Source organism: Enterobacter sp. 940_PEND, assembly GCF_001059415.1.
In the GTDB taxonomy this organism is placed as follows: Bacteria; Pseudomonadota; Gammaproteobacteria; order Enterobacterales; family Enterobacteriaceae; genus Enterobacter; species Enterobacter cloacae_M.
The window spans coordinates 1-48234 of the sequence record NZ_JUMS01000147.1; the positions used below are offsets into that span (position 1 = coordinate 1).

Consider the following 48234-nt stretch of genomic DNA (forward strand, 5'->3'; position numbering starts at 1 on the left):
GTTCCGTGTCAGTGGAGGCGCATTATAGGGAGTTATTCCGACGTGACAAGCACAAAATACAAAAAACTTTTCGTTCGCTCACTTTTCAAACTTAACGCTTATTTATGTCGCGAATCGCCCGTTAAATGTGCGATTTCTCGCGCAAAACTGGCCACCTGCGACCAGTCGGTATAAACCACTTCTTTACGCGTATCGGTTTCCCCCCCCGTCATCTTCATAATCAGGCGGATCATAAAGCGGTCATACCAGCGGTAGCGAGGGTAGCGCAGCGCGCCGGCAAAGACGGCGCACAGGTCAGGCTGCCACGGCGAGCTGAGTAAAAACTTGCGCGTGTAGCTGTTGGTCTGCGGCGTACGCTTCTCGGCTTTACGTGCGACAAGATTGACCGAGTAAAAGGCACCGGGCAATTTGTTGAGCACCGCCGTGTGCTTCTTCACAAAGCGATCCAGCGCCGGATGGAAATGCCCGTAACGAATTGACGCGCCAATTACCACGCGATCGTAATCCTGCCAGGCTATCTGCTCCGCACGGTTCAGGTTCACCACATCAGAGTAAATACCCAGCTCTTTTAATTCCGAAGCCAGATAAGCGGCAATCTCACGCGTTTGTCCGTCTCGCGTAGAGAAAAGAATCAATGCTTTCATCAACGGCTCCTTACTCGCGCCAGAATGTAGGGGTGAACAGCACCAGCAGCGTAAAGACCTCAAGACGACCAAACAGCATATTGGCGATGAGGATCCATTTCGCGACCGGGTTCATGCTGGCAAAGTTATCCGCCACAACGCCCAGACCGGGCCCGAGGTTATTCAATGTTGCTACGACGGACGCAAAGGCGGAGAAATCATCCACCCCCGTCGCAATAATAGCCAGCATACTGACGATAAAGACCAGCGCATACGCCGAGAAGAACCCCCACACCGCTTCGAGGATACGTTCCGGCAGCGCGCGGTTCCCCAGCTTAATGCTGTAAACCGCGTTCGGGTGGACCAGGCGCTTCAGCTCACGGTTGCCCTGCTTAAACAGCAGCAGAATACGAATTACCTTCAGGCCGCCGCCCGTAGAACCCGCACAGCCCCCGATAAATGCCGAGCATAACAGCAGCACCGGCAGGAACAGCGGCCAGCGCGCGATACTGTCCGTGGTAAACCCGGCGGTCGTCGCCATCGATACCACCTGGAAGAACGCCTGATTTAGCGTGGTCAGCGCGGAGTTGTAGACATCATGGAACCACAGCACCAGGGTACAGATGATTACCAGCGTAAGCTGGACGCCAATAAACATACGGAACTCCGGGTCACGCCAGTACACCTTCAGGCTGCGCCCGCTCAGTAAAGAGAAGTGCAGACCGTAGTTACAGCCTGAAATCAGCAGGAAAATGGCAATAATGGTGTTAATCGTTGGACTGTCGAAGTAGCCGACGCTGGCATCGTGGGTGGAGAACCCGCCGATAGCGATCGTCGCAAAGCTGTGTCCGATGGCGTCGAAAGCGGGCATCCCGGCAAACCATAGCGCCAGCGCACAGGCCACCGTCAGTAATACATAGATAAGCCAGAGGGTTTTCGCCGTCTCGGCAATACGCGGGCGCATTTTGTTATCTTTCAGCGGCCCGGGCATTTCAGCGCGATAGAGCTGCATGCCGCCAACGCCCAGAATAGGGAGAATAGCCACTGCCAGGACGATGATCCCCATCCCCCCGAACCACTGCAGCATCTGACGATAAAAGAGAATGGCGTGCGGGAGTGAATCCAGCCCCACCAGCGTCGTCGCCCCGGTGGTTGTTAAACCGGAGAACGATTCAAAAAAGGCATCCGTAATGCTCAGGTTAGGCTGTTCAGAGAAGATAAAGGGCAGCGAACCGACGCTCCCCAGCACCGTCCAGAACAGGACCACAATCAGAAATCCTTCGCGAGATTTCAGTTCACCTTTCTGACGACGGTTTGGCCACCACAGCAGCGAGCCGATCGCCAGCGCGACAAAGAAGGTCTGGGTAAATGCCCGCCCCGCGCCGTCCCGGTAGATAAGCGCCACCAGTCCTGGGAGAATCATCGTCCCGGAAAAGAGTATGACCAGCAGTCCAACGATTCGGGTTATGGCACGAAAATGCATCTCTGCCGCTTCCTTTGGTATTCAAAAAAGTGAGGTGGGGATTATTCTTCAATCGGCAGCAATTGCAACGAACCACGACTAAAATCAGCCAGTTTTGCTGAAAAAGCAGCCAGCTCCGCCTGAGGAAGCGCCACGCGTAATTTCACCATTGCCTGATATTCACTGTGCGCGATGACGCCGTTAAACTGTTTGAGCAGCGTTTCAATGCCCGATAGCTGAGCGTAATCGCACAACAAAGTATATTCGGTGAGCGGCGTTTTGCGGATAGTTGTGAGCATATTCAGTGCCTGCTGAACTCCGCCGCCATAGGCTTTTACCAGCCCACCCGTGCCTAACAGGATACCGCCGTAGTAGCGCACCACCACGGCGGTAATTTCACCCACGCCGCTGCCCATCAGCTGCGAAAGCATGGGTTTACCGGCCGTGCCCGCCGGTTCACCGTCGTCGGAAAACCCCAGCTGTTGTGAATCATCCGGCGGCCCTGCCACCCACGCCACACAGTGGTGACGCGCGTCAGGATGTTCAGCCCGAACGGATTCGACAAACGCCTTTGCCGCCTCTACGCCGTCTGTATGCGCCAGCAGCGTAATAAAGCGGCTTTTCTTGATTTCCTCAACAAAGGTGACCGGTTCAGCCGGTATCAGCCAGCTTTCCATCAGGCCAGCTTCAGGTCTCGCGTCATATTCTCAATACCGTTTTCGTGAACCACCACATTATCTTCGATGCGAATACCGCCAAACGGCTTCAGCGCGTCAATTTTTTCCCAGTTGAAGTGTTTGCTGAACTGGCCTTCACGCCACGGCGCCAGCAGGGATTCGATAAAGTAGATCCCCGGTTCAATCGTCAGCACCATACGCGGCTCCAGAATACGGGTGCAGCGCAGGTAAGGATATTTAGACGGTGCCGCCAGGTGCGTGCCGGTGTCATCCTGCATAAAGCCCGCAACGTCGTGAACCTGCAGGCCCAGCGGATGGCCGATACCGTGCGGCATGAATGGCCCGGTCAGATCGTTCTCGACCATCGCTTCTTCGCTCATGTCTTTCACAATATGATGTTTACGCAGCAGTTTTGCGATGCGCTGATGGAACTGGATGTGGTAATCCACATAGCTAGTTCCCGCCTTCATGGTGGCAATCAGCGCCAGCTGTTCATCGTTTACGTCTTTAATCAGCTGCGCGAAATCGGTATCCGCATTCGCCGCCCAGGTACGGGTCAGGTCGGCCGCGTAACCGTTGTACTCGGCGCCTGCGTCAAGCAGGAAGCTGCGCATCTCCGACGGAACATGGTGATCCAGTTTGGTGTAATGAAGCACAGACGCGTGCTCGTTCAGCGCGACGATATTGCTGTACGGTACGTCGGTATCACGGTGGCCCGTCGCGGTCAGATAGGCCTGATTGATGTCGAACTCGCTCATCCCCGACTGGAACGCTTCGTGCGCGGCACGGTGGCCATTCACCGCCGTTTTTTGCGCTTCACGCATGCAGTAAAGTTCGTAGTCGGTTTTATAGGCGCGGTAATAGTGCAGGTAATCCAGCACGCCTTTCGGATTGAGTTTGTCTGCCGGAATATCCAGACCCAGCGCGCGCTCCGGAACAGGGCCAATGTAGCCGATGTTGCCTCGCGCGGCAGGCAGCTGGCTACCAATACCGTCCGCTTTCGGCAGTGCAATCACATCAATCTCTTCCGTCCAGAAAGAGGTCGGCAGCGGTTCTACGTTGTGCCAGTAATCGACCGGCAGGTAGAACCACAGTTTCGGCTTGTTCACGCCGTCTACCAGCAGCCAGCAATTTGGAACCTGAGTCACCGGCACCCAGGCTTTGAACTGCGGGTTCACCTTAAACGGATAAGCGTGGTCATCCAGAAAGGTATTCATCAGCTCGCCGGAGTGGATCAGCAGCGCATCCAGCTTGAAGCGGGCCAGTACATCGCGGGTACGTTCCTGTAGGGTAACGATATGATTTTTATAAAGCGAAGCCAGTGAGTCCATCATTCTTCCTTTCGTTTTTTTGACCTCAAGTCATCGCATCTTAGCACACCTCACTCCGGCTGCGTGATTTCCACCGACCGTGATCAATGCAGCATTTTCTTAATGAGTAATTTGCATTTTATTAACATAAATCCCACACTCCGATTCATCTGGTATGACCAGATCCAATTGCTGGATTCAGGAGACTGACATGCTCTACAAAGGCGACACCCTGTACCTCAACTGGCTGGAAGATGGCATTGCCGAACTGGTGTTCGATGCCCCCGGCTCAGTGAACAAGCTTGATACCGCGACGGTGGCCAGTCTTGGCCAGGCGCTGGATGTTCTTGAAAAACAACCTGAATTAAAAGGGCTGCTGCTGCGTTCGAACAAAGCGGCCTTTATTGTCGGTGCCGATATCACCGAGTTTCTTTCGCTGTTCCTGGTCCCGGAAGAACAGCTGAGCCAGTGGCTGCACTTTGCCAACAGCGTCTTTAATCGTCTGGAAGATCTGCCTGTCCCGACCATTTCCGCCGTTAACGGCTACGCGCTGGGCGGCGGCTGCGAATGCGTACTCGCGACCGACTACCGTCTGGCGACGCCGGACCTGCGCATCGGCCTGCCGGAAACCAAGCTGGGCATCATGCCGGGCTTTGGCGGCTCCGTGCGTATGCCGCGCATGCTGGGTGCCGACAGCGCCCTTGAGATCATTGCCGCAGGTAAAGATGTCGGCGCAGAACAGGCTCAGAAAATCGGCCTGGTCGACGGCGTCGTGAAGCCAGAGAAACTGGTTGAAGGTGCACTCGCCATTCTGCGTCAGGCCATTAACGGCGATCTCGACTGGAAAGCCAAACGCCAGCCGAAGCTGGAACCGTTAAAACTCAGCAAGATTGAAGCCACCATGAGCTTCACCATCGCCAAAGGCATGGTGATGCAGACGGCGGGTAAACACTACCCGGCACCAATCACGGCGGTGAAAACCATTGAAGCAGCTGCTCGTCTCGGACGCGATGAAGCGCTGAAGCTCGAAAATCAGAGCTTTGTCCCTCTGGCGCACACCAATGAAGCTCGCGCGCTGGTCGGTATCTTCCTCAACGATCAGTTCGTGAAGGGTAAAGCCAGGCAGCTGACCAAAAACGTTGAGACGCCGAAACATGCGGCGGTACTCGGCGCGGGCATTATGGGTGGCGGCATCGCTTACCAGTCGGCCTGGAAAGGCGTGCCGGTGGTGATGAAAGACATCAGCGAGAAATCCCTGACGCTGGGCATGACCGAAGCGGCCAAGCTCCTGAATAAACAGCTGGAGCGCGGAAAAATTGACGGGCTGAAGCTTGCAGGTGTGATCTCCACCATTCAGCCCGTGCTGGAATACAGCGGTTTCGACCGCGTGGACGTCGTCGTTGAAGCGGTTGTTGAGAACCCGAAAGTCAAAAAAGCGGTGCTGGCAGAAACGGAAGACAAAGTTCGTCCTGAGACCGTGCTGGCTTCAAACACCTCCACCATTCCAATCAGCGAACTGGCGAGCGTGCTAAAGCGTCCGGAAAACTTCTGCGGGATGCACTTCTTCAATCCGGTACACCGAATGCCGCTGGTCGAAGTGATCCGTGGGGAAAAAACCTCTGACGAAACCATCGCTAAAGTGGTGGCATGGGCAAGCAAGATGGGCAAAACGCCGATCGTTGTTAACGACTGCCCGGGCTTCTTCGTCAACCGCGTGCTGTTCCCTTACTTCGCCGGCTTCAGCCAGCTGCTGCGCGACGGTGCGGACTTCCGCAAAATCGACAAAGTGATGGAGAAACAGTTCGGCTGGCCGATGGGCCCGGCGTATCTGCTGGACGTGGTCGGCATTGATACCGCCCACCACGCTCAGGCGGTGATGGCGGCAGGCTTCCCGCAGCGCATGCAGAAAGATTATCGCGACGCCATTGACGCTCTGTTCGACGCTAACCGCTTCGGCCAGAAAAACGGCCTGGGCTTCTGGCGCTATAAAGAAGACAGCAAAGGCAAACCGAAGAAAGAAGAAGATGCCGTGGTGGATAGCCTGCTGGCCGACGTTAGTCAGCCGAAACGCGACTTCACCGACGATGAGATCGTCGCCCGCATGATGATTCCGATGATCAACGAAGTGGTGCGTTGCCTCGAAGAAGGTATTATCGCCAGCCCGGCAGAAGCCGATATGGCGCTGGTATACGGCCTGGGCTTCCCTCCGTTCCACGGCGGCGCGTTCCGCTGGCTGGACACGCTCGGCAGCGCCCGCTATCTCGATATGGCCCAGCAGTATCAGCACCTCGGCCCGCTTTATGAGGTGCCGGAAGGGCTGCGTAACAAAGCGCGCCATAACGAACCCTACTATCCAGCAGTTGAGCCAGCCCGTCCGGTTGGCGAGCTGAAAACGGCTTAAGGAGTCACAATGGAAAAGGTTGTCATTGTTGATGCGATTCGCACCCCGATGGGCCGTTCAAAAGGCGGCGCGTTCCGTAACGTGCGTGCGGAAGACCTCTCCGCGCATCTGATGCGTAGCCTGCTGGCGCGTAACCCGGCGCTGGATCCGGCTGCGCTCGACGATATCTACTGGGGCTGCGTGCAGCAGACCCTGGAGCAGGGCTTCAACATCGCCCGCAACGCGTCGCTGCTGGCGGAGATCCCGCATTCGGTTCCGGCCGTCACCGTTAACCGCCTGTGCGGTTCATCAATGCAGGCGCTGCACGACGCGGCGCGCATGATCATGACCGGTGATGCGCAGGCCTGCCTGGTGGGCGGGGTCGAGCACATGGGCCACGTGCCGATGAGCCACGGGGTCGATTTTCATCCTGGCATGAGCCGTAACGTGGCGAAAGCCGCGGGGATGATGGGCCTGACCGCCGAGATGCTCTCTCGTCTGCACGGCATCAGCCGTGAAATGCAGGATGCCTTTGCCGCGCGCTCTCACGCTCGCGCATGGGCCGCCACGCAGTCTGGCGCCTTTAAGAATGAGATCATCCCGACCGGCGGCCACGACGCTGACGGCGTACTGAAGCAGTTCAGCTACGACGAAGTCATCCGCCCGGAAACCACCGTCGAAGCGCTTTCTACCCTGCGCCCGGCGTTTGACCCCGTCACCGGTACGGTCACGGCAGGGACCTCGTCGGCGTTGTCCGACGGCGCCGCCGCGATGCTGGTGATGAGCGAAAGCCGCGCCCGCGAGCTGGGCTTAACGCCTCGCGCTCGGGTACGTTCGATGGCGGTCGTGGGCTGCGATCCTTCAATCATGGGTTACGGCCCGGTTCCGGCCTCGAAGCTGGCGCTGAAAAAAGCGGGATTAACCGCCAGCGACATCGACCTGTTTGAAATGAACGAAGCGTTCGCCGCGCAGATCCTGCCGTGCATTAAAGATCTGGGGCTGATGGAGCAGATCGACGAGAAGATAAACCTCAACGGCGGCGCGATCGCCCTCGGTCACCCGCTGGGCTGCTCCGGAGCGCGTATCAGCACAACGCTTATCAACCTGATGGAACGCAAAGATGCCCAGTTTGGCCTGGCAACGATGTGTATCGGGCTGGGTCAGGGTATCGCGACGGTGTTTGAGAGAGTGTAAATCAGGAAAAGTATCTCAAAGCCAATGACGTCAGAACAAGGCGGCAAGCGAGCGAATCCCGATGAGCTTACTCAAGTAAGTGATTCGGGTGAACGAGCGCAGCCAACGCAGTTATGGCGTCATTGGCGAAGAGAGACAGTTTAGTTGCCGTTCTTCCCGCCTGTCAGGGGCGGGTTTTTTATTTAAATGAAGGCAAACGCATCGCCAAACAGGCGGTCTTCACGCGCGTCACGTTCGTTGCAGAACAGGTCGCGGGCAATTTTCGCCATCTCGAAACGGCCAGCGATATAGATATCGTGCCCTGCCAGCGTGCCGTGATCCTGCAGCACCGCCGTCAGCACCGTCCCGCTACGACCACGCCAGCCCTCTTCCGGCTGCTCAACCACCGGCTCAATGCGCAGGTTAGGATGGGTTACGCTCAGCGCTTCTAGCTCAGACAGGTCGTACAGATGTTTCTCTTCGCGGCCACCCCAGTAAATGGTGATGTCGCGGTCAGGGTTACGCGCCAGGGCGGTCAGCAGAATGGAGCGCACGTAAGAGAAGCCCGTACCGCCAGCGATCAGGATCAGCGGACGGTCTTCGTCATCGCGCAGCCACGCATCGCCGTGTGGAATATCCACCACGATTTCACGTTCCTTCAGGATCCGATCCATCACCGCCATCGCATACAGGTTAAGCTCTGACGCACCAATATGAAGCTCAATAAATTCCTGCTCCGCTGGCGTTGAGGCCATAGAGAAAGGACGCTTATCACGCTCATCCATCACGACCATCAGGTACTGACCCGCGCGGAAAGAGAATGGCGCTTCAGGCACTAAACGGACGCGATATACGGTGTCGGTGATGGCATCTACCGAGGTCACTTTACAGCTTAAGGTTGTCATTCGCTCTCTCTGTCGGGAAGTCTATAGGGCTTAACGGTTAGCTCAGGGTTTACCGTTATTCATTATGGCCAGCTCGCCCCAGATCGCGTCAATTCGCGCGGTCACGGCAGGATCTTTTTTGATCGGGCGACCCCATTCACGGTCGGTTTCGCCAGGCCATTTATTTGTGGCATCCAGTCCCATCTTTGAGCCAAGACCGGAAACCGGCGAGGCAAAATCCAGGTAATCTATCGGCGTGTTTTCGACTAACACCGTATCGCGCGCCGGGTCCATTCGCGTGGTAATGGCCCAGATTACGTCATTCCAGTCGCGGGCGTTAACGTCATCATCGCAGACAATAACAAATTTGGTATACATAAACTGGCGCAGGAAAGACCATACGCCCATCATCACGCGTTTAGCGTGACCAGGATACTGCTTCTTCATCGTGACCACCGCCATGCGATACGAGCATCCTTCAGGCGGCAGATAAAAATCAACAATTTCCGGGAACTGCTTTTGCAGGATCGGCACAAACACTTCATTCAGCGCCACGCCCAGCACCGCCGGTTCATCCGGTGGACGTCCGGTATATGTGGAGTGATAAATCGCATCTTCACGCTGCGTAATGTGCGTCACGGTGAACACCGGGAAGTTATCCACTTCGTTGTAATAGCCGGTGTGGTCGCCGTAGGGGCCTTCTGGCGCCATTTCACCCTGCTCGAGGTAACCCTCCAGCACAATTTCCGCACTAGCCGGAACTTCGAGATCGTTAGAGATACACTTCACGACTTCGGTTTTCGTTCCGCGCAGCAGGCCTGCAAACGCATATTCAGAGAGCGTATCCGGCACGGGCGTGACGGCTCCCAGAATGGTGGCCGGATCGGCGCCTAAGGCGACAGACACCGGGAAACGCTCCCCCGGATGCGCAGCGCACCACTCCTGGAAATCCAGCGCGCCGCCGCGATGCGACAGCCAGCGCATGATGAGTTTATTCTTGCCAATCAACTGCTGGCGGTAAATACCGAGGTTTTGCCGCTCTTTGTGCGGGCCGCGCGTAACGGTCAGCCCCCAGGTTATCAGCGGAGCGGCATCTTCAGGCCAGCACTGCATAATAGGGATTTTGGTCAGATCAACCGCATCGCCTTCCAGCACTTTCTGCTGGCACGGCGCGCCTCGCAGGCGCTTGGTGGGCATGTTCAGCACCTGCTTAAACTGCGGCAGCTTGTCGAACAGATCGCGGAAGCCCTTCGGAGGCTCCGGCTCTTTCAGAAACGCCAGCAGTTTACCGACTTCACGCAGCGCAGAGACGTCTTCCTGCCCCATTCCCAGTGCAACACGACGCGGTGTACCAAACAGGTTGCACAGCACCGGCATGGAGTAACCTTTCGGATTTTCAAACAGTAATGCGGGGCCACCGGCACGCAGGGTGCGGTCAGCAATTTCTGTCATTTCCAGATAAGGATCGACAGGAAGTGTAATACGTTTGAGTTCACCCTGCTTTTCCAGCAGCGTCAGGAAGTCGCGGAGATCGTGGTATTTCATGCAGTTAATCATGGCCTCTCTGTAAGCGCTTCATTATACGGCGTAAGCCTGCTTGATGCTGTAATTTTGTTAAATAAGCGTGAACTTATGCGTTCTGCTCCATTTTCCCCCATTATAATCAACTTAGCGATCCCGCCAGGGTTTTGATATGCTTGCGCCCCGAACTAAGGGAAAGAGTGATTATGCAGGCCTGGTATTTACTGTATTGCAAACGCGGGCAACTTCAGCGCGCGCAGGAACATCTTGAACGTCAGTCTGTAAATTGCCTGACACCCGTGATCACGCTTGAAAAAATGCAGCGCGGGAAGCGCACAACCGTCAGTGAGCCGTTGTTCCCGAACTACTTGTTTGTGGAGTTCGACCCGGAAGTCATCCATACCACCACCATCAGCGCAACGCGCGGCGTCAGCCACTTCGTTCGTTTTGGGGCCCACCCGGCAACGGTTCCGTCGACGGTCATTCATCAGCTGTCGATTTATCAACAGCCTGAAGGGATCACCGACCCCGAAACCCCTTACACGGGCGATAGCGTCGTGATTACCGAAGGCGCTTTCGAAGGCCTGCAGGCGATTTTTGCCGAGCCGGACGGGGAAGCGCGCTCTATGCTATTGCTCAATCTGCTGAACAAGCAGGTGCTGCAGAGCGTTAAAAACACCGACTTCCGCAAGCTTTAAACGTTTATCCTGAACAGATTACGCACGTTGTCATCCGTCTGCGCCGAAAGCCAGTGCGGATCCTCTCCGCGCCACTTCGCGACGCTCTCAACAATGTGCCCCAGATACGCGGGCTCATTCCGCCGCGATGCAGGTTTGGGTTTCATATCGCGCGGTAGCAGATAAGGCGCATCGGTTTCGAGGAGCAGCCGGTCAGCCGGGATTACTGGCAACAGCTCACGAAGTTCAAGCCCGCGGCGCTCATCGCAAACCCAGCCGGTAATACCCAGATAAAGCCCTCGCTTCAGGCAATCCAGCGCTTCCTGCCGTGAGCCGGTAAAACAGTGCAGCACCGCGCCGGGCAGTTTCTCCAGCCACGGATCCAGAAGTGCCAGGAAACGCTCATGCGCGTCGCGGCAGTGCATAAACACGGGCATTTCAAGCTCTGCTGCGAGCGCAAGCTGGGCAGTAAACGCCTTTTCCTGCTCTTCAGGCGTGGAAAAATTACGGTTGAAATCGAGACCGCATTCGCCGATCGCCACCACTTCTGGCATTTTCGCGAGACTGTACAGGGTTTCGCTGCTATCTGCGGTCCACTGGCTGCTGTCGTGAGGATGCACACCAGCGGTAGACCAACAGCGATCGTAGCCTTGAGCCAGCTGCTGCGCCTGCTCGCTCTCATGCAGGTTGGTGCCCGTCAGCAGCAGTCCTTTCACCCCGGCGGCAAACGCGCGCGCAACCACCTCATCACGATCTTTCGCAAACTGCGAGCTGGTCAGGTTGAATCCGATATCAAACATGGAAATCCCTATATAACAACCGCCCTGACGGGCGGCTGATTTTACTCTTCAGTGGTCTTGTCGGACGTATCGTCTTCGTCATCCGCTCGACGCCCTTTACCCACGTAGAACCGTGAGAAGAAGACGCCGACCTCAAACAGGCAGTACATCGGTATGGCCAGCAGCGTCTGCGAGAAAACATCCGGCGGTGTCAGCAGCATGCCGACCACGAAGGCGCCCACCAGAATATATGGACGCTTCTTACGCAGGTCATCCGGGGTCGTTACTCCTACCCAGCAGAGCAGCACAATGGCCACCGGCACTTCGAATGCCACGCCAAACGCCATAAACAGCGCCATCACAAAGCTGAGGTAGCTGGCGATATCCGTCGACACCTGGACCCCTTCCGGCGCGGTATGCGTCAGGAAGCCGAAGGCCAGCGGGAAGACGACGAAATAGGCAAACGCCATGCCGATATAAAACAGCAGCGAGCTGGACACCAGCAGCGGGATCACCAGCTTACGTTCATGCTTATACAGCGCTGGCGCCACAAACGCCCACACCTGGTAAAGAATGACCGGTGCAGAGGCAATCAACGACACCCAAAAGGTCAGCTTGATGGGGGTAAAGAACGGAGAAGCAACGTCTGTTGCAATCATCGTTGCGCCCAGCGGCATCTGCTTGATCAGCGGCGCAGAGACCACCTGATAGATATCGTTGGCAAAATAGACCAGGCACAGGAATATGAGTAAAACCGCAATAATGCAGTTTAACAGGCGCTTACGCAGCTCAATGAGGTGCGTAATCAGCGGTTGAGTATCATCTACTGCCATGTTTACGCTTTATCACTCGACGAGGGGGATGATTCGGAAACGGACGCAGCGGGCTTCACTTCCGCCGCTTTTGCCACTGGCTCTTCTGGCTGCGCCTGTTTTTTCAATTCGGTTTCGTGCGGCGTCTGTTCTGGTGCGGCAGCCTGATGTTCAGCACTGGCAGGCGTTACGCCCTCGCGCTGCTCCTCGCTGCCCTTAACCACCGGGTTATGGATGGTGTTCGCTTCATCGCTCGCTTTTTCAGGATCGTTAACGCTATAGGAGCGCTTCATCGATTCCGCCGCTTCGCGCAGCTCATCCATTGACGCTTTCAGTTCCGGCGTCAGGTTATCCATGCTCGCCTTCTCGACCTTTTTCAGGCTTTCCTGAAATTCCTGCAGCTTAAGCTCCTGCGCCAGTTCATTCTGAACGGTCGATGCCAGCGATCTCAGCGCACGAACCCAGCCCGCAACGGTTTTCACTGCCACCGGCAGACGCTGCGGCCCCAGCACAATCAGGCCAATCACAAAGACCAGCAGGAGCTCACTAAAACCAATGTCGAACACGACTTACACCTGCTCTTTATCGTGGCGTTTAGCGTCTTCCTTTTTGGCTTCTTCTTGCTTGTCGGCGATGGATTTAGCAGTAAAGTCAGCGTCCTGGCTGGTTTTATCCTGCTTGCTCTCATCATCGCTCATCGCTTTCTTGAAGCCTTTGATAGACGCGCCCAGATCGGAACCAATAGAACCGAGCTTTTTGGTGCCAAACAGCAGCACGACGATGACGGCAATAATGACTAATTGCCAGATACTGATTCCACCCATACATGTTCCTCAGGGATAGATGATTAATGAGTCAGGTCGCATTATACGTATGCGACCCGTCGATAGCGACGCACGCTCAGCGCGTTTTTCGCCAGCCTGCTAGCCAGACTACCACCCCGCCAGCCATCAGCCAGGCGGGCATCATCTGCCAGTCCGGACGGTTGATCAGCAGCAGCGTACCGCTCAGTAGCAGCGTTGCGCCAATCCCAAAGAGATAGCGTGACTGCCCCTGCCGAACGCGGCTGGACTGAAGTTCGCGGGCGATTTTATCCATGCTGTGCTGAAGGTTCTTGCTCTGACGCAAACTGTCATAAACCAGTTCAGGAATTTCAGGCATTTTTTCTATCCAGAACGGGCCTTTCTCCTTCAGCGAGCGCACCAGCGCCGGAATGCCAACCTGATCCTTAATCCAGGATTCAAGGAAAGGTTTCGCGGTCTTCCACAAGTCTAACTGAGGATAGAGCTGTCGGCCTACACCCTCAACGTAAAGTAATGTTTTCTGAAGTAAAACTAGCTGTGGCTGAACTTCCATATTAAAGCGGCGAGCCGTGTTAAACAGGTTCAACAGCACATGCCCGAAGGAGATTTCCGCCAGCGGTTTCTCAAAAATCGGTTCGCAAACGGTCCGGATCGCGAACTCAAACTCTTCGACGTTGGTATCCGGCGGCACCCAGCCGGAATCGACGTGCAGCTCGGCCACCTTACGGTAGTCGCGGTTGAAGAACGCGATGAAGTTCTCAGCCAGATACCGTTTATCTTCTTTGTTCAGCGACCCCACAATCCCGCAGTCGATACCGATATACTTCGGATCCTCAGGGTGTTCGTAGCTCACGAAGATATTGCCCGGGTGCATGTCCGCATGGAAAAAGCTGTCGCGGAATACCTGGGTAAAGAATACCTGTACGCCACGTTCGGCCAGGAGCTTCATGTTTGTTCCCTGTTTCTCCAGGGCCACCACATCCGAAACCGGAATACCGTAGATACGCTCCATCACCATCATATTCTGGCTGCAGTAGTCAGAATAGACTTCAGGTACATAGAGCATCGGGCTGTTTTCAAAGTTGCGACGCAGCTGAATGGCGTTTGCCGATTCGCGCAGCAGGTTAAGCTCATCAATCAGCGTTTTTTCATATTCCCGCACCACTTCCAGTGGACGAAGGCGGCGCCCGTCCGGCAGCAGGCGTGGCACCCAGCGCGCCAGACGATAAATCAGCTTCATGTCCGCTTTGATGACTGGCAGGATGTCCGGACGAATGACCTTAATAACGACTTCTTTGCCGTTTTCTTTCAGACGCGCGGTATGCACCTGCGCAATAGAAGCCGATGCCAGTGGGTTAATGTCGAAATCGTCAAACCAGGTCTCGACGGGTACATTTCCCATCGCCTCTTCAATTTGCTTTTTCGCGCGCGCGCCGTCAAACGGTGCGACGCGATCCTGCAGCATCGCAAGCTCATCGGCAATCAGAGGCGGGAAGAGATCGCGGCGGGTCGACAGCATCTGCCCGAATTTAATCCAAACCGGACCGAGTTCCTGCAGCGCCAGGCGCAGACGCTCACCCAGCGGTTGACCTTTATGGCGATTGGGCATCCAGAAGAGCATCCGCCGCCAGATACGAAGCGGCAGCGTGATACGCATTTTGGGGATAAGCTCGTCGAGCCCGTAGCTCAAAAAGGTGCGAATAATAAAATAGAGGCGCCGAATTTCACCAGGCGTCATTTGCCCTCCAGTTTTTCCAGCCGTTTGGTTAACGCATCAACCGCACGTTCAACAGCAGCGGTCTCTTCCGCAAACCATGCAACTTCCAGTGGCCCGGGAGCCATTCGCCACTCCTCAGTCAGCACTTCCGCCGCATAGCGTTGCTGGCGCTGGAGGCTTTTACGCGCAAAGGAGGCGCCGCCATGAAGAACTTTCCCGATGCCTTCGGCGGCAATGTCGCCGATAAAAGGCGCGAGCAGCTCCGCCGGATCGAACTCCGCCAGATCGGTGAGCGCAACGAAGTTCTGCACGACCTGAATGTCGCCCTCCACTTCCAGCTCACCGCTGCGGATAAGCGCCGTTAATTGCTGGCGATCGCGCAGTTTTGGCAGCACGCTCATGTGCGTGATGACCGAGCAGTCGGCCTCACCTTCCCACGCCCCCAGAACGTCAAGCTGACGTTCGCTGAATACCAGCACAAGCGGCGTCGATAACTCTTTTAAAACAATGCGTAATACCTTCCCGTTTAGCCGCTGACGTGCAGCTTTCAGCGCCGGAGCGCGATACAGAAAAGCGTTCAGTACATTCTCGACGCCTGCGGAGACTAAGGGTTTAAAGGGCACGGGACACCTCCACTCAGAATTTGTAACCGCGATGCAGCGCGACGACACCCGCCGTCAGGTTGAAATATTCAACGTTCTCAAATTCCGCGTCCTGCATCATGGCTTTTAATGTGTCCTGATCCGGGTGCATACGGATAGACTCCGCCAGATAGCGGTAGCTTTCAGCGTCGTTAGCCACCAGCTCACCAATGCGCGGCAGCACGTGGAAGGAATAGGCGTCGTAGGCTTTGCTCAGCGGCTCAATGATCGGTTTAGAGAACTCGAGCACCAGCAGACGTCCACCCGGCTTCAGCACGCGGTACATAGAGCGCAGCGCTTTTTCTTTATCGGTCACGTTACGCAGACCGAAAGAGATCGTGATGCAGTCAAAGGTATTGTCCGGGAATGGCAGCGCTTCGGCGTTTGCCTGCACATACTCCACATTCCCCACCACGCCAATATTACGCAGCTTTTCGCGTCCCATTTTCAGCATGGAGTCATTAATATCGGCGAGAACAACGCGACCGGTTTCGCCCACCAGACGGGAGAATTTCGCGGTTAAATCGCCCGTACCACCGGCTAAATCCAGCACCGTTTGTCCACGACGTACGCCGCTGCAGTCAATGGTGAAGCGCTTCCACAAGCGATGAATGCCGAACGACATCAGGTCATTCATCACATCGTACTTCGCCGCCACGGAATGAAATACGTGGGCCACCATGTCAGCTTTTTGCGCTTTGGCAACAGTCTGAAAGCCAAAGTGCGTTGTGTCTTGTGAATCGTCAGCCATCTCAGAGCCTGCTTATCAGTAAAATGTTCGTGAAGTGTAACAGATTGGGCGCGTTTGCCCTACGTTTCAACCACCGCGAAAGAAACGCGCTGGAGTCTCGTCTGGTGATAAATCCGCCGCTAACGTATTGTCTTCACTGTTTGTATTTTGTTCGTCCGCACCTTCTCGCAGGCGAAACTCGTCGTCCTGGGCGGTGGCCTGTTCGACCAATTCCGGATTAATCTCGCGTTTAACCTCAACCCCCAGGCTACGGAATGATTCGGCCTGTGCCAGCAGATTGCCACGTCCGGAGGCGAGTTTTTTCATCGCCTGGCGGTAGTTATCCTGCGCACGATCCAGGCTCTGCCCGACTGAAGACATGTCGTCCACGAAGAGGCGCATTTTGTCGTAAAGCTTGCTGGCACGATCGGCAATCTGCTGAGCGTTGCGGCTCTGGTGCTCATAGCGCCACAGGTTCGCAATGGTGCGTAACGCCACCAGCAGCGTGGTGGGGCTGACCAGCATAATGTTATTTTTGAGCGCTTCGGTGATAAGCTCGGGCTGTCTGTCGAGTGCCAGCAGGAACGCGGGTTCTACCGGGATGAACATCAGGACATAGTCCAGCGAGCGCAGACCCGGCAGCTGCTGGTAGTCTTTTCTGCCAAGCAGGCGAATATGATTACGCACGGAGGCAATGTGCTCCTGCAGCGCAGACTCGCGCGTGTAATCATCGTCCGCATTAAAGTAGCGTTCATACGCCACCAGCGTCATTTTGGCGTCAATCACCACATCTTTACCCTGCGGCAGCCGCACGATCACATCCGGCTGCATTCGCGAGCGGGCATCGTTTTCAATACTCACCTGTGTTTCGTATTCATACCCCTCCCGCAGACCAGAGGCCTCCAGCACGCGGGTCAGCACCACTTCTCCCCAGTTGCCCTGGGTTTTGTTATCCCCTTTCAGCGCGCGGGTCAGGTTGACCGCTTCCTGCGCCATTTGCGCATTCAGCTGCTGGAGATTGCGAATCTCATGCGCCAGCGTGTGTCGCTCGCGGGCTTCCTGACCAAAGCTGTCCTGCACCTGACGGCGAAAACCGTCCAGCTGTTCGCGCAGCGGCGTCAGCAGGCTGTTGAGGCTCTGGCGGTTCTGTTCGTCAACGCGGCGGTTGCTGTGCTCAAAAATTCGGTTGGCGAGGTTCTCAAACTGTTCGCTGAGGCGCTGCTCGCTGTTGATCATCTGGCGGATTTTGTCTTCCGCATGCAGCTGGGTGGATTCAAGACGGGTAGTGACTTCGCGGAGATCGGCCTCCAGCGAGGTGTTGATATCTCGCAGGTTGCGCAGCTCGTTGTTGAGCAGCTCGCACTCCTCTCGCCAGTGTTCGCTCAGGGCAAGCTGCTGCTTTGCCGCACTTAATTCAGCGACTATCTCTTCGCGCTCTGCCAGCTGGTCGGCCTTCTGCTGTGCATGCTGATAGCTGGAAATGAGCCAGCCTATCGCCACGCCCGCCACCGCAATCACCGCGTAAATCAGGATCGAGATATCCACAATGCCCCCTGCATCAACGTATTACCCGCACAAAATAGAATTGTGCTGTATAAACGTCCAGTTTGAAAGGGTTTTCCTGCGAGGCGCTACGCAAAAAATAAAGGCCGAACGCGTCGGCCTTTGATTTCAGAAGAGAGGATTAGATCAGGCGACGCGCGGCTTCCACCACGATTTTCACCGCATGACTTTCGGTCTGCTTCATGGTTTCGGCGTTCGGGATCTCCTGCTGGGTGCGGTTGACGATAACGCCCGCCACCATACCGGCACGCAGACCCTGGCTTGCGCACATGGTCAGCAGCGTTGCGGATTCCATTTCGTAGTTCATCACGCCCATTGACTGCCACTCTTCCATTGAGCCTTTGAAACGGCTTACCACGCGGCCTGAGAAGGTGTCGTAACGTTCCTGACCCGGGTAGAAGGTGTCGGAAGAGGCGGTTACGCCCACGTGAGTGGTTGCGCCTACGGATTTTGCGGCTTCAACCAGCGCGGTGGTGCATTCGAAATCAGCCACTGCCGGGAATTCCATCGGTGCAAAGTGCAGGCTTGCGCCGTCCAGACGAACGGACGCGGTCGTGACCAGCACGTCACCCACGTTGATGTGCGGCTGGATAGCGCCGGTGGTGCCGATACGCAGGAAAGTACGGATGCCCAGCTGTGCCAGCTCTTCAACAGCAATAGACGTAGACGGACCACCGATACCGGTAGAGCACACGATCACCGCTTTGCCATCCAGCTCTGCGCGCCAGGTGGTGAACTCACGATGGGCAGCCAGCTTGACCGGCTTATCCATCAGCGCGGCGATCTTTTCCACACGCTCAGGATCGCCAGGGACGATAGCGAGCGTAGCCCCTTGTAAATCGTTTTTGGTGAGGCCGAGATGAAAAACATCAGACTTAGACATAGGTGACTCCTCTGTGGGTCGGTTAGTCAGAAGAAGTAAAACGGTACTTTACAGAAGCAGTAAGCATATTTTCGTGACATACCTCACCATGAATGAAAATGATTACATTGAATTTCCATAAAAAAGTGATTTACATCACATTAACAAGTTATATCGCCAGGTGCTGCACAAAAGATAGACCGTTTAAGGCACTGTGAGTTGTTAACCTGGTGTCTATATTTACCTTTGCGCTAACTCATTGGTACGGAGAATGCCATGACTGAAAAAACCGGTTTTGCACCTGCTGCGGCCCCACATGCTTCAACCATCGTGTCGACGCCAGAAGCGGCAATTACCGCGGGTGAGACCTCCATTCCCACGCAGGGAGAGAACATGCCTGCTTACCACGCACGGCCAAAATCGGCGGACGGCCCGCTGCCCATCGTGATCGTGGTACAGGAAATTTTCGGTGTTCACGAACACATTCGCGATCTCTGCCGCCGGCTGGCGCTGGAAGGGTATCTGGCCGTTGCGCCAGAGCTCTACTTCCGTCAGGGCGATCCGAACGACTACAGCGATATTCCAACATTGCTCAGCAACCTGGTCAGCAAAGTCCCGGACGCGCAGGTGCTGGCCGATCTCGACCACGTCGCCAGCTGGGCGGCGCGCAACGGCGGCGATCCGCATCGTCTTCTGGTCACCGGTTTCTGCTGGGGTGGACGCATTAGCTGGCTGTATGCCGCGCATAACCCGCAGCTCAAAGCCGCTGTCGCCTGGTACGGCAAACTGGTGGGTGAAAAAACGCTGAATTCACCGAAACATCCCGTCGATATCGCCACCGAGTTAAATGCCCCCGTGTTAGGGCTTTACGGCGGTCAGGACACCGGCATTTCGCTGGATTCGGTAGAGACCATGCGCCATGCGCTCCGCGCGGCAAATGCGAAGGCGGAGATTGTGGTGTACCCGGATGCCGGGCACGCGTTTAATGCCGATTATCGTCCGAGCTATCACGCAGAATCAGCCAAAGATGGCTGGCAGAGAATGCTGGCGTGGTTTAGCCAGTACGGCGGTAAGAAAGCGTAATAAAAAAGCCCGGTGGCGGCTATGCCTTACCGGGCCAACAGGTAGGCCGGGTAAGCGTTGTCGCCACCCGGCAATCCAGCACCGCTACGCCTGACGCAGGTTCTGCGCCGCCTTCACCATGTTCGCCAGCGCCGCGCGCGTCTCCGGCCAGCCGCGGGTTTTCAGTCCGCAGTCCGGGTTCACCCACAGGCGTTCTGACGGAATGCGCTGGGCCGCTTTTTTCAGCAGGGCTTCAATCCACTCCACGCTCGGCACGTTCGGGGAGTGAATGTCGTACACGCCCGGCCCGATTTCATTCGGGTAGTCGAACTCTTCAAACGACTCCAGCAGCTCCATGTCTGAACGCGAGGTCTCGATGGTGATCACGTCGGCGTCCAGCGCGGCAATCGAATCCATGATGTCGTTAAATTCGCAGTAACACATGTGGGTGTGGATCTGGGTGTCATCCTTCGCCACCGCAGCGTTGATGCGGAACGCCTCCACGCCCCACTGCAGGTAGGCATCCCAGTCGCTGCGGCGCAGCGGCAGGCCTTCGCGCAGAGCGGGCTCGTCAATCTGGATAATGCCAATGCCTGCCGCTTCCAGATCCGCCACTTCATCACGCAGCGCCAGGGCAATCTGTTTGGCGATGGTTTCACGGGTCACGTCTTCACGCGGGAACGACCAGCAGAGAATGGTCACCGGACCGGTCAGCATCCCTTTTACCGGCTTGTCGGTCAGGGACTGGGCATACTTCGCCCACTCCACGGTGATCGCTTCCGGGCGGCTGACGTCACCGATAACCACCGGCGGCTTGACGCAGCGGGAGCCGTAGCTCTGCACCCAGCCGTTCTGGGTAAAGACGAAGCCGTCCAGGTGCTCGCCGAAGTATTCCACCATGTCGTTACGCTCGGCCTCGCCGTGCACCAGCACGTCCAGCCCCAGGCGCTCCTGCTCGATAATCGCCTGCTTGATGTGTTCCGCGATGCCGGTGCGGTAGTGATTCGCATCCAGATTGCCCTTTTTAAAGTCCAGGCGCAGGCCGCGGATCTCCGTAGTTTGCGGGAAAGAACCGATCGTCGTTGTTGGCCACGCGGGCAGATTGAAGCGGGCGCGCTGCGCTTCAGCGCGCACCTCGTACGGGCTCTGACGCTGGCTGTCCCGGGCGGTGATGGCCGCCAGGCGTTTTTCCACCGCCGGGTTGTGCACGCGTGCCGAGTGACGACGCGCCTGGATCGGGGCGCTCCATTCGGTAATTGCCGCCGTGTCGCCGCTGTTCAGCGCGTCGCGCAGCAGGGTCAGCTCTTCACATTTTTGCAGCGCGAAGGCAAACCAGCTTTTTACTTCAGGGTCGAGACGGGTTTCCACGCTCAGATCGATCGGACTGTGCAGCAGGGAACAAGATGAGGCCACCCACAGCTCACGTTTGTCGACGATGTCTTTGATTTGTGCGTATTTCTCGGTGAGATCGGCGCGCCAGACGTTACGGCCATTGATCAGCCCGGCAGAGAGCAGCCAGTCCGCTGGCAGGCGCTTGTGCAGTTCCGCGACATCGTCTTTACCGTGTACGAGATCAACGTGCAGGCCTTGAACCGGCAGCGCGGTAATGGTCTTCAGGTTCGGCGTCACGCCTTCAAAATAGGTCGTCAGCAGGAGTTTTACCTGACCGGTGAGCGCGTCATACGCCGGTTTGAAGGCATCGAGCCAATCCTGCGGCAGCTCAAGCACCAGCGCCGGTTCGTCGATTTGCACCCACTGAATGCCGCGTTTGCCCAGCTCACTCAGCACCTGTTTGTAGACCGGCAGAATATCCTTCAGCAGGCTGAGTCGGTCAAACGGCTCGCCCTTTACTTTGCCCAGCCACAGGTACGTTACCGGCCCGAGCAGCACCGGCTTCACCTGGTGGCCCAGCGCCAGCGCTTCATCCACTTCGTCCAGAAGCTCCGTCCAGGCCAGCCTGAACTGCTGGCCTTTGACGAATTCCGGCACCATATAGTGATAGTTGGTGTTAAACCACTTGGTCATTTCCGCCGCTGCCGCTGGCTCCCCCGTTGGCGCGCGGCCACGGCCGATGCGGAACAGAGTATCGATATCTACCGATCCATCTTTGTTCTGATGACGAGCCGGCACGTTGCCAAGCATCAGGCTGGTCGTCAGAACATGGTCGTACCAGGCGAAATCGCCCACCGGCAGCAGGTCAATGCCCGCCTGTTTTTGCTGATCCCAGTGGCGGGCGCGCAGCTCGCGTCCTACCGCCAGCAGCTCTTCGCGGGTGGTATTACCCGCCCAGTAGCTTTCTTGCGCTTTTTTCAGCTCGCGACGCAGGCCGACGCGAGGGAAACCGAGAGTGTGATTGCGGATTGTCATGTTTTTCTTCCTCTAATTAATTGTAAATCCTTTGGATTTTGAATTTAGGGAAGGCGGCAAGTTTGCTCATCCCCGGGAGCTTACATGAGTAAGTGACCGGGGTGAGTAAACGCAGCCAACGCACCATAAATTTAAAAGACGAAGGATTTTAGCCGTCCAGATGTTTACACATCCATAATTGGCAGTTACTGTATATTCCTCAAGCGCAAAATGTTCATGGCGAAGTGAAGGACTTTCATGATCGAGATTAAACACCTGAAAACGCTACAAGCGTTGCGGAACTGCGGTTCGCTCGCGGCGGCTGCGGCCACGCTGCACCAGACCCAGTCTGCCCTTTCTCACCAGTTCAGCGATCTGGAACAACGCCTCGGCTTCCGTCTTTTTGTGCGTAAGAGCCAGCCGCTACGCTTTACGCCGCAGGGTGAAATTCTCCTTCAGCTGGCGAATCAGGTCCTGCCGCAAATCGCGAGCGCGCTGCAGGCGTGTAACGAACCGCAGCAGACCAAACTGCGCATCGCCATTGAGTGCCACAGCTGTATTCAGTGGCTGACCCCCGCGCTTGAGAACTTCCGCCAGAAATGGCCGCAGGTGGAGATGGACTTTAAATCCGGCGTGACGTTCGACCCGCAGCCCTCGCTGCAGCAGGGCGAGCTGGATCTGGTCATGACCTCTGACATCCTGCCGCGCAGCGGCCTGCACTATTCGCCGATGTTTGATTATGAAGTGCGCCTGGTGCTGGCGCCGGACCACCCGCTGGCCGCCAAAACGCGCATCACGCCGGAAGACCTGGCGACAGAAACGCTGCTGATTTACCCGGTCCAGCGCAGTCGTCTGGATATCTGGCGCCACTTCCTGCAGCCGGCAGGCATCAGTCCGCAGCTGAAAAGCGTGGATAACACCCTGCTGCTGATTCAGATGGTGGCGGCCAGAATGGGTATCGCGGCGCTGCCGCACTGGGTGGTGGAGAGTTTTGAACGCCAGGGTCTGGTGCAGACCAAAACCCTGGGTGAAGGACTGTGGAGCCGACTGTACGCCGCCGTGCGCGATGGCGAGCAGCGTCAGCCGATTACGGAGGCGTTTATTCGCTCAGCGCGGAACCACGCGTGCGACCATCTTCCGTTTGTGCGGAGCGCGGAGCGACCCATCGGCGATGGACCCACAGCGAAGCCAGGATCACCGCTCCCCCAATAATAAAGCTCGGCCAGTGCGGCTGTTGCTGCCAGATGGCGAGGTTGACCAGCAGCCCTGCCGGGACATGCACGTTGTTCATGATCCCCAGCGTACCGGCGTCTACCTGCGTAGCGCCGTAGTTCCACATGAAGTATCCCAACCCTGACGCCACTACGCCCAGCCAGACCAGAACGCCCCACTGCACGGCGGTGGTCGGCAGCTTTTGCGGATTACCGAGCATAAACCACGCCGCCACCGCGACAATCGCGGCGCCGATATAAAACCATGCGAACGCGTTATGCTGCGGCATCGGGCGGGTTTCCATCAGGCGTTTGTAGCCCACCATGCCGATAGCGAAACTGATGTTGGCGAGCTGGACGAACATCAGCCCGGTCCAGAAGTGATCGCTCACTTTGTCGTAGCGAATAATCGCCGCGCCGATCACCGCCAGCGCCGCGCTCAGCAGGTATCCCCAGCGCAGACGGCGTCTGCTGAGCAGGTCGTAAATCAGCGTGATATAGAGCGGCGTCAGCACGGTAAAGAGCAGGAATTCGGAGACGGACAGGTAGACGTAGGCCCGGAAGCTGAACAGATACATGATGCCGAGCTGCATCGCTCCCACCAGCATATACAGCACTATCGTTTTCAGCGATTGTCCGCGCGTGCGCAGAAACGGCAGGAACACCAGCGCCGCCAGCCCCACGCGCATCAGCACCGAGAAGTAGCTGTCGACCGAACCGGCAAGGTATTCGCCAATCAGGCTAAAGGAGAAGGCCCACAGGATAGTGGTGATAATGAGTAGCGCCACAATGCTTGTCTCTCAGAAAGAAGGACAGGCATTGTAGCGAACTCTTTAGTTGACAACTGAGCAATAAACAACCGAATGAAGATTATTCAAGGAACAGTTTACGCAGATACTTCGGTACCGCGTTGTCAGCGTTAGAACCAATCACTTCCAGCTCAGGGTGCAGATCCTTCAGACGCTGGTGCGCGTTCTGCATGATGCAGCCCTTGCCCGCCATCGAAAGCATCTCGGCGTCGTTCATGCCGTCACCGAAGGCGATACAGTCTTTCAGCCCGAAGCCCAGGCGTTTCGCAACCGCTTCCAGCGCGTGACCTTTGGAGACGCCACCCGCCATTACTTCCAGACAGGTCAGGGTTGAGAAGCTCACGTTGACGCGATCGCCCCAGCGGGCGTTGATCGCCTGTTCCAGCGGGAGCAGCTCTTCGTGGCTGTCACAGGTGAAGAACACCTTGCTGATCCCTTCCGGCTCCAGCAGGCCCGGTTCGTAAAGGGAGTAGTTGAATACCGCTTCCTTGAAGAAACGCATTTCATCCGGGCGGTGGCGGTTCATAAACCAGTCGTCGTCGCGGTAAACGTTAGTAACGATAGCCGGGTTGTCATGCACCACGCCGAACAGATCGGCGGCAATATCGCGATCCAGATTGTGGGTAAAGATCAGGTTGCCGTCGGTATCATGCACGCGCGCACCGTTGGAGGTGATCATGTACGATTTGATCTCAAGATTATCGCGGATCTGCCCCACGTCCACGTGGTGGCGGCCGGTGGCGAACACAAAGTTCACGCCACGGGCAGTCAGGAGTTTTAAGGTCTCTTTCGCGTAAGGCGACAGGGTGTGGTCGGGGGAAAGCAGCGTGCCATCTAAATCAGATGCAACAACCTGGTACATAGGGATTTCAACCTCTGGTGGAAAACAAGAATCAATTATGCCTGTTGAAAAATTCAACAATGGCGTTAAGCGCGACTGAGCGCATAGCGTCCTTTTCAAAAAGGATCTCATGGAACGCGCCGTTAATGACCAGCGGTTTACCCCCTTCACAAGGGTGACCGGCTGCAGCGCGCAGTTCACAATAGCGGTCATGCATGCGGTTATCCACCACACGCTCTTCTTCCGCCTGGATCAGAAGCGTCGGCGTGTCATCATCGCCTATGCCCGCCAGCACCTGCTCACCGGCCAGAATCCCCTCCCGCACCCAGTGCCAGGTCGGGCCGCCGACGCGCAAGCGCGGTTCATCGGCATAAAAGCGCAGGTTGCGGCGATAACGCTGCCGGCTATGGGTTAAGACGTTGATGGCGAACGGCAGCGCGCGCCAGCGTCCTGTGCCAATGGCGTAACCTTCACGAATGCGCTGATGGCCCTCAGCCCAGTCAAGAAGATGGCGCACCATCCAGTCAGGAAAACGGATCACGATACCGTACATCGGCGCGGTGAGCGCAATGGCGTCGCACTCGTGCGCATAACGCTGCAAAAACAGCGTCGAAATGGCGCCGCCCATGGAGTGCGCAAGAATATACCGCTTGCGCCAGGGGCCGGGCTGAACGTCCTGCTGCCAGAACGCGGCAAAATCGTCGACGTAATCGCTGAAGCGATCGACGTGCCCACGGTGCGTGTCCGGCAGCATACGTCCGGACAGCCCCTGTCCACGATGGTCGATGATCAGGACATCGAACCCCATATGGACCAGGTCATAGGCCAGCTCGGCGTATTTAACGTAGCTTTCAATACGCCCGGGGCAGACCACAATCACCCGGTCATTTTTTTCATTTCGGAAACGAACGAAACGCACCGGGATGCCCCCGACGCCCGTAAACTCATCTTCCTCACGCTGCCGCCAGAAATCGGTCAGCGGCCCCATAGAGAAAGCAGCAAAAGCGTTTTCTCGTGTTTCCCAGTCCTTTTTCTGCTGAAACATTGGGTTTCCACTCACGTAATCCAGGGAATATCGTTTTTTTCGTCACCGGTCACAAAATGACTCAATAATAGCGTATTGTGGCATAAAAATAGACGGTTCGGGAGTTTCAAATGACCTTCGAATGGTGGTTCGCCTACCTGCTGACATCCATTATCCTCAGCCTTTCTCCGGGCTCGGGGGCTATTAACACCATGACCACCTCCATCAATCACGGCTATCGCGGTGCGGCGGCGTCGATTGCCGGTTTGCAGACTGGGCTGGGCATTCATATTGTGCTGGTCGGGATCGGTCTGGGGACCCTGTTCTCCCGCTCCGTGCTGGCCTTTGAGGTGCTGAAATGGGCCGGGGCAGCGTATCTGATTTGGCTCGGCATCCAGCAGTGGCGCGCGGCAGGCTCCATCAACCTGAATACGCTGGCTCAGACGCAAAACCGCGGCCATCTGTTTAAGCGCGCGGTGTTCGTCAACCTGACCAACCCGAAGAGCATCGTTTTCCTCGCCGCGCTGTTCCCGCAGTTTATCGTTCCGCATCAGCCCCAGGTGATGCAGTACGTGGTGCTGGGCGCGACCACTATTATCGTCGATATCATCGTGATGATTGGTTACGCGACGCTGGCGCAGCGAATTGCGGCGTGGATTAAAGGGCCTAAGCAGATGAAGGCCCTGAATAAAGTCTTTGGCTCGCTGTTTATGCTGGTTGGCGCGCTGCTTGCGTCAGCGCGTCACGCTTAGCGAGAAATGATGAGATGAATGCCGAAGCCGGCGAACAGCGCGCCGGCGAAGCCGTCAATCCACTTCGCGATACGCTGATAGCCGCGGCGCATCGCCGGTAAGGCAAACAGGCTGGCCACGATAGTAAACCAGGCAAAGGTTTCAACGACGATCAGCAGGAAAATTCCCCAGCGTGCGCCCGCGCCGACGCTATCGCCGACAAACAGCGAGAACACCGAGCCGAAATAGATAATGGCTTTCGGGTTCGCCAGATTGGTCAGCAGCCCTTTTACAAAGCTGCGGCCGCCCGTAGCCAGCTCCACCTTTGGCTCTTCCGGTTTTTTCTCTTCTTTCTTCAGCGCCCCGCGCAGCATCTGGTAGCCCATCCAGCACAGATACAGACCGCCGCCGACCATAATGATGTTATGCAGCCAGGCCATCTTCGCCAGGATAAGGTTCAGACCGAGCAGCGCGACCGCCGCCCAGACCATAACGCCCATGGTGATACCGAGCACGCCCATCATCGCCTCTTTGCGGGAGCGGCTGACGGCCGTTTGTGATACGAAGAAAAAGTCCGGACCGGGGCTCATCAGCGCAACGATGTGCACTAACGCCACGGTGAGAAATAGCATTAACATAATTAGCTCGCGGGGAAATAATTTAGTGAGTCATCATCCTGGCACTTTTTCGCCCGGCTGACTACTCCTCATCATCACCGTCGGCGTGAGAGCGGATGAGCGCCATAAACTCTTTACCGAAGCGCTCCAGCTTGCGTGTTCCCACGCCGTTGACGCTCAGCATCTCGCTGGCGCTGAGCGGCATCTGTTCGGCCATCTCGATCAGCGTCGCGTCGTTGAACACCACGTAAGGCGGAATATTTTCTTCGTCGGCGATGGCTTTACGCAGCTTGCGCAGTTTGGCGAACAGCTTGCGGTCGTAGTTGCCGCCGTAGGATTTCTGCATCACGCGTGGCTTCAGGGCGATGACGCGCGGCACGGCGAGCTTGAGCTCAACGTCACCGCGTAGGACCGGGCGCGCCGCCTCGGTCAGCTGCAGGGCGGAGTGCTGGGCAATGTTCTGCGTGGCGAAGCCAAGGTGGATCAGCTGGCGAATAATACTCACCCAGTGTTCGTGGCTCTGCTCCTTGCCAATGCCGTAGACCGGCAGCTTGTCGTGGCCCATATCGCGGATACGCTGGTTATTGGCGCCGCGCAGCACCTCCACCACGTAGCCCATCCCGAAGCGTTGATTCACACGGTAAATGGTCGAGAGCGCCTTACGCGCGTCCATCAAACCATCGTACTGTTTCGGCGGATCCAGGCAGATATCGCAGTTGCCGCACGGCTCCTGGCGCCCTTCACCAAAGTAGTTGAGCAGCACCAGACGACGGCAGGTTTGCGCTTCGGCAAACGCGCCCATCGCGTTGAGCTTGTGGCGCTCGATATCCTGCAGCTGTCCTTGCGGCTTCTCTTCCAGACAGCGGCGCAGCCACGCCATATCGGCCGGATCGTAAAACAGCATCGCTTCCGCAGGCAGACCGTCACGCCCGGCGCGGCCGGTTTCCTGATAGTAGGATTCGATATTGCGCGGGATGTCGAAATGCACCACAAAGCGCACGTTCGGCTTGTTGATGCCCATTCCGAACGCCACGGTCGCGACGACGATCTGCAGGTCGTCACGCTGGAATTTCTCCTGCACGTCGGCGCGGATGTGATTCTCTAACCCGGCGTGATAGGCGGCGGCGCTAAAGCCGCGGTTTTGCAGACGCGCGGCGGTGTCTTCCACCTTCGCACGGCTGTTGCAGTAGATGATGCCGGACTTGCCGCGCTGCTCCTGGACGTAGCGCAGGAGCTGATCCAGCGGCTTGAACTTTTCCATCAGCATATAGCGGATGTTTGGGCGGTCGAAGCTGCTGACCTGAATATAGGGGTCGTTCAGCCCGAGCAGGCGAACGATATCCAGCCGCGTGGTGTCATCTGCCGTGGCGGTAAGCGCCATAAACGGCAGCTCGGGGAAGCGCTGACGCAGCTGGCCGAGGGCGGCGTATTCCGGGCGGAAATCGTGTCCCCACTGGGAAATACAGTGCGCTTCATCCACCGCCAGCAGCACCGGGTTCCAGTGCGCGAGATGATCGAGGAAGTTATCCAGCATCAGGCGTTCCGGGGCGATATACAGCAGGCGGATCTGTCCGGTGCGACAACCGGCCATCACCTCTTGCTGCTGCTCCCGGGTTTGCGTGGAGTTAAGACAGGCTGCCGCCACGCCGTTGGCGAGCAGCTGGTCAACCTGGTCTTTCATAAGAGAAATGAGAGGGGATACCACGACCGTCAGGCCGTTAAGCACCAGCGCGGGCACCTGATAACAGAGGGACTTGCCGCCACCGGTCGGCATTACCACCAGGCAATCACGACCTTCCAGCACCGTTTCAATGATGGTTTCCTGGCCAGGGCGGAACTGCTGGTAGCCAAAGGTTTCATGCAAAACCTGTTTAGCCAGCGACTCCTGATTCAATACTTCCGCCTGCGCCACGTTAACCCCATATGCCAGAAATGAAACAGGCGCTATTTTCAGCGCCTGAGAGAGAAACTTCAACGTTTAACGCAAAAACATTCGAACAGCCTAGAGAATATCGTTCAGCATCACGCCCACGCCGACGCGGGTCTGGTTGAAGTTGTAATCGATAAGCGACTCGCCGTAACCGCTGTACACCTGAGTATAGATGCGGACATGCTTCGTCATTGGATAGCTTAAGCCCACTTCCGCACCGCCGTAGCCGGTGTTCCAGTTGTACTGGCCTTTAGCGCTGAGCACGGCATCACCCAACTGATAGCCGACTTTAAGCTGGTAGTAGCCCATATATTTGGTGATTTCCGGGTTGTCATCCGTGCTGCCGACCACATACCACGGCTTCACTTCCACCATCCAGTTACCGTTCTGCGCCATCAGGCGCGTATAGGCACGGTTCCAGCTACGGGATGTCGGGTCAGAGCGACCGTTGGAATCGTGGTTAAAGCCCACTTCGACGTCACGCAGCGTCCAGCCCGCAAACTCATAATCCGTTGCAAAACCGAGGAACAGCTGCGGCTCATAGTTGGTTTCACGGAACGGTGAGGACTCTCCGCTGTTAGAGAGCTGCCACCAGGATTTCTGGGTGTAAGACGCCCCGAGCACCGAGTTTGGCCCCAGAATACCGCGCCAGAACGGGAACGCGAGGCTGAGCTGGAACTTCACCTCATCTTTACGCGCATTATCAGACCAGTTATAGGAGCTTATCGCCTCTTTGTTGAGATCGCTGGTCTGGGTATAAATCACATAGTTGGTGTCATACGGATAGAGCGTGAACGGATTGTCATGCTCCTGAAGAAGGTTCGCGATAATGCTACCGTGAACGGCAGGTTTATCATGCACCTCTTTAATCGTCGCTTCCTGCGCATATGCTGTGAGGGGCAGCGCAACCGCCGCCAGTAACCAGGCCAGATACGTCCGCATCGGTGGTGTTCTCCTGCAAAAGAGTAAAATTAGCTGAATAGTTATGTGGCGAACATTCTACAGACTTCTGCGACAACTGCTGCATCCTCGTTTCTGAAAGTGGAATTCCTTGTTGCCGAGGCATAAAATCAACATTTCGTTAACAATAAGGATGTGATGCCTCATGTCAGCCATGCTTACCGCCGAAGAAGTGTTAAAACTCGTGGGCGAGATTTTTGTTTACCATATGCCGTTTAACCGCGCGCTGGGACTGGAGCTGGAACGTTACGAGAAAGACTTTGCCCAGCTGAGCTTCAACAACCAGCCGATGATGGTAGGTAACTGGGCGCAAAGCATTTTGCACGGCGGCGTGATTGCCTCCGCGCTGGACGTGGCGGCAGGTCTGGTCTGCGTGGGCAGCACGCTGACCCGCCATGACACCATCAACGAAGACGAACTCCGCCAGCGTCTGGCGCGCATGGGCACCATTGATTTGCGCGTCGACTATCTTCGCCCGGGGCGCGGAAATCGCTTTACCTGTACCAGCAGCCTGCTGCGCGCGGGAAATAAAGTTGCCGTGGCGCGCGTTGAATTACACAACGAAGAACAGGTGTATATCGCCAGCGCAACCGCCACTTATATGGTGGGTTGAGGCGGCAAAATCGGGTAAAATTAATTCACTTTTTTGTAACGGATTTTCCCGATGGATGCTAAACAGACGCGGCAGGGCGTTTTACTCGCCCTTGCCGCTTATTTTATTTGGGGTATCGCCCCGGCGTATTTCAAGCTTATCGCCTACGTTCCGGCCGATGAGATCCTGACTCACCGCGTTATCTGGTCATTCTTCTTTATGATTGCGCTGATGAGCCTCAGCCGTCAGTGGTCGGGCGTAAAAACGCTGCTGCAAACCCCGAAAAAGATTTTCCTGCTGGCGCTCTCAGCGGTGCTGATTGGCGGCAACTGGCTGCTGTTTATCTGGGCGGTGAATAATCATCACATGCTCGAAGCGAGCCTGGGGTACTTCATTAACCCGCTGGTGAATATCGTGCTGGGGATGATTTTCCTCGGTGAGCGCTTCCGCCGGATGCAGTGGGTGGCGGTGATTCTGGCCTTCTGCGGCGTACTGGTGCAGCTCTGGACCTTCGGCTCGCTGCCGATTATTGCCCTCGGCCTGGCGTTCAGCTTTGCGTTCTACGGCCTGGTGCGTAAGAAGATTGCGGTGGAAGCGCAGACGGGAATGCTGTTTGAAACCCTGTGGCTGCTGCCCGTGGCGGCGATTTATCTCTTCGGCATCGCCGACAGCGCCACCAGCCATATGGGCAGCAACCCGTGGTCGCTGAACCTGATGCTGATGGCGGCGGGCGTGGTGACCACCATTCCACTGCTGTGCTTCACCGGTGCCGCGACGCGTCTGCGTCTCTCCACGCTGGGCTTCTTCCAGTACATTGGCCCGACGCTGATGTTCCTGCTGGCGGTGGTGTTTTACGGCGAGGTGCCGGGGGCGGATAAGATGGTAACGTTCGCCTTTATCTGGGTGGCGCTGGCGATTTTCGTTGCCGATGCGATTTATACCCAGCGCAGGGTGCGCAAAGGGCTGTGATGTTACCCTAACCCTAACCCTCTCCCACAGGGAGAGGGAATTCGATCGTAAGGCGGGTAAGCGCAGCGCCACCCGCCAGATTTTTACAGCCAGTTCCGGCGCTTAAAGTACAGATACGGCGCCAGCCCCGCGAGGATCATAAAGATAATCGCCCCCGGGTAACCAAAGCTCCATTTCAGCTCCGGCATAAACTCAAAGTTCATCCCGTAGCTGGACGCCACCAGCGTCGGCGGCAGGAACACCACGGACACTACCGAGAAGATCTTGATGATGCGGTTCTGCTCGATGTTGATAAAGCCCATCGCCGCCTGCATCAGGAAGTTCACCTTCTGGAACAGAGATTCGTTGTGCGGCAGCAGGGATTCGATATCTCGTAAGATCTCACGCGCCTGCTCCAGCTGACCGCCCGGCAGACGCGCCTTGCGCACCAGGAAGTTCAGCGCGCGCTGGGTATCCATCAGACACAAGCGCACCTTCCAGCCGATATCTTCCAGCTCTGCCAGCGTGGAGAGCGCTTCGTCGTATTCATCGCCCTGATGGCCTTCCATGATCACGCGGCTAAGCTTTTCCAGATCGCTGTAGATGTTTTCAATTTCGTCCGCCAGCTGTTCAATTTTGGTCTCGAACAGATCGAGCAGCAGCTCGTAAGCGTTACCGTCCACCATTGCCTGGCTGCGGGCGCGCATACGGTAGAGGCGAAATGCCGGCAGCTCGCGCTCGCGCAGGGTAAACAGACGGCCGTCGCGAATGGTAAACGCCACGGTGGAGTTACCCGCGTGGTCTTCCGCATCTTCAAAGAAGAAGAAGGAGTGAATATGCAAACCGTCTTCGTCTTCAAAAAAACGCGCGGATGCTTCGATGTCTTCCAGTTCCGGGCGGGTTGCCAGGCTTTGCCCCAGTTCAGATTGTACGCGAAGGCGTTCATCGTCGTCCGGCTCGACCAGATCCACCCATACGGCATCAATGAGGGGCTGTGACTCTTCGGCTTCAAGCCGAGTCAGTCGGTTATTTTCGAGTTGAAATGCGCTCAACATGACCGGGACTCCCAATGCAAAAAATATCGGACAGTTCGGTGGGTACACAGAAACAAATTGGGTTTCAGACCATTAAACAGCCTGACTCAGCGCGACGGGAATAATGCAGGTCGCTGACAACCACTAAGGCCATCAGCAAGAGGAGATAGCCTTAGGAGTTGTTCCTGGATGACAGGGAATTGAGCCAGTATCTACTGGGTGTGTCCAAGGCGAATGTCCTCTTAGCGTAATCGTGCGCGCATGTTACGCCAGCTATAACTGTGGCGTCAACACGCAACGGAACGCTGAAGGGCATTAATTGACCTTCACTGTATAAGGCTAGCAGATTATTACAAAATAATGATATTTTTCTGAATGTTAGACTGTTTCCAGCTTCGCATAGGCCGCCACCAGCCATTTGATCCCCTGCCCCTGGAACGCTACCTGCAGGCGGCTGTGCTCGCCGCTGCCTTCCAGATTCACAATGGTGCCTTCGCCAAACTTCGAATGGCGCACGCGCTGGCCCAGCTTGTAACCGGTGTCGGTTTCCGCAATCGGCGAGCCCATGCGCTGATGGCTGACCGGACGGCTGATGCTCGCTCGCAGACGCACCTCTTCTACGCACTCTTCCGGCAGCTCGCCGATGAAGCGCGACGGACGGTGATAAACCTCTTTACCGTACAGACGGCGTGTTTCGGCGTAGGTTAGCGTCAGCTTTTGCATCGCGCGCGTCACGCCCACGTAGGCCAGACGACGTTCCTCTTCCAGACGTCCGCCTTCATCCAGCGACATCTGGCTCGGGAACATCCCCTCTTCCATCCCGACGATAAACACCTGCGGGAACTCCAGACCTTTGGCGGAGTGCAGGGTCATCAGCTGAACCGCATCCTGCCAGGTGTCCGCCTGCCCTTCACCCGCTTCCAGCGCGGCGTGGGAGAGGAACGCCTGCAGCGGCATCAGGTCTTCGTCTTCTTCGTTGTAGCTGAACTGGCGCGTTGCCGTGACCAGTTCCTCTAAGTTCTCAATACGGGTCTGGCCCTTCTCGCCTTTTTCCTGCTCGTACATGGTTCGCAGGCCGGAGTCTTTAATCACCCGGTCGGTCTGCACGTGCAGCGGCATGTCGGCGGTTTCCTGCGCCAGAGCGTCAATCAGCTCAAGGAAGCGCTGTAACGCGCTGGCGGCACGTCCGGCGAGCGCTTTTTCCTGCAGCAGCTCGCGGCACGCCTGCCACAGCGTCAGCTGGCGATCGCGCGAGGCCTGACGCACCACGTCCAGCGTGCGGTCGCCAATCCCGCGGGTCGGCGTGTTCACCACGCGCTCAAACGCCGCGTCGTCGTTACGGTTGGCAATGAGGCGCAGATACGACAGCGCATCTTTGATTTCCTGACGTTCGAAGAATCGCATGCCGCCATAAATGCGGTACGGCATGCTCACCTGCAGCAGCGCCTCTTCCAGCACGCGCGACTGGGCGTTGCTGCGGTAGAGAATGGCGCACTGCTCCAGCGCGCCGCCGTTGTCTTGCCAGGTTTTGATGCGGTTCACCACGAAGCGGGCTTCGTCGAGCTCGTTGAAGGCGCAGTAAATCGAAATCGGTTCGCCGTCGACGCCGTTGGTCCACAGCTTTTTACCCAGACGCCCGTTGTTGTTCTCAATCAGGGCGTTGGCCGCGCTCAGAATGTTGCTGGTTGAGCGGTAGTTCTGCTCCAGACGGATGGTTTCCGCGCCGGGGAAATCGTTGAGGAAGCGCTGAATATTTTCTACCTGCGCCCCGCGCCAGCCGTAGATCGACTGGTCATCATCGCCCACGATCATCACCTTGCCGGTATCACCGGCAAGCAGGCGGATCCACGCGTACTGAATGTTGTTGGTATCCTGGAACTCGTCCACCAGGATATTGGTGAAGCGTTCACGGTAGTGCTGCAGGATGTGCGGCTTGTTGAGCCACAGCTCGTGGGCGCGCAGCAGCAGCTCGGCAAAATCCACCAGACCGGCGCGATCGCACGCTTCCTGATAGGCCTTGTAGACGTTCTGCCAGGTCTGCTCGACCGGGTTGCCGAAGCTCTGAATGTGGTGCGGGCGCAGCCCTTCGTCCTTCTGGCCGTTGATGTACCACATCGCCTGACGCGGTGGCCACTGCTTCTCATCGAGGTTCATCGCCTTGATCAGGCGTTTCAGCAGACGGAGCTGGTCTTCGCTGTCGAGGATCTGGAAATCCTGCGGCAGGTTGGCGTCCATGTGGTGTGCGCGCAGCAGGCGGTGCGCCAGACCGTGGAAGGTGCCAACCCACATGCCGCCCTGGCTGGTGCCCATCAGCTGAGCGATACGGTGGCGCATCTCTGCCGCCGCCTTGTTGGTAAACGTCACCGCCATGATGGAGTACGGGGAGCAGTTCTCCACGCTCTGCAGCCAGGCGATACGGTGAACCAGCACGCGCGTCTTACCACTGCCCGCCCCAGCCAGTACCAGCATGTTGGTGCGCGAGGCGGCAACCGCGTCACGCTGTTTGTCATTAAGGCTGTCGAGCAGGTAAGAAACGTCCATTGGCACCGTCACATAGTATTCAGGAACACAGCGAAGCGCCCGGTGGCGCTCCGCTTACCGGGCCTACAACTGCAAACCCCTGGTAATTTATACAATATTACTGGTGATTATATCAGCGTCGTGAGGGATGCCAACCGTGAAATTTCCACGTGCGGCAGAAGACGGCTGTCGGTTGCGGTCATTAGCTCCGCATTTTCCGGCTTGATCCAGCAGGCCTGCATCCCGCAGCGGATAGCACCGGCCACGTCCGTGGTCAGGTCATCCCCCACGTGCAGAATGTTACCCAGCGGCAGGTTAAGCTTATCTGCCGCCAGATGGTACATATCATTAAATGGCTTCGCGCGCCCGTGCGGGCCAGCGCGCAGCACAAATTCAAAGTAATCGCTGAGGCCAAACAGCTCCGGCTGAGCATTGCCGTTAGTGATCGCCACCAGCGGCCACTTTTCGGCAAGCTTCGCCAGCGTGTCGTGGGTCTCCTGCGGCACGTCGATACGGCTGCGCCATTTGGCAAAGTTTTCCATGGCCGCTTCGGCACCGATGGCCGCATCCTGCGCGCTCAGGCCGGCATTGAGCATCGCCTGCTCGACCGCACGACGACGCCATTCGGTCACGTCGTGGTAAATGTCCGGCTCGGTTTCCCGCAGGGACTGACGGAGCTTCTGAAAGTCCTTGTTCTGCATCGCTTTCAGCGCGGGATGGTAGTTCTGCACAAACGCCAGCGACTCCTGCTCGGTACGCAGGATCACCTCGCGGTTGTCGTAAAGGGTGTCATCAAGGTCAAACGTCAGGGCTGAGATCTGACCAAGTGGGCGGTAAAAACGCATTATTTCCCCCGTTTGGCGCGTGGATGCGCCGCGTCATACACCGAGGCAAGGTGTTGGAAGTCTAAGTGGGTATAGATTTGAGTGGTCGACAGATTCGCGTGGCCAAGCAGTTCCTGCACGCCGCGCAGATCGCCGCTCGACTCAAGCATGTGTGTCGCAAAGGAGTGGCGCAGCTTGTGCGGATGAACGTGGCTGTTCAGCCCCTGCTTAATGCCCCACTCCGCAAAGCGCTTCTGGACGTTACGCGCGGAGATCCGCTTGCCGAGCTTCGACAGGAACAGCGCATCCTCTTCGCTGCCAAACAGCCCGCGCAGGTCAAGCCAGTGCTCAATCCAGGAAACTGCATTGCGGCCAATCGGCAGGCGGCGCTCTTTGCTGCCCTTGCCCATTACCCACACTTCACCGGACTCCAGATCGAGGTGTTTGATATCAAGATTAACTAGCTCGGACAGACGCAGCCCGGCACCGTACATCACCTCCAGCATCGCGCGGTCGCGCACGGCGAGCGGATCGTTAAGGTCGATATCCAGCAGGCGATTTACGTCGTCAACGTCGATATTTTTAGGCAGATGGCGCGGCGCTTTCGGCGTGGCGATCCCCTTTGCCGGGTTGGCTTTTAAGCCCCCCTGGCTGACCAGCCAGTCGAAGAAACTGCGCAGCGCCGAGAGCCTGAGCGCCAGGCTTGCCGGGCTGAGATTTTTTTTACGGCTACGCACGACGAACCCGCGTACCGTCGCAGCGTCACATTGTTGCCAGCTTTTCAGGCCGATTTCGTCGGCGATCTGCATGATGGCATCAAGCTGACGCTGGTAGTTGAGCAGGGTAATGGGGCTAAGCTGACGCTCCACGCCCAGATAGCGCAGAAAGCGCGAGACGTCAGTGGCGAGCAGTCCGTCCGTCATACGCGCTCAATCCAGCGCTCCAGCAGCTCGGGCAGCATCAGGGCGATCTCCTGCAGCAGGTGCGTCGCTTGCCCCTGCTCATAGTGATGCGCATCGCGGCTGGTAAATAACATGACACCCAGATCGCCATCGCGCCCCATCAGCGACATCGCCACCGAGCCAATCGCTTTGGCTTCCGGTAACACCACCAGCAGCTCAGGCCCGTTCAGCGGCCCCAGATAGTGGTGCTCATGGCCCAGACGCTGAATGCGCAGCGGTTCAAACGCCTGACGGCTAAGAGCCAGATGGGTGAACCCCGACGGTGCGCCAATGCGCCAGCGGTCAGGGAAAAGCCGAATCGTTGCGCCCGCCAGCCCCAGCTCGCGAGCCCAGCGGTGGAAGCGGCTGAGGAACTCGTCAAGACTGTGCGCCGACGCCAGACGCGCCTGCAGATGCAGCAGACGATAGAACAGGCTTTCGTTGGTGCTGGCCTGCTCCATCAGCAGCGTCATGTTCTCTTCCAGCTGATTGATGTGGTTGCGCGAGCGCGCCATGTGCCATTCGACCAGCGACACGGTCCCGCGAACCGGATGCGGCACGCGCATCTCTTCGACGACGCGTGCATTGCGAATAAAGAACTCAGGATTGCGCAGCAGATAATCAACAACAGCTCTGTCGTCCAGTTCCGTCACTGTTTCCTGCAGTTCTTCCCCTGGTTGTTTCATAGATGGATAAACCCGTCATAGACATGTGCCGCCGGGCCAGTCATATACAGTGGATGACCCGGTCCTTTCCAGGCGATATCAAGCCGGCCGCCCGGTAATTCCACGCGAACCTCTTCTGCCAGTAACCCCTGAGAGATGCCAACGGCCACCGCAGCACAGGCGCCGCTTCCGCAGGCCTGAGTCTCGCCCGCGCCGCGCTCGTAAACCCGCAGGCGAATGTGCTCGCGCTTCACCACCTGCATAAAGCCGATGTTCGCGCGTTCCGGGAAACGTTCGTGGCTTTCCAGCACCGGGCCGAGCGTTTCGACCGCGGCGGTTTCCACATTATCAACCTGAATCACGCAGTGTGGGTTACCCATTGAGACGACGCCGCACAATACTGTCTGCTCGGCCGCACGCATAATATAGGTCTTTTCCGCTTTGTTTGCGCGAAACGGCACGACGGAGGGCTCGAAGTTAGGCTCGCCCATGTTCACGCGCACCAGCTCATCATCGGTGACGCTGAGCACCATGCGGCCATTGGCCGTGCTGACGCGAATATCACGCTTGTTGGTCAGCCCTTTCAGGCGGACAAAGCGGGCAAAACAGCGCGCGCCGTTGCCGCACTGGTTAACTTCGCTGCCGTCCGCGTTAAAAATACGGTAGTGGAAATCGAGGTCGGGATCGTACGGTGGCTCGACCACCAGCAGCTGATCGAACCCCACGCCCAGATGCCGATCCGCCAGGCGACGGATCAGTTCCGGGGAGAAAAACACATTCTGCGTTACCGCGTCGACGACCATAAAATCGTTGCCAAGGCCATGCATTTTAGAGAACTGCATCATTTGCTCCATTGCGCGGGTACAGAACGTTGTCGTCAGAGATTAACCTGAGTCGGGCCACCGTTGTCGCCACGATCGTTAGTATTTGGCGTGGTGGACTCAATGCCGCTTTGCACGGGTTTCGTCGGCGGCGGCGCGGTTTTATCCGCCGGTGGGAAGTACAGTGGTCCCTTCAGTCCGCAGCCAGTCAGGCTAAACAGCGTGATGAGAACGGCAAGCGTTCGGAAAGCGTTTTTCATTATAAAGTTGCCCGTAAGTTCAAATCTGTTTCTATCATCGCAGGAGAAGACACAAAAGCAAGAGTTTGCCGCTTTCCTGCAACGGGAATTATTTAGGGTTATACTGCCGGCATCACGAAAAACAGGAACAAAACCATGAACGACAGTGAATTCCATCGCCTTGCCGACAACCTGTGGATGACCATCGAAGAGCGTCTTGACGACTGGGATGGCGACAGCGATATCGATTGTGAAATCAACGGCGGCATTCTGACCCTGAGCTTCGAAAATGGCAGCAAAATTATTATTAACCGCCAGGAGCCGCTTCACCAGGTGTGGCTGGCCGCGAAACAGGGCGGCTATCATTTCGATCTGAAGGACGGGGAATGGGTTTGCGACCGCAGCTGCGTACCGTTCTGGGATCTGCTGGAACAGGCGGCTACCGCGCAGGCGGGTGAGGCTGTGAGTTTCAGATAGTTTTGGTGCCGGGTGGCGCTGCGCTTACCCGGCCTACGGGTTCGAGCTGTTGTAGGCCCGGTAAGGCGTAGCCGCCACCGGGCGAGCGAAAAGGCTCAGGAGAAATACTGTTGCAGCAGCGGCGCGGTGTCCTGATTGGCAGGCGCGGCAGGCGTTACGGCCTGGGTGCGGAACGGGATCACCTGCGTACGACCGTCGACGTTCACAATCTGGTAGAACTGCGGCAGGTTAAAGTTGATAAAGCTTGAGCCGTAGGTGAAACGGTCATGCGAAGAGGAGTAGAAGCGGCTGACGTCGCGCACCAGCTCCTCTTTACTGCCTTCACAGTGGTGATACACCTCGGCGCGGTTGGTTTCATCCAGAATGTAGATGTTGAACCCGGCATCATCGCCCGACTCTTCAAAGAAGAACTGAATAATCCCTTCGCTGGCGAATCCGTCCACCACCTGCGGGAGCTTAACGTGGTTGGTTTCCACCTGCACCGACAGGCCATGCAGCTTGTTGTGTGAAATCGCGCCGTAGAACTCGATGGCGTTTTCCAGCTTCTGTACCGACACGTTCAGGCGTTCGAAGAACAGGCCCCAGGTCTGGCCGGAGACGCGCAGCGCTTTAAAGCGCCCGGTTTCCTGACGGGTACTGGAGAGACGCAGTTCGATACACTCAGAAACCAGCTGCTGCACGCGGGTACGAATTAAACCGCGCAGGTGCTGGCTGTAGCAGAACACCTCAACGCTGTCCGGCGGTGCGGCATCCTGGTGCATCTTGCCGAGAATCGTTTTCAGCGCCTCGATCATCGCCTGCTCGCCGTTGAAATGCAGGGTACGCACTTCGTTCCACGAGTTGCGGTACAGCAGATCCACGCTGCCCACCAGGCAGTTTTGCTGCTCACCAAAGCTGAAGACGTCCAGCTTGCGGAAGTCAAAGTGAACTACCTGATTGCGGAAGGCCGCCGTCGGGTCGTACTCCAGGTTGACGATAATCGCCAGATGGCGAATCTCGCACGGGCTGTAGAGCGCTTTAGGCGTTGGGGCAGGCAGACGCAGCGGGAAGTGGTGCGACACATCCGCGACCATCTCCTGCAGCTTAGCGAGATCAACCACCTCGTTGCCTTTGATAAACAGGCGCGTGCGCGAGGTCAGCAGGCCGTTAAACCAGGCCCAGGCCACCAGCTTGTTCAGGTAGCGGTTATACTCCAGCGGCTGATGGCTGATGATTGAGTCCATGCTTGGCGCACGGTTATACAGATACCACCCGGTGCGGTTTGCGCGGCCCGGCGGCACGTAGATAAAGGTCAGATTCGGTTCTGACAGGTCTGGCGAAATCTGCGGGTTAACCAGGGTGACTTTACCCGGCAGCGCTTCAAACGCGGCATACAGCTTACGGGTTAATACCCCGATGTCCTGCGGGCTGGCGGAAACGCTGAGGTTGTTACGGCGCGCAAAGCGGATCAGGTTACGATAGCTTTGCATCATCGCATCGAGCAGTTCGTTGTGCGCTTCACGCACCTGATCGATTTTCCAGTTGGCCCGGTTGTCGAGCATGGACAGACGCGCTTCGTCCCATCCCCACTCTTTCACTAACTGACTGACCACTTCACGACGCCAGCCCACGCAGGCGCGCTCGCGGCTCAATTTCTCACAGACTTTGAGATAGAAACATCGACGCACCAGATCCAGACGCGTGGTGTCATCAATGGCTTTCAGGTATTCGGTCACGCGCTCCAGCATCATGCAGTAGGCGTCCAGCCCGAAGGAGACGATCTCCCCGTCGTGCAGACGTTGCTTGATATCTTTCGCCAGCAGGCGAGGCGTGGGGTATTCCCAGGAATAGGCTTCCAGCAGCAGCGTTTTCAGCACCGCTTTGTACGGCGAGTCGATACTTTTATAGAGCTGCCAGAGGCTTGCGCCAAAGTACTCTTCTGCTGACAGAGAGCTCAGACCGCCGAGGTCCAGCCATTCGTTTGGCGTCAGTACGCCCTGCGCGTAAAGCGACATGACGTAGTCATCGTAATGCTCTTCTTCTTCGCACGGGACCATATTCCACAGAATACGCTTCCCGGCCAGACGCACGGCAGTACGGTAAAATTCATCCAGCAGTAAGATGTGCTGAGTCGAGCCGCAGTCCTCACCACCCAGACTGCCGCTTTCGTTATGGCGGAAACGGTTTTCATCAATCAGGAAGAAGCTTACTTCCACGCCGAGCGAGGCCGCCCAGCTCTCCAGCAGGCTGCACTTGCGCTGCAGCAGCTGACGCTCGTCGTTATCGAGCCAGGACTGATGGCAGACCCAGATGTCCAGGTCCGAAGAACAGCTTTGCCCTACCGATGAGGTGCTCCCCATCGAGTAAACGCCGGTAATCGGTAGTTCACCTTTTGGAGACTCCTGTGGCGGCATGCCGCGGTAGAGTTCCAGTTCGTTGAGGTAATGCTGTTGGGTTTCATCAGGCGTGAAAAGGCAAATGCCCTGGGGAACGTTACCGTCAAGGTAGCCAGGCATCAGCGGATGGTGATAGTGCAATAATGTCGGCAGCAGACTGTATACCTGCTGGAAAGCAGGGCCCATGGCAGCAAGCGCGCGATCCACACGCAGTTGATTAATGGCATCCAGTCTCTGTTTCAGAGTCTCAATATAGAGGTACAAGACGTATCGCCTGATGTTTCCGGGTGTCGCAAGCTATTCAAAACACGAATAACAGCGGACCCGCAGTATTTCAAAAAGATAACCGTTACCCTTTTTCGCCCTTATCATTTTTGGTGGTACCGACGAAAAAATGGTCTAAAACGTGATCAATTTAACACCTTGCCGGTTGACCGTAAAGAAAGATGCGCTACATACAAGTGTAGCACCGTTCTGTACGTGTAAATTCCTGAATACGGCTATGGCTGACGAATACGCCGCCCTGTCCCTCTCGCGCTTCATCAACCGTAAAACTGCCATCCCAGAGTCAACAATGTTAGGATGGTTAGCGATTGATAATGACGGTAACAAGCATGTTAGACAATGTTTTGAGAATTGCCACACGCCAAAGCCCTCTCGCGCTCTGGCAGGCACATTATGTGAAGCAGCGCCTTGAAGCCTGCCACAGTGGATTGCGCGTCGAGCTGGTGCCGATGGTCACGCGCGGTGACGTGATCCTCGATACGCCCCTGGCGAAAGTGGGCGGCAAAGGCCTGTTTGTCAAAGAACTGGAACTGGCATTGCTTGAGAACCGCGCCGATATCGCCGTACATTCGATGAAAGACGTGCCCGTTGAGTTCCCGGAAGGGCTGGGGCTGGTGACCATCTGCGAGCGCGAAGATCCGCGCGATGCGTTTGTCTCTAACCACTATGATTCCCTCGACGCGCTGCCAGAAGGTAGCGTGGTTGGCACGTCCAGTTTACGTCGTCAGTGTCAGCTGGCGGAACGTCGCCCTGACCTGATCATTCGCTCGCTGCGCGGTAACGTCGGCACGCGTCTGGGCAAGCTGGATAACGGCGATTACGATGCCATTATCCTCGCCGTTGCCGGCCTTAAGCGTCTGGGGCTTGAGTCGCGCATTCGCGAGGCGTTGCCGCCAGAGCTGTCGCTCCCGGCCGTGGGACAGGGTGCCGTCGGCATCGAGTGCCGTCTGGACGATGCGCGTACCCGCGAACTGCTCGCACCGCTAAACCATGACGAGACCGCTATTCGCGTAAAAGCCGAGCGTGCGATGAATACCCGCCTCGAAGGGGGATGCCAGGTACCGATTGGCAGCTATGCTGAATTAACAGAAGGCGAACTGTGGCTGCGCGCGCTGGTGGGCGCCCCGGACGGTTCGCAGATGGTACGCGGCGAACGTCGCGGTAAAGCGCAAGATGCCGAGCAGCTTGGCGTGTCGCTGGCGGAAGAACTGCTGGATAACGGCGCCCGCGAGATCCTGGCTGACGTTTATAATGGAGAGCCCCCTGCATGAGTATTCTTGTCACCCGCCCTTCTCCCGCAGGAGAGCAGTTAGTGAGCCGTCTGCGCGCACTGGGGCAGGTGGCCTGGAGTTTTCCGCTCATTGAATTCTCCCCCGGTCGGGAGCTCTCCGCGCTCGCCGACCAGATGAATACTCTTCAAGAAGGCGACCTGCTGTTTGCGCTGTCGCAACATGCCGTGGAATTTGCCCACGCGCAGCTGCAACAGCAGGGTTTGACCTGGCCAGCCGCCCCCCGCTATTTCGCGATTGGCCGCACAACGGCACTGGCGCTGCATACCGTAAGCAGCGTGGACGTTTGTTACCCGTTAGATCGGGAAATCAGTGAAGTCTTGCTACAATTACCTGAATTACAAACTATTGCCGGAAAGCGCGCGCTCATTTTGCGCGGTAATGGTGGCCGCGAGCTGCTGGGCGAAACGCTGCGTGAACGTGGTGCAGACGTGACGTTCACTGAGTGCTATCAGCGTTGTGCAAAACACTACGATGGCGCGGAAGAGGCGATGCGCTGGCACGCGCGCGGCATTAATACGCTGGTGGTCACCAGCGGTGAAATGTTACAACAGCTTTGGTCGCTGATACCGCTCTGGTATCGCGAAAACTGGTTACTCCGCTGTCGGCTTCTGGTCGTCAGTGAGCGTCTGGCGAACCAGGCCCGGGAACTGGGCTGGCAGGATATTCGGATCGCTGATAACGCCGACAACGATGCGCTGCTGCGCGCATTACAATAACTCTCAAATGGGAAGCCATAATGACGGAACACGACAAATCCTCCGCCGTGGTTGAAGAGACCAGGGAGACTGTGGAGACGACGCCACAGCCAGAGACGACAGAGAAAACCGCTGAGAAGAAAAACGGCAGCAACAAAACGAGCCTCGCGCTGAGCGCGATTGCCATCGCCATTGCGCTGGCTGCAGGGGTTGGCCTGTACGGTCTGGTGAAGCAACAGGGCGCTAACCAGACGTCCACCAGCGATGCGCTGGTGAATCAGCTCACTGCCCTGCAAAAAGCGCAGGAGACGCAGAAAACCGAGCTGGAAACGGTGATTAAGCAGCAGGCCGCCGCGCTTGCCGAGGCGAACCGCAAACAGGAAGAGCTGGCTAAACAGCTGGGCGACGTGCAGCAGAAAGTCGCCACGATTTCCGGTACCGATGCCAAAACCTGGCTGCTCTCGCAGGCTGACTTCCTGGTGAAGCTCGCAGGACGTAAGCTCTGGAGCGATCAGGACGTCACCACTGCCGCCGCGCTGCTGAAAAGCGCCGATGCGAGCCTGGCAGACATGAACGACCCGAGCCTCATTACCGCACGTCGCGCGATCACCGAAGACATCGCCAGCCTCTCCGCCGTCTCGCAGGTGGATTACGACGGCATTATCCTCAAGGTGAACCAGCTGTCGAATCAGATTGATAACCTGCAGCTGGCGGATAATAACGACGACGACTCCCCGATGGATTCCGACGGTACCGAGCTTTCCAGCTCCCTGAGCGAATGGCGCATAAACCTGCAGAAAAGCTGGCAGAACTTTATGGACAGCTTCATCACTATCCGCCGTCGCGACGAAACCGCCGTGCCGCTGCTGGCGCCGAACCAGGATATCTATCTGCGCGAGAACATCCGTTCCCGCCTGCTGGTGGCGGCTCAGGCCGTGCCGCGTCATCAGGAAGAGACCTACAAACAGGCGCTGGATAACGTCTCAACGTGGGTACGCGCCTACTACAACACCGATGATGCGACGACCACCGCCTTCCTCGAAGACATTGATAAGCTGAGCCAGCAGAACATCACCATGAACGTGCCGGATAAGCTGGCCAGCCAGCCGATTCTGGAGAAACTGATGCAGACGCGCGTACGTAACCTGCTGGCGCAGCCGGGCGTACCGGCAGAGCCGTCGGGCGGAGCGGCACCTGCCCCGGCTCCGGCGCCTGAAAGCGCACCGCAAGGAGAGTAATGATGCTAAAAGTTCTCTTACTCTTCATCCTGCTGATCGCCGGGATCGTGCTGGGCCCCATGCTTGCGGGCCATCAGGGTTACGTCCTGATCCAGACCGATAACTACAACATTGAAACCAGCGTAACCGGCCTGACGATCATTCTGATCCTCGGCGTGGTGGTGCTGTTTGCGATCGAGTGGATCCTGCGCCGCATTTTCCGCACCGGTGCCCACACGCGCGGCTGGTTCGTTGGACGTAAACGCCGCCGCGCCCGTAAACAAACCGAGCAGGCGCTGCTTAAGCTTGCTGAGGGTGACTATCAGCAGGTTGAAAAGCTGATGTCGAAAAACGCTGACCATGCTGAACAGCCGGTGGTGAATTATCTGCTCGCAGCCGAAGCGGCGCAGCAGCGCGGTGACGAAGCCCGCGCTAATCAGCATCTGGAGCGGGCGGCAGAGCTGGCGTCCGGTGACCCAATTCCTGTGGAAATTACCCGCGTCCGCCTGCAGCTGGCACGCAATGAGAACCACGCGGCTCGCCACGGTATCGATCGCCTGCTGGAAGTTGCGCCACGTCATCCGGAAGTGCTGCGTCTTGCCGAGCAGGCGTATATTCGTACCGGCGCCTGGGGTTCGCTGCTGGACATCATTCCGTCGATGGCGAAAGCCGAGGTGGGCGACGATGAACATCGTGATGAGCTGCAGCGTCTGGCATGGATTGGCCTGATGGATCAGGCGCGCGCCGACCTGGGCAGCGACGGTCTGAAAACGTGGTGGAAGAATCAGAGCCGTAAGACGCGCCAGCAGGTTCCTCTGCAGGTCGCCATGGCGGAACATCTTATTGAATGTGACGATCATGACACGGCTCAGGAGATCCTCCTCGACGGCCTGAAGCGCCAGTATGACGATCGTCTGGTGATGGTGATCCCGCGCCTGAAAACCAATAATCCTGAGCAAATCGAAAAAGTGCTGCGTCAGCAGATTAAAAGCGTCGGCGATCGTCCGCTGCTGTGGAGCACCCTCGGTCAGTCGTTAATGAAGCATGGCGAATGGCAGGAGGCGAGCCTCGCCTTCCGTGCAGCGCTGAAACAGCGTCCGGACGCGTTTGACTACGCGTGGCTTGCCGATACGCTGGACAAGCAGCATAAGCCGGAAGAGGCAGCCGCCATGCGGCGTGACGGATTGCTGCTAACGCTGCAAAATAACGGTACGCAGCAGTAAATAAAAAGGAGGCCAGAGGGCCTCCTTTTTTTATCGCCTTTCTCCTGCTACATTCTTTGCACCCACATCCGCAAACGAATCCGCCAATGTAACGATGTCTTTTCATTAACCTTTTTTCACACACGCGCACATTTTGCAGCGTGGACTAAATCGTTTTTGAAAGGAAATCTCAATGAACTCGCTTTTGTATGCGCTTATCCAGGCGCTGCGCTGCCACCGCTGGCTGCGCCTGCTTGCCTGTGCTTTTATCTTTTCGTCACTGGGGAATGGTCTAACCCAGGTTGTGGTCTTCGGTTTGCTGCTAGCGTGGTCAGCCCCGCCCGCTCTGCTCACTCTCGCTTTTCTTTTCGCTACGGTACCTGGGTTCATCGGCAGCATCTTAGGCGAAAAACTGTGCTCGCTCTTTTCGCCGATATCGCTGCTGATACTGACCGAGGTGCTGGGCTTGCTCGCCCTGCTCTTTCCTCTGCTTGGCGTGGGTTACCACAGCGTTGCCGCATTGCTCGCCGTGCAATCTACCGAAGCCCTGCTCAGCGGGATGAGCTGGCCCGCGCTGACATTGCTCTTTAAGCGCGGACTTAGCGAAGCAGAGCTGCCCGCTGCAACCTGTCTGGAAAATGTGATTTTCGCTTCTCAAGTGTTATTAGGGACCGGACTCGGCGTGGTGCTGTTTCAGAAGACATCCGTGTTTACCCTACTGGCCATTGATGCCGCGAGCTTTCTGGGCTCATTAGTACTGCTATGGCTGGCTGGACGCCGGTTTTCTCCGACACCAGGCCCCACCACTATGGAAAAGGGGGATTCGGCAACATTACGCTGGCAGGCGTTGACCGTTCGGCAGAAACGCAGCCTGCTCATCCTGCCGGCGCTGGCCGCCGTCGGCTCACCGGCGATGGCGCTTCTTCCGGCACTGGCCCAGCAGCTCCGTCCTCAGGATGCGGCGGGCCTTGCTTTGCCTTTGCTTTTCGCGAGGAGTCTGGGGCAGCTTTGTGGCCCCCTGCTGCTAAAAAAAGAGAGCCTGACGCGCTTTGCGGCCCACACGCCACGAATAATCGTTTGCCTGAGCATCTTTCTGGCCGCTTATGGCATGGTGCCGTTTTTGTCCGGGTGGACAGTATGCGCGCTGGGGATGATCTTTATCGCGCATCTGGCCTCGAATGTTCTCTTCGCAGCGGGCACGTTTGGGGTACTCAGTAGTTTTCCTCTCACGCAAACCGCTTCGGCCAGCGGTAAAGCCTGGCGCTGGCAAACGCTCAGCGCCTCTCTTTTCACCGGCATTGCAGCGGCGGTGGCTTCAGGGTTTGGCTCAGTACAGGCGCTCTATGCTGTCTCTGCATCAGCCCTGCTAATGGTTGCCCTGATCATGCGCCTGTATCGGGAATAAGACATAAAAAAACGCCTGCTATAAAAGCAGGCGTTAAAACAGGTCTGTAAGACAACATATTTGGTGCTTCACTCAACGTTGTGTCCATGGTGTCTGATGAGGCCGAAGCGACATCTGTCAGTGGACGATAAGCACCGTAAATGGCTCTGCGTCATTCCTGAGTTTATGAGGCACTAAGGCGAACATAAGAGATGGAATGAGCATCTACACGCATATTATTGCACGTAACGTGCCAACATAACACCCAGAACTTTTACATGACGCAACATTTTAAGATAAAAGGAAATTATGCTGCTAAGCGCCGTCTTAAGCGCTACAACGTATCGGGAAACGGCGGGAATATGTCGCCAGGAGGAGACAGCAAAACCCATAAATGTTTTTTTATCTAACTTTCAATGAGTTGTATGTCGCTGGATTGCGACAATGAAAAAGGACGCTGTCGGAGAATGACTACAGGGATGAGAAGCCTCAGAAAACAAAAAACCCCGCCGAAGCGGGGTTCAAAATTGGTCGGCGAGAGAGGATTCGAACCTCCGACCCACTGGTCCCAAACCAGT

Annotated in this window: 45 protein-coding genes; 14 read left to right on the forward strand and 31 right to left on the reverse strand. The window is 56.9% G+C overall.

All coding sequences use genetic code 11. From position 1 onward, the window contains the following. Positions 1-98: 98 nt before the first annotated feature. Genes hemG through pepQ form a run of 4 tightly spaced genes read right to left on the reverse strand, consistent with a single transcriptional unit; the run spans position 99 to position 4093 of the window. Positions 99-644, reverse strand: a complete 546-nt coding sequence (gene hemG, locus ADJ24_RS20835) for a menaquinone-dependent protoporphyrinogen IX dehydrogenase (protein ID WP_023309599.1) — start codon at positions 642-644, stop codon at positions 99-101. Between the two features lie 10 nt (positions 645-654). Beyond that, positions 655-2106 (reverse strand): Trk system potassium transporter TrkH, encoded by a 1452-nt coding sequence (trkH, locus tag ADJ24_RS20840; RefSeq protein ID WP_023309600.1) that lies wholly within the window; start codon positions 2104-2106, stop codon positions 655-657. A gap of 41 nt (positions 2107-2147) precedes the next feature. Then, a complete protein-coding gene (locus ADJ24_RS20845; RefSeq protein ID WP_023309601.1) occupies positions 2148-2762 on the reverse strand; it encodes an IMPACT family protein in 615 nt (204 codons plus the stop codon). After that, positions 2762-4093 carry a Xaa-Pro dipeptidase gene (gene pepQ, locus ADJ24_RS20850; RefSeq protein WP_023309602.1) on the reverse strand — a complete coding sequence of 444 codons (1332 nt, stop codon included), beginning with the start codon at positions 4091-4093 and terminating at the stop codon, positions 2762-2764. The genes ADJ24_RS20845 and pepQ overlap by 1 nt, the downstream gene beginning before the upstream one ends. A gap of 190 nt (positions 4094-4283) precedes the next feature. On the opposite strand from pepQ, the gene fadB reads away from it, so the two are divergent. Both fadB and fadA read left to right on the forward strand, forming a co-directional pair. Continuing rightward, positions 4284-6473 carry a fatty acid oxidation complex subunit alpha FadB gene (fadB, locus tag ADJ24_RS20855; protein WP_023309603.1) on the forward strand — a complete coding sequence of 730 codons (2190 nt, stop codon included), beginning with the start codon at positions 4284-4286 and terminating at the stop codon, positions 6471-6473. A 9-nt stretch (positions 6474-6482) separates the two neighbouring features. After that, a complete protein-coding gene (gene fadA / locus ADJ24_RS20860; protein WP_008501515.1) occupies positions 6483-7646 on the forward strand; it encodes an acetyl-CoA C-acyltransferase FadA in 1164 nt (387 codons plus the stop codon). A 182-nt stretch (positions 7647-7828) separates the two neighbouring features. Here the strand turns inward: fadA and fre are convergent, their stop codons facing one another. Both fre and ubiD read right to left on the reverse strand, forming a co-directional pair. Further along, on the reverse strand, positions 7829-8530 hold the full coding sequence (gene fre / locus ADJ24_RS20865) for an NAD(P)H-flavin reductase (RefSeq protein WP_008501516.1): 702 nt from the start codon (positions 8528-8530) through the stop codon (positions 7829-7831). A 42-nt stretch (positions 8531-8572) separates the two neighbouring features. Beyond that, positions 8573-10063, reverse strand: a complete 1491-nt coding sequence (gene ubiD, locus ADJ24_RS20870; protein ID WP_161798668.1) for a 4-hydroxy-3-polyprenylbenzoate decarboxylase — start codon at positions 10061-10063, stop codon at positions 8573-8575. A 173-nt stretch (positions 10064-10236) separates the two neighbouring features. Here ubiD and rfaH point away from each other — a divergent pair, with 173 nt between their 5' ends. Further along, complete coding sequence (gene rfaH, locus ADJ24_RS20875; RefSeq protein WP_023309605.1) at positions 10237-10728, forward strand: transcription/translation regulatory transformer protein RfaH; 492 nt, start codon at positions 10237-10239, stop codon at positions 10726-10728. On the opposite strand, the gene tatD is transcribed toward rfaH, so the two are convergent. The 9 genes from tatD to udp form a co-directional block, all read right to left on the reverse strand. Next, on the reverse strand, positions 10725-11507 hold the full coding sequence (tatD, locus tag ADJ24_RS20880) for a 3'-5' ssDNA/RNA exonuclease TatD (protein WP_023309606.1): 783 nt from the start codon (positions 11505-11507) through the stop codon (positions 10725-10727). The two genes, rfaH and tatD, sit on opposite strands and share 4 nt — an antisense overlap. Before the next feature lie 41 nt (positions 11508-11548). Continuing rightward, a complete protein-coding gene (tatC, locus tag ADJ24_RS20885; RefSeq protein WP_023309607.1) occupies positions 11549-12319 on the reverse strand; it encodes a Sec-independent protein translocase subunit TatC in 771 nt (256 codons plus the stop codon). 2 nt (positions 12320-12321) lie between these two features. Continuing rightward, positions 12322-12864, reverse strand: coding sequence for a Sec-independent protein translocase protein TatB (tatB, locus tag ADJ24_RS20890; protein WP_023309608.1), 543 nt, complete (start codon positions 12862-12864; stop codon positions 12322-12324). A gap of 3 nt (positions 12865-12867) precedes the next feature. Further along, positions 12868-13122, reverse strand: a complete 255-nt coding sequence (gene tatA, locus ADJ24_RS20895) for a Sec-independent protein translocase subunit TatA (RefSeq protein ID WP_023309609.1) — start codon at positions 13120-13122, stop codon at positions 12868-12870. 76 nt (positions 13123-13198) lie between these two features. Beyond that, a complete protein-coding gene (ubiB, locus tag ADJ24_RS20900) occupies positions 13199-14839 on the reverse strand; it encodes a ubiquinone biosynthesis regulatory protein kinase UbiB (protein ID WP_023309610.1) in 1641 nt (546 codons plus the stop codon). Further along, complete coding sequence (gene ubiJ, locus ADJ24_RS20905) at positions 14836-15441, reverse strand: ubiquinone biosynthesis protein UbiJ (RefSeq protein WP_023309611.1); 606 nt, start codon at positions 15439-15441, stop codon at positions 14836-14838. Before ubiJ ends, ubiB begins: the two co-directional genes overlap by 4 nt. Positions 15442-15454: 13 nt before the next feature. Continuing rightward, positions 15455-16210: a bifunctional demethylmenaquinone methyltransferase/2-methoxy-6-polyprenyl-1,4-benzoquinol methylase UbiE gene (gene ubiE / locus ADJ24_RS20910; RefSeq protein ID WP_023309612.1), complete on the reverse strand. Its 756-nt coding sequence runs from the start codon at positions 16208-16210 to the stop codon at positions 15455-15457. Between the two features lie 66 nt (positions 16211-16276). Further along, complete coding sequence (gene rmuC, locus ADJ24_RS20915) at positions 16277-17734, reverse strand: DNA recombination protein RmuC (RefSeq protein WP_023309613.1); 1458 nt, start codon at positions 17732-17734, stop codon at positions 16277-16279. A 139-nt stretch (positions 17735-17873) separates the two neighbouring features. Further along, positions 17874-18635 carry a uridine phosphorylase gene (gene udp / locus ADJ24_RS20920; RefSeq protein ID WP_003860792.1) on the reverse strand — a complete coding sequence of 254 codons (762 nt, stop codon included), beginning with the start codon at positions 18633-18635 and terminating at the stop codon, positions 17874-17876. A gap of 255 nt (positions 18636-18890) precedes the next feature. Between udp and ADJ24_RS20925 the strand changes: the two genes are divergently transcribed. Next, positions 18891-19697: a dienelactone hydrolase family protein gene (locus ADJ24_RS20925; protein ID WP_023309614.1), complete on the forward strand. Its 807-nt coding sequence runs from the start codon at positions 18891-18893 to the stop codon at positions 19695-19697. A gap of 84 nt (positions 19698-19781) precedes the next feature. On the opposite strand, the gene metE is transcribed toward ADJ24_RS20925, so the two are convergent. Beyond that, positions 19782-22043 (reverse strand): 5-methyltetrahydropteroyltriglutamate--homocysteine S-methyltransferase, encoded by a 2262-nt coding sequence (gene metE, locus ADJ24_RS20930; protein WP_023309615.1) that lies wholly within the window; start codon positions 22041-22043, stop codon positions 19782-19784. A 237-nt stretch (positions 22044-22280) separates the two neighbouring features. On the opposite strand from metE, the gene metR reads away from it, so the two are divergent. After that, complete coding sequence (metR, locus tag ADJ24_RS23660) at positions 22281-23234, forward strand: HTH-type transcriptional regulator MetR (RefSeq protein WP_023309616.1); 954 nt, start codon at positions 22281-22283, stop codon at positions 23232-23234. Here the strand turns inward: metR and ADJ24_RS20945 are convergent. From ADJ24_RS20945 to pldB, 3 genes are all read right to left on the reverse strand, one after another. Next, positions 23122-24021 carry a carboxylate/amino acid/amine transporter gene (locus ADJ24_RS20945; protein ID WP_023309617.1) on the reverse strand — a complete coding sequence of 300 codons (900 nt, stop codon included), beginning with the start codon at positions 24019-24021 and terminating at the stop codon, positions 23122-23124. The genes metR and ADJ24_RS20945 overlap by 113 nt on opposite strands. Positions 24022-24103: 82 nt before the next feature. After that, positions 24104-24904: a sugar/pyridoxal phosphate phosphatase YigL gene (gene yigL / locus ADJ24_RS20950; protein ID WP_023309618.1), complete on the reverse strand. Its 801-nt coding sequence runs from the start codon at positions 24902-24904 to the stop codon at positions 24104-24106. 31 nt (positions 24905-24935) lie between these two features. Beyond that, the gene (gene pldB, locus ADJ24_RS20955) at positions 24936-25928 is read right to left on the reverse strand and encodes a lysophospholipase L2 (protein WP_023309619.1); all 993 of its coding nucleotides are present in this window, start codon (positions 25926-25928) and stop codon (positions 24936-24938) included. Between the two features lie 110 nt (positions 25929-26038). On the opposite strand from pldB, the gene rhtB reads away from it, so the two are divergent. Next, positions 26039-26659, forward strand: coding sequence for a homoserine/homoserine lactone efflux protein (gene rhtB / locus ADJ24_RS20960; RefSeq protein WP_008501533.1), 621 nt, complete (start codon positions 26039-26041; stop codon positions 26657-26659). Here rhtB and rhtC read toward each other — a convergent pair. The 3 genes from rhtC to pldA form a co-directional block, all read right to left on the reverse strand. After that, positions 26656-27276: a threonine export protein RhtC gene (gene rhtC / locus ADJ24_RS20965; RefSeq protein WP_010426287.1), complete on the reverse strand. Its 621-nt coding sequence runs from the start codon at positions 27274-27276 to the stop codon at positions 26656-26658. The two genes, rhtB and rhtC, sit on opposite strands and share 4 nt — an antisense overlap. A gap of 61 nt (positions 27277-27337) precedes the next feature. Next, positions 27338-29167 carry an ATP-dependent DNA helicase RecQ gene (gene recQ, locus ADJ24_RS20970; protein WP_029741834.1) on the reverse strand — a complete coding sequence of 610 codons (1830 nt, stop codon included), beginning with the start codon at positions 29165-29167 and terminating at the stop codon, positions 27338-27340. A gap of 90 nt (positions 29168-29257) precedes the next feature. Next, a complete protein-coding gene (gene pldA / locus ADJ24_RS20975) occupies positions 29258-30127 on the reverse strand; it encodes a phospholipase A (protein ID WP_023309621.1) in 870 nt (289 codons plus the stop codon). Positions 30128-30290: 163 nt separating this feature from the next. On the opposite strand from pldA, the gene yigI reads away from it, so the two are divergent. Both yigI and rarD read left to right on the forward strand, forming a co-directional pair. Beyond that, positions 30291-30758 carry an acyl-CoA thioesterase YigI gene (yigI, locus tag ADJ24_RS20980; protein WP_008501538.1) on the forward strand — a complete coding sequence of 156 codons (468 nt, stop codon included), beginning with the start codon at positions 30291-30293 and terminating at the stop codon, positions 30756-30758. Positions 30759-30809: 51 nt separating this feature from the next. Then, positions 30810-31706 carry an EamA family transporter RarD gene (gene rarD, locus ADJ24_RS20985; protein WP_023309622.1) on the forward strand — a complete coding sequence of 299 codons (897 nt, stop codon included), beginning with the start codon at positions 30810-30812 and terminating at the stop codon, positions 31704-31706. Positions 31707-31789: 83 nt separating this feature from the next. Here rarD and corA read toward each other — a convergent pair whose 3' ends face one another. The 8 genes from corA to lptM all read right to left on the reverse strand — a co-directional run bounded on the left by corA (position 31790) and on the right by lptM (position 38750). Then, on the reverse strand, positions 31790-32740 hold the full coding sequence (corA, locus tag ADJ24_RS20990) for a magnesium/cobalt transporter CorA (RefSeq protein WP_008501540.1): 951 nt from the start codon (positions 32738-32740) through the stop codon (positions 31790-31792). Between the two features lie 151 nt (positions 32741-32891). Next, entirely contained in the window at positions 32892-32948 is a 57-nt protein-coding gene (gene ysgD, locus ADJ24_RS25640; RefSeq protein ID WP_212743980.1) for a YsgD/CorL family protein, read from the reverse strand. 149 nt (positions 32949-33097) lie between these two features. Further along, positions 33098-35260 (reverse strand): DNA helicase II, encoded by a 2163-nt coding sequence (uvrD, locus tag ADJ24_RS20995; protein ID WP_023309623.1) that lies wholly within the window; start codon positions 35258-35260, stop codon positions 33098-33100. Positions 35261-35367: 107 nt separating this feature from the next. Beyond that, positions 35368-36084 (reverse strand): 5-amino-6-(5-phospho-D-ribitylamino)uracil phosphatase YigB, encoded by a 717-nt coding sequence (yigB, locus tag ADJ24_RS21000; RefSeq protein WP_023309624.1) that lies wholly within the window; start codon positions 36082-36084, stop codon positions 35368-35370. Further along, entirely contained in the window at positions 36084-36986 is a 903-nt protein-coding gene (gene xerC, locus ADJ24_RS21005; RefSeq protein ID WP_023309625.1) for a tyrosine recombinase XerC, read from the reverse strand. Before xerC ends, yigB begins: the two co-directional genes overlap by 1 nt. Then, positions 36983-37690: a DUF484 domain-containing protein gene (locus tag ADJ24_RS21010; RefSeq protein WP_023309626.1), complete on the reverse strand. Its 708-nt coding sequence runs from the start codon at positions 37688-37690 to the stop codon at positions 36983-36985. The genes xerC and ADJ24_RS21010 overlap by 4 nt, the downstream gene beginning before the upstream one ends. Continuing rightward, positions 37687-38511, reverse strand: coding sequence for a diaminopimelate epimerase (gene dapF / locus ADJ24_RS21015; RefSeq protein WP_023309627.1), 825 nt, complete (start codon positions 38509-38511; stop codon positions 37687-37689). Before dapF ends, ADJ24_RS21010 begins: the two co-directional genes overlap by 4 nt. A gap of 35 nt (positions 38512-38546) precedes the next feature. Beyond that, positions 38547-38750 carry an LPS translocon maturation chaperone LptM gene (gene lptM, locus ADJ24_RS21020; protein WP_014885650.1) on the reverse strand — a complete coding sequence of 68 codons (204 nt, stop codon included), beginning with the start codon at positions 38748-38750 and terminating at the stop codon, positions 38547-38549. Between the two features lie 135 nt (positions 38751-38885). Here lptM and cyaY point away from each other — a divergent pair, with 135 nt between their 5' ends. Then, positions 38886-39206 carry an iron donor protein CyaY gene (cyaY, locus tag ADJ24_RS21025; protein ID WP_023309628.1) on the forward strand — a complete coding sequence of 107 codons (321 nt, stop codon included), beginning with the start codon at positions 38886-38888 and terminating at the stop codon, positions 39204-39206. Positions 39207-39301: 95 nt separating this feature from the next. Here cyaY and cyaA read toward each other — a convergent pair whose 3' ends face one another. Next, positions 39302-41845 (reverse strand): class I adenylate cyclase, encoded by a 2544-nt coding sequence (cyaA, locus tag ADJ24_RS21030; protein ID WP_023309629.1) that lies wholly within the window; start codon positions 41843-41845, stop codon positions 39302-39304. A 350-nt stretch (positions 41846-42195) separates the two neighbouring features. Between cyaA and hemC the strand changes: the two genes are divergently transcribed. From hemC to ADJ24_RS21055, 5 genes are all read left to right on the forward strand, one after another. Next, a complete protein-coding gene (gene hemC / locus ADJ24_RS21035) occupies positions 42196-43137 on the forward strand; it encodes a hydroxymethylbilane synthase (protein WP_032667978.1) in 942 nt (313 codons plus the stop codon). Further along, entirely contained in the window at positions 43134-43874 is a 741-nt protein-coding gene (gene hemD, locus ADJ24_RS21040) for a uroporphyrinogen-III synthase (protein WP_023309631.1), read from the forward strand. Before hemC ends, hemD begins: the two co-directional genes overlap by 4 nt. A gap of 20 nt (positions 43875-43894) precedes the next feature. Then, a complete protein-coding gene (gene hemX / locus ADJ24_RS21045) occupies positions 43895-45091 on the forward strand; it encodes a uroporphyrinogen-III C-methyltransferase (RefSeq protein WP_023309632.1) in 1197 nt (398 codons plus the stop codon). 2 nt (positions 45092-45093) lie between these two features. Then, positions 45094-46293 carry a protoheme IX biogenesis protein HemY gene (gene hemY / locus ADJ24_RS21050; protein ID WP_023309633.1) on the forward strand — a complete coding sequence of 400 codons (1200 nt, stop codon included), beginning with the start codon at positions 45094-45096 and terminating at the stop codon, positions 46291-46293. 172 nt (positions 46294-46465) lie between these two features. Further along, positions 46466-47677 carry a hypothetical protein gene (locus ADJ24_RS21055; RefSeq protein WP_023309634.1) on the forward strand — a complete coding sequence of 404 codons (1212 nt, stop codon included), beginning with the start codon at positions 46466-46468 and terminating at the stop codon, positions 47675-47677. The last annotated feature ends 557 nt before the right edge of the window (positions 47678-48234 follow it).

Bases quoted from the DNA above. Each gene is read 5' to 3' on its own strand.
- fadA (WP_008501515.1), top strand. From the start codon at position 6,483: ATGGAAAAGGTTGTCATTGTTGATGCGATTCGCACCCCGATGGGCCGT.
- pldB (WP_023309619.1), bottom strand. From the start codon at position 25,928: ATGTTTCAGCAGAAAAAGGACTGGGAAACACGAGAAAACGCTTTTGCT.
- ADJ24_RS21055 (WP_023309634.1), top strand. From the start codon at position 46,466: ATGAACTCGCTTTTGTATGCGCTTATCCAGGCGCTGCGCTGCCACCGC.
- xerC (WP_023309625.1), bottom strand. From the start codon at position 36,986: ATGACGGACGGACTGCTCGCCACTGACGTCTCGCGCTTTCTGCGCTAT.
- cyaY (WP_023309628.1), top strand. From the start codon at position 38,886: ATGAACGACAGTGAATTCCATCGCCTTGCCGACAACCTGTGGATGACC.
- rhtC (WP_010426287.1), bottom strand. From the start codon at position 27,276: ATGTTAATGCTATTTCTCACCGTGGCGTTAGTGCACATCGTTGCGCTG.
- tatA (WP_023309609.1), bottom strand. From the start codon at position 13,122: ATGGGTGGAATCAGTATCTGGCAATTAGTCATTATTGCCGTCATCGTC.
- ADJ24_RS20925 (WP_023309614.1), top strand. From the start codon at position 18,891: ATGACTGAAAAAACCGGTTTTGCACCTGCTGCGGCCCCACATGCTTCA.
- rhtB (WP_008501533.1), top strand. From the start codon at position 26,039: ATGACCTTCGAATGGTGGTTCGCCTACCTGCTGACATCCATTATCCTC.
- tatD (WP_023309606.1), bottom strand. From the start codon at position 11,507: ATGTTTGATATCGGATTCAACCTGACCAGCTCGCAGTTTGCGAAAGAT.
- yigB (WP_023309624.1), bottom strand. From the start codon at position 36,084: ATGCGTTTTTACCGCCCACTTGGTCAGATCTCAGCCCTGACGTTTGAC.
- hemC (WP_032667978.1), top strand. From the start codon at position 42,196: ATGTTAGACAATGTTTTGAGAATTGCCACACGCCAAAGCCCTCTCGCG.
- rarD (WP_023309622.1), top strand. From the start codon at position 30,810: ATGGATGCTAAACAGACGCGGCAGGGCGTTTTACTCGCCCTTGCCGCT.
- metE (WP_023309615.1), bottom strand. From the start codon at position 22,043: ATGACAATCCGCAATCACACTCTCGGTTTCCCTCGCGTCGGCCTGCGT.
- ubiE (WP_023309612.1), bottom strand. From the start codon at position 16,210: ATGGCTGACGATTCACAAGACACAACGCACTTTGGCTTTCAGACTGTT.
- corA (WP_008501540.1), bottom strand. From the start codon at position 32,740: ATGTTGAGCGCATTTCAACTCGAAAATAACCGACTGACTCGGCTTGAA.
- tatC (WP_023309607.1), bottom strand. From the start codon at position 12,319: ATGGCAGTAGATGATACTCAACCGCTGATTACGCACCTCATTGAGCTG.
- fadB (WP_023309603.1), top strand. From the start codon at position 4,284: ATGCTCTACAAAGGCGACACCCTGTACCTCAACTGGCTGGAAGATGGC.
- lptM (WP_014885650.1), bottom strand. From the start codon at position 38,750: ATGAAAAACGCTTTCCGAACGCTTGCCGTTCTCATCACGCTGTTTAGC.
- pldA (WP_023309621.1), bottom strand. From the start codon at position 30,127: ATGCGGACGTATCTGGCCTGGTTACTGGCGGCGGTTGCGCTGCCCCTC.
- hemY (WP_023309633.1), top strand. From the start codon at position 45,094: ATGCTAAAAGTTCTCTTACTCTTCATCCTGCTGATCGCCGGGATCGTG.
- ADJ24_RS20845 (WP_023309601.1), bottom strand. From the start codon at position 2,762: ATGGAAAGCTGGCTGATACCGGCTGAACCGGTCACCTTTGTTGAGGAA.
- metR (WP_023309616.1), top strand. From the start codon at position 22,281: ATGATCGAGATTAAACACCTGAAAACGCTACAAGCGTTGCGGAACTGC.
- hemX (WP_023309632.1), top strand. From the start codon at position 43,895: ATGACGGAACACGACAAATCCTCCGCCGTGGTTGAAGAGACCAGGGAG.
- hemG (WP_023309599.1), bottom strand. From the start codon at position 644: ATGAAAGCATTGATTCTTTTCTCTACGCGAGACGGACAAACGCGTGAG.
- yigL (WP_023309618.1), bottom strand. From the start codon at position 24,904: ATGTACCAGGTTGTTGCATCTGATTTAGATGGCACGCTGCTTTCCCCC.
- ADJ24_RS21010 (WP_023309626.1), bottom strand. From the start codon at position 37,690: ATGAAACAACCAGGGGAAGAACTGCAGGAAACAGTGACGGAACTGGAC.
- hemD (WP_023309631.1), top strand. From the start codon at position 43,134: ATGAGTATTCTTGTCACCCGCCCTTCTCCCGCAGGAGAGCAGTTAGTG.
- rfaH (WP_023309605.1), top strand. From the start codon at position 10,237: ATGCAGGCCTGGTATTTACTGTATTGCAAACGCGGGCAACTTCAGCGC.
- dapF (WP_023309627.1), bottom strand. From the start codon at position 38,511: ATGCAGTTCTCTAAAATGCATGGCCTTGGCAACGATTTTATGGTCGTC.
- pepQ (WP_023309602.1), bottom strand. From the start codon at position 4,093: ATGGACTCACTGGCTTCGCTTTATAAAAATCATATCGTTACCCTACAG.
- ubiB (WP_023309610.1), bottom strand. From the start codon at position 14,839: ATGACGCCTGGTGAAATTCGGCGCCTCTATTTTATTATTCGCACCTTT.
- yigI (WP_008501538.1), top strand. From the start codon at position 30,291: ATGTCAGCCATGCTTACCGCCGAAGAAGTGTTAAAACTCGTGGGCGAG.
- trkH (WP_023309600.1), bottom strand. From the start codon at position 2,106: ATGCATTTTCGTGCCATAACCCGAATCGTTGGACTGCTGGTCATACTC.
- fre (WP_008501516.1), bottom strand. From the start codon at position 8,530: ATGACAACCTTAAGCTGTAAAGTGACCTCGGTAGATGCCATCACCGAC.
- uvrD (WP_023309623.1), bottom strand. From the start codon at position 35,260: ATGGACGTTTCTTACCTGCTCGACAGCCTTAATGACAAACAGCGTGAC.
- udp (WP_003860792.1), bottom strand. From the start codon at position 18,635: ATGTCTAAGTCTGATGTTTTTCATCTCGGCCTCACCAAAAACGATTTA.